We start from the raw sequence: 56,658 nt of genomic DNA on the forward strand, positions 1-56,658 counted from the left end.
CTTATCGACGGACTTTCCAGCATAGCGGATTTGAAAGATCACCCCTCGCCGCTGGCCGGCAATCTTTTGATCGTCGGCAAGGATGAAAGCGGCAAGACCACAAGCGTCAGTGCCAACATCGACGAGGTCGCTTCCTGGTTCACGATCATTCGTCCGGTTTTCCTGCCCGTTTTCGAAACCGTGCGCGAATCTCAAATTCTCAGCACGCGCGTCATCCGTCTGGATGTTCGCATTGAACGCTCGATCCCGAACATCATAGAATAGGGCGCGAGAAGATTTGGCATCGCAGCGCAAATTAGAAATATCTATTATATTTTTCCATGATACCCCGCTGACGGGATGTGAAGAGCATCGCTCGTAAACCTGTTTCCCGATAGCCGCATAACATAATCAGCGCCGCCCTTCCGGCAGATAAAGAGCCTCATTCAGGATCAGACAACGCCGCGCGATCAGCCCAATTCCACAAAGCAAGCTTGTCAGCTCTGGTTTCGAGTGCCATTGGTCTGGAAACGATAAGTGACGACGACAAGCAGCTTTCACATGAGACTTGATGCAATCGATCTGCGGATACTGGACGCCATTCAGCGCGATGGCCGCATCACCAAGCTCGCGCTGGCCGATAAGGTGGGATTGTCGCCGACACCATGCTGGCTCCGCCTTCGAAAGCTGGAAAAGGCTGGAATTATCACCGGTTACCATGCACATCTGGCACTGCGGCGTCTTGCTCCGATCGCCAGCGTCATGGTCGAGGTCACGCTCGCCAATCATCGCCAGGCGGATTTCGAGCGCTTCGAACGAACGGTCGCGGCGACGCCGGAGATCGTTGCCTGCTGGGCCGTCGGCGGTGGCGTCGATTACATCCTGAAGATCATGGCGGCAGATATCGATGCCTATCAGCGTCTGATCGACGACCTCCTAAATCGCGACCTCGGCATCGAACGCTATTTCACATACATCGTGACCAAGACCGTGAAGGAAGAAACGGTGCTTCCCGTCGCCGACCTGCTTTCCCCGGATGCGCCTGGCGGCGAATAGAGAGATTCTCTACAGACACCATTCACTTTAGGTCCTTTCTCTCTTCCAACCGCCAGCAATGGACAATCTCTCGCGGCGTTCCATGGCAGCATCGGGTATCTGGAACGAGAGACCCGACCATGACCGCGCTCCACGCTCGCGCCACCTATCATGAAGCCCTTTCAAGGCTGAACGACCGCCATCTGCTGCGAGATCTTTCCTATATTGCCGGTCGTTGGGTCGCCGGCAAAGCCAATCAAAGCTTCGAGGTCACGGACCCTGCATCGTCCGCGACGCTTGCCTGGGTTGCCAGTCTCGACAGGCAGGAGACCATCGGCGCCATCGATACTGCCGCGCGTGCCTTTGCCGCCTGGCGTTCGCTTCTGCCGCAGCAGCGATCAGCGATTCTGCGCAAGTGGTATGAACTCATGCTGGAGGCACGCGAGGATCTGGCGCTCATCATGACGCTGGAACAAGGCAAGCCGCTCGCCGAATCCCGCGGCGAGATCGATTACGCCGCAGGCTTCATCGAATGGTATGCCGAGGAGTCAAAGCGCATCAATGCTGAGAGCGTGACCAGCCATCTGCCAAATGCCGAAATGATCGTGCGCCGGGAAGCGCTTGGCGTCGTCGGCATCGTCACCCCCTGGAACTTTCCTTCCGCCATGATCACGCGTAAGGCCGCTGCAGCGCTTGCGGCCGGCTGCACCGTCGTCGCTCATCCGTCGTCCGAAACTCCGCTATCGGCGCTGGCCCTTGCCGAACTCGGCGAACGTGCCGGGCTTCCGGCCGGTGTGTTCAATGTCGTGACCGGTGATGCCGCAACCATCGTCGGCGCCTTCTGCGACGACCTCCGGGTCAGGGCATTGAGCTTCACCGGCTCGACCGGCATCGGCAAGATGATCGCCGGCCAGTGTGCGGGGACAATGAAGCGTCTTGTGATGGAGCTTGGCGGCCATGCGCCCTTGATCGTCTTCGACGATGCGGATCTCGACCGCGCCGTCGATATCGCTATCAGTGCCAAATTCGCGACCTCCGGTCAGGACTGCCTCGCCGCCAACCGTATCTTCGTCCAGCGCCCGATCATGGACGCTTTCGTTACGGCTTTCGCCAAGCGCATCGAAGCTCTTAAGGTCGGGAACGGATTGGATGGCACCTCCGACATCGGGCCGCTCATGCATGAACGTGCGGTTGCCAAGGTCGAGGAGCAGGTCAGGGACGCCTTGCAGCATGGCACAAGGCTCGTTACCGGCGGCAAGCGCCATGCGGCCGGCTCCCTCTTCTTCCAGCCGACCCTGCTCGTCGAGCCTGCGCCGGACGCGTTGATCATGCACGAAGAAACCTTCGGACCGGTCGCAGCCGTCAGCGTCTTCGACAGCGAGGACGAGGTGGTGGCCCGGGCTAACAACACGGAATATGGCCTCGTCGCCTACGTTGTCACGGCCAACGGTGCGCGGCAGATGCGGCTTGGCCGATCGCTAGAATACGGCATGGTGGCCATCAACCGCGTGAAGATCACGGGCGGCCCAATTCCCTTCGGCGGCTGGAAGCAATCCGGTCTCGGCCGCGAAGGCTCCCGCCACGGCATCGAGGCTTTCACCGAGCTCAAATATCTCTGCGTCGACACGACAGCCTGACGCCGCGAATAAAAAAGAAGGAACGAGAATATGTTGGACAAGCGCAACGAATTGAATGCCTGGGACAGGGACCATTTCTTCCATCCCTCGACCCACATGGGAATGCATGCGCGCGGCGAAACTCCGACGCGCGTCATCGCCGGCGCCGAAGGCGTCTACATCACGGATACCACTGGCAAGAAGAGCCTCGATGCCTTTGCCGGCCTTTATTGCGTCAATGTCGGCTATGGAAGAGAGAAAATCGCCAATGCAATCGCCGAGCAGGCAAGGAACCTTGCCTATTACCACGCCTATGTCGGCCACGGCACGGAAGCTTCCATCACGCTTTCGAAGATGATCATCGACCGCGCCCCGGAAGGCATGAGCCGCGTCTATTTCGGGCTTTCCGGGTCCGATGCCAACGAGACCAACATCAAGCTCATCTGGTACTACAACAATATTCTCGGCCGACCGGAAAAGAAGAAGATCATTTCGCGCTGGCGCGGCTATCATGGCTCAGGCGTCATGACGGGCAGCCTCACCGGTCTCGAACTGTTCCACAAGGCCTTCGACCTGCCACGTGCGCCGATCCTCCACACCGAGGCGCCCTATTTCTTCCGCCGCGCCGACCGCGCGATGAACGAGGAACAATTCGCGCAGCATTGCGCGGACAGACTGGAGGAGATGGTCCTCGCTGAAGGTCCGGAGACGGTCGCGGCCTTTATCGGCGAGCCGATCCTCGGCACCGGCGGCATCGTTCCGCCACCGAAGACCTACTGGCAGAAGATCCAGGCCGTCCTCGACAAATATGACGTGCTGCTCGTCGCCGACGAGGTCGTCACCGGCTTCGGCCGTCTCGGCACGATGTTCGGCTCCGATCATTACGGTATGAAGCCGGATCTGATCACCATCGCCAAGGGCCTGACTTCCGCCTATGCGCCGCTTTCGGGCAGCATCGTCTCCGACAAGATGTGGCAGGTTCTCGTGCAGGGATCCGACCAGCTCGGCGCCATCGGTCATGGCTGGACCTATTCGGCGCATCCGATCTGCGCGGCTGCTGGTATCGCCAATCTCGAGCTGCTCGACGAACTCGGCATCGTCGAAAATGCAGGCTCTACCGGCGCCTATTTCCGCTCCGAACTCGCCAAGGCCGTCGGCGGCCACAGGCATGTCGGCGAGGTTCGTGGCGACGGGCTGATGGCGGCCATCGAATTCGTCGAGGACAAGGATGATCGCAAGTTCTTCGATCCCGCGCAGAAGATCGGACCGCAGGTGGCGTCGGCATTGCTCGAGCGCGGTGTCATCGGCCGCGCCATGCCGCAAGGAGACATCCTCGGCTTTGCGCCGCCGCTATGCCTGACGCGCGAGGAAGCCGATATCGTCGTCAAGGCGGCGGCCGGCGCCATCGAAAGCGTATTTTCGAACCGCTGATCCGCTCCTGACGAGGCGACCCTGCACATCCTACGCCAATGGCGCGGCCTGTTGTTGACAAAAGGCCGCGCCATTGCATTCGGTCGTCGCCATCCGATGCCGAATGGTGTACATGGACTCCTGTAATTGTACCGGATCAATCCATGTATCGTCATGATTCAAAAAGCCAGGACAATGGCGCCTGGAAGCCCGTCCTTCAGCATCGCAAGGGCGTGACCAAGCACAAGCTGCTCACCGACAAGATCATCTCCGACATCGATGACGGCATTCTGCCCGTCCACGCGCAGATGCCAACGCATCGCGATCTTGCCCATGCACTGGGAATTTCCGTCCAAACCGTGAGTTTGAGCTACAAGGAGGCGGAGCGCCGCGGCTACCTGCGCGGCGAGGTGGGGCGCGGCACCTTCGTGCGCAGCCGCGTCACCGAACGCGCCGACAGCTTCATGCTCGATCGCGATCCGAGCGGCAGCGCCGATCTCTCCATCATCCGAGCTGTCTATACCGAGGCGCATGAGCGATCGGCCCGTGAACTGATGCAGGCGCTTGCCGAAAGCGACAATAGCAGCTTCATGCGGCCCTGCCGGCCGATCGCCGGCCTCGATGCCCATCGCGCCGCGGCGCAGGTCTGGCTCGCCGGCTTGTCGGTGAAGACCGATCCAGACCGGATCCTGATCACGAATGGCGCGGCGCACGGGCTTTTCCTTGCCGTCGCTTCGGTCGTTCGTCCCGACGAAGTGGTCCTGACCGAGAGCCTGACCGATCACGGCATCATCGGCCTTGCCAATGTTCTCGGCTTTACGCTGCGTGGTCTTCCGACCGATCGCGAGGGTATCCTGCCCGAGGCCTTCGAGGCGGCCTGTGCCATCGGCGACGTAACGGCGCTTGTCATCGTTTCCTCGCTTGGCAATCCCACCAGCCATGTCATGGGGGCCGAGCGTCGGCGCGCAATCGCGGATATCGCCCGCCGGCATGGTGTCTTCGTCATCGAGGATGAGGTTTACAAGCCGATGCTGCGCGATCCCCTTCCGTCGATGGCGGACCTCATACCCGAGCTCGGCTTCTTCGTGACCAGCTTCACGAAATCCGTCATGACGGGATTGCGCATCGGCTATCTCGTCGTGCCGGCACATTATTCGATCCGCGCCGCTTCGATCCTGCGCGTCACCGGATGGAGCGCCACCAACGTCGTCGCCGAAATGGCGTCGCGCTGGGTACTGGATGGGACGGCGCAAGCCCTGCTTGCCGTCCAGCGAAGCGAGGCGGAGGCCCGGCAGGCGATCGTCTCTGATGTGCTGGCGCCATTCGTCGCCGGCAGCCATCCGCTGTCGCTTTGCGCCTGGCTTTCTGTTCCGGAACGTTGGACCGAGGAAGGTCTCGTGCGGGCGCTTGCCCGCAAAGGCGTGGCGGTCACGCCATCCGATCCGTTCGTCGCCGGTGGAGAGCGGCCGGTCGGCGGCATCCGCATCTGTCTCGGTGGCCGACTCTCCCATTCCGCCCTTCGCTCGGCGCTCGAAACCGTTCGCGGCACGTTCGAACAGCTGCCGCCTGTCTTCGATGTGGGATCGATCGTTTAATCGCAACGGAAGGCGTCGAGTTCAGCGCTGCATCCGATCAAAGAACGGAGCGCAGAAACTCCTTGGTGCGGTCTTCCTTCGGCGCGCTGAAGATATCTTCCGGCTTACCTTGCTCGCAGATGCGGCCCCTGTCGAAAAAGCAGACGCGATCGGAGACTTCGCGGGCAAAGCGCATCTCATGGGTGACGAGCAGCATGGTCAGATCATGTTCATGGGCTAGATCGCGGATGACGCCGAGCACCTCGCCGACGAGCTGCGGATCGAGCGCCGATGTCGGCTCGTCGAACAACAACACCCTTGGACGCATGGCGAGCGCACGGGCGATCGCGACGCGCTGCTGCTGGCCGCCGGAAAGCTGGCTCGGATAATGATCCTTCTTCTCCGAAAGCCCGACCATGCGCAAAAGCTCGACCGCGCGGCACTCGGCCTCCGCCCGCCCAAGCCCGAGCACGCGTGTCGGCGCTTCGACGACGTTGCGCAGCACGGTCATGTGCGGAAACAGGTTGAAGCTCTGGAACACCATGCCGACATGGGTACGGATCTGGCGCAGATGCGCCTCGCTGGCGAGGAAACGACCACGGCCGTTATCCTGATGATAGGACATACCGGCCAGATGCAGGGTACCCTCCTGGAAAGGTTCGAGCGTCATCAGGATGCGCAGGACCGTCGATTTTCCAGAACCGGAAGGACCGATCAATGTCACCTTTTCGCCGGGCGTGACGTCGAAGCAGAAATTGTCGAGAACGGTCAGGTGGCCGTAGCGCTTGGTCACATCTTGAAAGCGGATCAGTGGTTGCGTCATTTGAGAGCAATTCCGTTTTTCGGCAACGCCTTTTCGAGCCAATGAATGGCCGCCGAGCAGACGAGCGTGAGGATGAGAAAGATCAGGCCGACGAGCGAAAGCGGCACCAGATACTCGAACGTCCGATCCCCGATAAGATTGGCGAGGTTGAGCATATCAACCACCGTGACGACGGACAGGACCGGTGTCTCCTTCAACATGGACACGAGATAGTTGCCCATGGCCGGAATGATGCGGGGAATGGCCTGTGGGATTATGATATCCCAATAGGTGCGGCCGCGGCTGAGATTGAGCGCCGTCGCAGCTTCCCATTGTCCGAGCGACACGGCATCCAGGCCGCCGCGATAGACCTCCGACGTATAGGCCGAATACTGCAGACCGAGCGCCAACGCACCGGTCAGGAAGGCCGGCAGGACGATGCCGTAGATCGGCAGGACGTAATAGAGGAAGAAGAGTTGGACGAGCAGCGGCGTATCGCGCAGGAACTCGATGACGAAAGCCGTCGGCCAGGAGATCACCGCGAAGCGGCTGCGCCGCAGCAAGGCGAAGACAAGGCCGAGAACAAGCGCGATCGCAAAGCCGGCGGCCGCCGCCTCCAGCGTGACGATCAGGCCGATGCCAAGGATCGGCAGGATCGACAATGCGAAAGACAGCGTCGTCGACGTATCCCAGGTGAAGCCATACATCATGCCGGGGCCCTCCCCGGGAAGGCGACGCCACGGCGAAGAATCGTCTCCAGCCAGCGCATGAAGGCAACCAGAATGAGCGCCATGATGAAATATCCGATGAGCGTCAGCGAATAGATCGTCACGCTGTCGAGCGTGATGTTGCGCAATTGCTGCGCCTGGAAGGTGAGATCGCTGATCGAGATCAGCGACACCAATGCGGTGTCCTTCAGATTCTGGACGGCGAGATTACCGAAGGCCGGCATCATTTCGACCACGGCCTGCGGCAGGACGATATGGAAGAGTGTCTGGCCGTGCCCGAAATTCAAGGCGCGCGCCGCCTCATGTTGCGTGTCGGGAACGGCCTGCAACGCCCCGCGCACCACCTCCGCGCCATAGGCGCCGATGTTGAGCGCCAGGCCGGCGATGCCCGTGGTGATGGGATCGAAGGAAATCCCGATCAGCGGCAGCGCGTAATAGAGCCAGAAAAGCTGCACCAGAAGCGACGTACCGCGAAAGATTTCGATATAGACGATCGCGATTGCGGAGAGCAGCCGCCCTCCGGCAAAGCGCGCAAGGCCGGCCGCAAAGGCGAGGATCGCGCCCAGGAACATCGAGGCGACGGCGATGAGCGCCGTCACCTCCGCGCCCTTCAGCAATGCCGGCAGATAGTGGGTCCAGCTCATGTCCGGGTCACCTCCGTTCCAGAATGGGAGGGGCCGAACAACCTGGCGATCGTCCGCAGACGGCCGCTAGGTCGTTCTCGATTATCGATAGGCTCATTTGCCCGCGCACAGGTCATCGGTGCTCTTCGTGCGCGCGGCCTCGACGCTTTCGGCGCTGAGACCATAGGACATCAGGATTTTCTTGTAGTCGTCGGTCTTCTTGAAAGCCTCGAGAGCGGTATTGAAGGCCTTGTAGAGATCCTTGTCCTCGGGCCGGAAATCAAAGCCGCCATAGCTTCTGACGGATTTCCCGTTGATGACCGGATCCGTGAACGGCTCTGCGTGCTCGACATTCGTGCTGCCCTGAACGAGCTTGGCGACGGTCAGCTCGGTTGCCGCATAGGCGTCGGCGCGGCCGGTCTGGATCGTGGACAGCGCATCCGCATTCGCCTGGATCATGACGATCTGGGACTCCGGAATGCCGAGACCATGGAAGAAATCGAGCTGATCGGCACCCGATACGATCGCGACCTTGAGCGACGGATCCTTCTTGATATCCTCATAGGAATGCAGCTTCTTCGGATTGCCCTTCGGCACCAATAACCCCTCGCCGTAGCTCGAATTCGGCGTGGTGAATTGCACCTGCTTGCAGCGCTCCGGCAGGATGTTCTGCTCGGCGGCAACGAAGTCGAAGCGCTTGGCCTTCAGGCCGGGGATCAGCGACCCGAATGGCGTTACGGTCCAGTCGACTTCCTTGACACCCATCGACTTCAGCACGGCGGCGGCAACATCGGGACCAATGCCCTTGGCGGCACCGCTCTCGTCCATATAGCTATAGGGAACCTCATTGGCGCTGGCGCCGCGGATGTAGCCATCCTTCTTGATCTGCTCGAGGCTGGCGGCATGGGCTGAAACGGCGAGGCCGAGGGTCAGACCCATGGCGGTAAGGCTGCGGTAAAAATTCGATCTCATGGTTCACTCCTCTGTGGTTGGATTCCGCTATCGGCCGTCCGGTTTTCCGGTTCTTTGCCGTCGCGGGTTGGTGATCCGCGCCGCGCTGTCGCGGCGCGGCAATTCAGGGGCCTCCCGTCAAGGTCGCGACGACGGCCAGGCAATCCCCGGTCTTGATGAGGCCGGGGAAATGACGTGCGGCGAGAACACCGTCCAGCGCCGCCCGATAGTCAAAGGGCTCCGATCCGGTGCGTCCAATCGGATGGATACGGGCGATGATTTCTCCTCGCGAAACCTTCTCACCCAGGTCCTTGAGCGGTTCGAATAGGCCGTCGCCATCGGAAAAGATGAAGCAGTCCGACGACGGCATATCGAGCCATTGCGTCGCTTCGATCTCCGGAGCGCCTGCAAGGATTCCGGCGTGCTTCAGCACATTCAATACGCCGCGCTTGGCAATGGAAGCCGTGCGCGCCGATATGGTTCCACCGCCCGAAAGCTCCGTGGTCACAAAGACCTTGCCCATTTCCTCGGCCGTTGTGTCGTACATGCCGACAGCATCGATCTCGATCATGCGCATGGAATAGGGCGCGGAGAACGCGGCAACGCTGGCGAAGCAGGCCTTTTCCTGCCCTTTGTCCGGCAACTCATGCGCTGCGGCGTACGGCAGGAAATCAAGCGTACGGCCGCCCGAATGAAAGTCGAGCACGATATCGGCCAACGGCAGCAGGTAGCGCGTGAAGTAGTCCGCGATCTTCTCGGTCACGCTGCCGTCGGGCCGACCGGGGAAGCTTCGATTGAGATTGCCCTTGTCGATCGGCGAGGTACGGGTGCCCGCCCGGAACGCAGGGTAATTCATCGCCGGAACGATGATGATCCTACCCTTGATCTCCTCCGGCTTCAGCGTCCGGGCGAGATCGAAGAGGGCAACGGGGCCTTCATATTCATCGCCATGATTGGCGCCAGTTAAAAGCGCCGTCGGCCCCTCGCCGTTCCTGATGACGCAGATGGGGATCATGATCGAACCCCAGGCGGAATCGTCGCGCGACCAGGGAAGGCGCAGATGCCCGTGCTGGATGCCGTCGCGATCGAAATCGACTGATGGTGTGATCGGCGATGGACGTTTGGATATGCTCATGCTGTTCATCTCAGGCGATCACTTCACGACAAGTCGTCGGGGGACGTTGGACAGGCACTCGACGCCGCTTTCCGTGATGACGATGCTTTCGGTGATTTCCATGCCCATGTCTTCCAGCCAGAGACCGGTCATGAAATGGAACGTCATGCCTGGTTTGAGCTCGGTGCGATCGCCGGGGCGCAGGCTCATGGTCCGCTCGCCCCAATCCGGCGGATAGGAAAGGCCGATCGGATAGCCGGTGCGGTTGTCCTTGACGATCCCGTATTTCTTCAGGACCGCGAAGAAAGCGTTGGCGATATCCTCGCAGACGTTGCCTGGCTTGGCGGCGGCAAGGCCGGCCTCCATGCCCTCGAGCGTCGCCTTCTCCGCGTCGAGAAACGCCTGCATCGGCTTGCCGAGGAAGACGGTGCGCGACAGCGGGCAATGATAGCGGCGATAGCAGCCGGCGATCTCGAAGAAGGTGCCCTCGCCGCTCTTCATCGGCTTGTCGTCCCAGGTCAGATGCGGGGCGGAGGCATCGGCGCCCGACGGCAGCAAGGGAACGATGGCAGCGTAATCGCCGCCGAAGCCGTCAACGCCGCGAATGCCGGCATCATAAATTTCGGCGACCAGATCGGATTTGCGAATGCCCGGCTCGACCTTTTCGACGATCCGCTGGTGCATGGCCTCGACGATGCGACCTGCCTTGCGCATATAGTCGAGCTCGGTCTTGCTCTTGACGGCGCGCTGCCAGTTCACGAGCCCCTGGGCATCCTTGAAACGGGCATTCGGCAAGTGCTTGACGAGCGAGGCATAGGCAGCGGCGGTGAACCAATAATTATCCATCTCGACGGCGATCGAGGCGTTGGCCCAGCCGCGTTCCTCGATGATCTTCGAGAGCAGATCCATCGGATGGCGCTCATTGGACTGCACGTAGTGATCGGGATAGCCGATGATGTTGTCGTGGGCCAGATAGGCGGTGCGCTTGGCGCCATTGGCATCCTGGCCACGGCCATACCAGATCGGCTCGCCGGAGCCTGGCACCAGCACGCATTGATGCACGTAGAAGGACCAGCCGTCATAGCCGGTGAGCCAGTGCATGTTGGAGGGATCCGTGACTATGACGAGATCGACACCGGCTTTTTCCATCGCGCGGCGCGTCTTTTCGAGCCGCTCGGCATATTCGGCGCGGGTGAAATTGAGGGTTGGTTCGCTCACGCTTAGTCTCCTGATGCTTTCGTCGTTTCGATCGCTTGGCCTGCGCCGGCCGAGACGGCGCGTCGATGGGCAAGCGTGGCAATGGCGGTATCCTGGACGCCGGTCCCGGTCAGATCGCAAAGGGTGATCGCCTCAGGCGACCGGCGGCCCGCCGCCTTGCCGGCGATAATGGCGCCGAGTTCGGGGAAATCGGCGCTCTCGCTCACAAGTCCTGCGACGATCGCATGATGAAGCTCGCCCAGCCGCCGCGTCTGTTTCAGACTATCGGCGACGTAAGGCGTGGCTTTCAAAATCAGGGACGGATCGATCTCGTTCTTGTGTTCGGCGTCGGAACCCATGGCGGTGACATGCTGGCCCGGCTGCAGCCAGGTGGCATCGAGGATCGGCGTATCCGACGGCGTGGTGGTGACGATAATATCGGCGTCACGGCAGGCTTGTTTGGCATCCGCTTCCGCCACGACGGGAAAGCCGAGTTCGGCCGTCAGGTCGGTCGCGAGTTTGTCGGCCTTTGCTAGATCGCGCGCCCAAATCCGTGCAGCCTCGATTGGTCGGACGAGCGCAAGTGCACGCAATTGCAGACGGGCTTGCATGCCGGCGCCAAAAATCGCTGCGATCCGGCTATCTGGGCGCGACAGGTGTCGCGCGGCAACGGCCCCTGCGGCGGCCGTGCGCACATCCGTCAGATAGCCATTATCGAGCAGGAGCGCCTCGACAAGGCCGGTGCGTGTCGACAGGAGCATCATCAGCCCGTTGGTGCTTGGCAGTCCAAGTGATGGATTGTCGAAGAAGCCGGGGCTGACCTTGATCGCGAAACTGGCGAGATCGGGAACATAGGCCGTCTTCACGTCGACCTCGCCGCGATGGGCGGGGATGTCGAGCCGCATGATCGGTGGCATTTCCACGGCCTTCGTCGCCAGCGCCGCGAATGCCTGCTCGACGCAATCGACAGCATCACTATCAAGCTGAACGACCTTGCGAAGGTCTGTTTCCGTCAGGATCAGCACGCGTGTCATGGCGCCACTCCCTCATCGAGCCCGCTCACGATAGCCCGATGGGTCGCCGGATCGATATTGCCTCCGGAAACGACGACAACCGTTGGACCATTGGATTTGATCTTGCCGGCAAGCAGGGCCGCTATCCCGACCGCGCCCGCCCCTTCGACCGTCAATCCCTCGATCAAAGCCGCATGGCGAATGCCGGCGGCGATCTCCTCCTCGCTGAGCAGGATGACATCATCGAGAAGCGTCCGGCACATTCGGAACGTCAGGCGGTTATCGAGCCCAATGCCGCCGCCCAGTGAATCCGCCAGGGTCTCTACCTCCTGCACATCCGTTGGACGACCCGCCGCAAGGCTTGCCGCCATCGCCGCGCCGCGCTTCATCGAAACGCCGACCACCTTGGCGGCCGGCAGACGGCTCTTGATCGCGGCCGCAACGCCCGAGGCCAGCCCTCCGCCCGAGAGTGGTACAAGGACAAGCGCGGTCTCAGGCAAGTCATCGGCGACCTCGAGTCCGAGCGTGCCTTGGCCTGCAATGACATCGGCATCATCAAACGGGGGAACGAAATACATGCCCTCTTTACGGACGAGGCGCTCGACCTCCGACATCGCATCATCTTGCGAGTGCCCGACGATACGGATGTCCGCGCCAAGATTTCGGATAGCTTCCACCTTGTTGGTCGGAACAAGTGCTGACAGGCAGATGGTCGCACGGGCGCCCATCGCCTTGGCGGCGTGGGCCACCGCCCTGCCGTGATTGCCGGTCGATGCCGTCACCAGCCCGCGCGAACGTTCCTTCTCGTCCAAACATAGAAGCGCGTTCGTGGCGCCGCGAAGTTTGAAACTGCCCGTATGCTGATGGTTTTCCAGCTTGAGATGAACTGGAATACCCGTCCGCTGAGACAGAGCTTGCGAGAGCCGCAACGGCGTGCGCAGCACCTTTGGGGCAATGCGCCGCCGCGCCGCTTCTATATCCTCCAGCGTCACCATCATTGTCATGGCGCGCACCGATGCCTTGCCAATGATGCAACCGGCGTCGTCACGAATTTCATCTCTTTCTCGGGCTGAATGTTCATGACATCAGCGTGAAAGAGACAATGGATCATGTCAATCTGTATATTGTTTCATTACAATTATAAGTGCTTCTTCCAAGACCGACAGCCAATTGAGGTCATGTCGGCATGACACGCGCTTGGCGGCTCGCCAAGCGCGTGGGAGTTCGGATTCGTGCTGGTGCTGGCAGCAGTTGCCGTGCGCTACGTTCAAAAAGACTTCAGGATTTCAGCGCGTGCCTGACCCTCAGGATCGCGAGGGCAACCGCTCCGATCACCACGGGAATGGAGATCAGCATGTAGATCGGATTGATGTGAAGGCCGGCATGATCCGCCGTCTCGATCGCGACCTTGATCAGGCTCAGAAGGTAGTAACTGATGGCGATGATCGAGAGACCCTCGACCGCCCGCTGAATTTTGACCTGGGTTTCGGCGCGTTCGGCCATGGCCTGAATCTGAACGGCGTTCTGGACCTCGATCTCCACCTGGATGCGGGTCTGAAGCAGGTCGATCAGATGCATGGTCGCATGCGACAATTGCTCCAAGCGCAATGCGGTCGCTTCACAGCTCCTGACCGCCGGTTTGAAGCGGCGCGCCACGAAAACCCCGAAACGCTGAAAACCTGGAACGTGGGTCTCGCGCAGCTCGGCGATGCGTTCCTCGACGATCTTGGCATAGGCTGCCGTTGCGCCAAAGCGATTGCGCGTCTGTGCCGCCGCGGAGATCACCTCCGCGGAAAGCTGAGAAATCTCATCGAGCAGTCGCTTATGGTCGTCAGCGGAGGTCGATACGTGGCGATTGGTCAATTCGACAAGCTTCCGGTCGTAGCCGCCAAGAACCGGGCCAAGCCGCCGCGCCTCCGGAAAGCCCAAAAGCGCCATGACGCGGTAGGTCTCGATTTCATAGACCCTGCGCACCATGCGGCCGAGCCGATAGGCGTTGAGGTCATGATTGAAAAGGATCGTGCGGCTGGTACCATTGTCTCCGACGCGAAAATCCGAGCAAACGAGCGCGGCTCCGCCGCCAATGGTGGACGCTGCCGTATCGCCGAATTGAAGCGACGAAAGGAGAGGGCCAAGTTCGCTGGGCGCCGATCCGCAAATGAGAATTTCCAATCGGCAAATGAACGCCCAGTCGGTCAAGCCAGCGAGCCGCGCCGCCTCATCGATCGACAGGGAACCCGCGGGCCAGGTCGAGGGATCGGCCTCAAGAGGTGTCACCCGGGTGACGGTCACGAACTCGGTATGAAACTCGACCTGTGTTCGAGGGCCTTCGATTGCGTCCTCGGCAACGACAACGCGGTGGCTGAGGTCGGAGATCGAGGGTGATGTGCCCGACAGGGCGATATGCTCGACCAGCGCCGGACCCGAAAAATAGATCGATGGCCGCGCATGAAGTTCCGAATTGAAATCGACTGCCACCGCTTTCGCCCCCTAAGCACATCCCTACTCTCATCGTATGCCGGCCATTGCTGCGATCGGCAATGCTTCGCTGCCTGCGACAGAGTGTCCCGAGGTTTTGAAGCCAACCCTGCTCGCCTGAATTCTGACATAGGGTAGGCTCGACGCAACCAACATCGATCGCATGACTTGCGAAGCGAGGCTTTCGGTAGAAAATAGCGGCGACCGCGCGACGGGGCCGCGGAACCACGCAGGCGACGGTTCGTCCTGGAACTGTTGAAGGGGAGACTTGCATGACAAATGCCACAAGCCTGGGATTGCCAGGCCTCCTGGGTCAAGACCATACGGGCATTACCGTTCCTGATCTTGACGAGGCACTCGACTTCTTCGTCCGAATCCTTGGTTGCAGGCATGCCTATACCTTCGGCCCGATCGGTGACGAAGACGGCGATTTCATGCGCCAGGCGCTGGGCACTCATCCACGCGCCCGCATCAGGCGCGCGGCGCTTATCCGCGTCGGCTACGGCTCCAGCCTGGAGCTCTTCGAATATGAGGCACCGGACCAGCGCCGCCTTGAACAAAGGAACAGCGACATTGGCGCCTTCCATGTCGGGCTTTATGTCGAAGACATTCAGGCGGCCAAGGCCTACCTCGATACACAAGGCATCCCGACCCGCCTCGGACCGCTCCCCATCAGCGAGGGACCGAATGCCGGACAGAGCATCCTCTATTTCCAATCACCCTGGGGCTTGCAATTGGAGCTCATCAGCTATCCGGAGGGCATGGCCTACGAAAAGACGGCCGAAACCATCCTTTGGTCGCCGAAATCTCCGGAAAAATGACTATTGGCAGCTGAGACCAGCTCAGATGTGCAGGGCATGGCCAAGCGCCTTCAACGCGGCTTCCTGCAGGCTTTCGCTGCGGGTCGGGTGGGCGTGGATCGTCCCGGCGATGTCTTCCAGCCGCGCGCCCATCTCGAGTGCCAGCGAGAACGCGCTTGACAGCTCCGAGACGCCGGCACCAACCGCCTGCAGGCCAAGCACCAGATTGGTGTCCGCGCGCGCTACAGCCCGCACAAAACCGTCTTCCGACTGGGTGGTCATCGCACGACCGTTGGCGGCGAAAGGAAAGAGACCGACGCGGATTTCATAGCCCTGGGCGCGCGCTTCATCAGGTGAAAGCCCCGCCGTGACGATCTCGGGATCGGTGAAGCAGACGGCGGGAATGGCACGTTTATCCCAGACACGCTTGCGGCCGGCGACGATCTCCGCAACCATCTCCCCCTGCGCCATGGCGCGATGGGCAAGCATCGGCTCGCCCGTGACATCGCCGATGGCATAGACACCGCGCATGGAAGTGCGGCAGCGCTCGTCGATGCGAATGAAACGGCCAGCGCGATCGAGATCGAGTTCCTCGAGACCCCAACCTTCCGTGCGTGGCTTGCGCCCGACTGTGACGAGAACCTTGCCAGCGGCGATCCGCTCCTCTTCGCCCGCAGCGGTCTCGATCAGCAGCGCCTCTCCCGAATAGGCTTTCGCCTTCGCTCCAGTCAGAACGCGCACGCCGAGCTCAGCCAAGCGCTTGGCAACCGGCTTGACGAGCTCGGCGTCATATTGCGGCAGGATTTGCGCCATCGCCTCGACCACCGTGACCTGCGCGCCCAGCTTGGCGAAGGCAGTGCCGAGTTCCAGGCCGATATAGCCGCCGCCGACAACAGCGAGGCTATTGGGCACACTTGTCAGCGACAGCGCCTCGGTGGACGAGAGGACCGCTCCGCCAAAGGGCAGCAGCGGCAACTCGACCGGTTCGGAGCCAGTCGCGATGACAACTGCTTCGGCACGGATGACCTGAGTTCCGGTCTCGGTCTCGACCTCGACGGTCTTGCCGTCGCGGAACGTCGCCTGGCCATGCACGATCTTGACCTTGGACTTGCGCAAAAGACCGAGTACGCCGTTGTTCAGCCGGCCGACGATGCCATCTTTCCAGCGTATGGTCTGCGCGAGATCGAGCTTTGGCGCCTCGACAGTGATGCCGAGCGCGTTGGGTGTGGTCATGTGGCTGACCTTTTCGAACTCCTCGGCCGCGTGGATCAGGGCCTTGGAGGGGATGCAGCCGATATTCAGGCAGGTGCCGCCAGCCTTTGTGGATTCGACGATCACCGTATCGACGCCGAGCTGACCGGCGCGGATGGCACAGATATAGCCGCCGGGTCCGGCACCGATGACGAGGAGCTTGCAGACGATTTCTTTCATGTCATCAACCTTCGATGAAGATCAGCGCGGGGGTTTCGAGCAGCGCCTTGATCCGCTGGACGAAGACCGCCGCGTCCCAGCCGTCGACGATGCGATGGTCGAAGCTCGACGACAGGTTCATGATCTTGCGCGGGATGAACTGGGTCCCGTCCCAGACGGGCTGGGTCATGATCTTGTTGACACCGACGATCGCGACTTCGGGATGGTTGATGATCGGCGTCGTCACGATGCCGCCGAGCGCGCCGAGCGAGGAGATGGTGATCGTGGAACCGGACAGCTCCTCGCGCGCGGCGGTGCCATTGCGGGCGGCGTCGGCAAGGCGTGTCAGCTCGGCGGCGCAATCCCAGATCGACCTGGCTTCGGCGTGGCGGACGACCGGTACGGTCAGGCCGGAGGGTGTCTGCGTGGCGATGCCGATATGGACGGCTCCGTAGCGGGTAACGACACCGGCATCGTCGTCGAAGGTGGCGTTGATACCGGGCTGCTCGCCCAACGTCTTCACCATCGCCCGCATCAGGAAGGGCAGAATGGTCAGCTTCGGCTGATCGGGCTTGCGGCCGGCATTCATCGTCGCTCGCAAGTCTTCAAGGTCGGTGACATCGACCTCTTCGACATAGGTGATGTGGGGAATGCGCGAGGCGGCGAGGCGCATCTTCTCGGCGATACGCCGGCGCAGGCCGGTGACCTTGATCTCCTCGACATCGGTCTTGCGGGCGGGGCCGGTTGAAGCAGCGGTTGCATGCTGCATGCCATGCGCGATGAACTGATCGAGATTGTCATGGGTAATGCGTCCCGCAGGCCCAGTGCCAGGCACCTGGCGCAAATCGACACCAGCCTCCTGGGCACGCAACCGCACGGCAGGGGAAGCAAGCGGACGCTCCGCCGGTTCGCGGGGAACCGGGCCCCCGACCGGCGCCGTCGACTGGATAGCCTTCGCTTCGACCGCCGGTCTTGCCGGAGGTGGTGCGACCGGCTTGGCCTCCGTCCCCTCGTCCTTGGCCGGTTCGGTCTTCACAGGTTGAGGAGCCGCGGCGAAGGAAGCCTCTTCGCTCGCATTCCCATCCTCGCCGGCGACCTGGATTCGCAAGAGCGGCGCCTTGACCGCGACCGTATCGCCGACATCGGCGCCGAGCCAGAGCACGACCCCTTCGACCGGCGAGGGGATTTCCACCGTCGCCTTGTCGGTCATGACCGCCGCGAGCACCATATCCTCACGCACCGGGTCGCCCGGCTTGACATGCCACTCGACCAGCTCGGCCTCGGCCACGCCCTCACCCACATCGGGCATCTTGATGACGAATTCACCCATCCTCAGCCCTCCATCACTTCTTTCAACGCCCGGCCGACACGGGCGGGACCGGGGAAATAGTCCCATTCCTGTGCGTGCGGATACGGCGTGTCCCAGCCGGTCACGCGCACGATCGGCGCCTCAAGACTATAGAAGCAGTACTCCTGAACCAGTGATGCGACTTCCGCGCCGAAGCCGGAGGTAAGCGTCGCCTCGTGCACGACGACGCAGCGGCCGGTCTTCTTCACCGACTGGACGATCGTATCGAGGTCGAGCGGCAGAAGACTGCGCAGATCGATCACCTCGGCATCGATCCCTGTCTCCTCGGCGGCGGCAAGCGCCACATGCACCATCGTACCGTAGGCGACCACGGTGACGGCACTCCCCGGCCGGCGGATTTCCGCCTTGCCGATCGGGATCGTGTAATGCCCTTCCGGAACCTCGCCGAGATCATGTTTCGACCAGGGCGTCACCGGCCTTTCGTGATGACCATCGAAGGGGCCGTTATAGAGCCGCTTCGGTTCGAGGAACATCACCGGGTCCGGATCCTCTATCGCCGCGATCAGCAGGCCCTTGGCGTCGTAGGGATTGGACGGCACGATCACCTTCAATCCGCAGACATGGGTAAACAGCGCTTCCGGGCTCTGGCTATGCGTCTGCCCGCCGAAGATGCCGCCGCCGGTCGGCATGCGCACGACGATCGGGCAGGTAAAGTCGCCATTGGAGCGGTAGCGGATGCGCGCCGCTTCCTGGGTGATCTGGTCATAGGCCGGATACATATAATCAGCGAACTGGATTTCGACGCAGGGCTTCAAGCCGTAGGCGGCCATGCCGATCGCCGTACCGAGAATACCGGATTCGTTGATTGGCGCATCGAAGCAGCGGGTCTTGCCGTATTTGGCCTGGAGTCCTTGCGTGGCGCGGAAAACCCCGCCGAAGTAGCCGACATCCTCGCCGAAGACGACGACATCGTCGTCACGCCCCATCGAGACGTCCATGGCGCTGCGCACGGCCTCGATCATTGTCATTCTTGCCATGTCAGTACCCTGCCTTCTGCCGCTGGCGGCGGATATGAGCGGGCATTTCCGCGTAGACGCCCTCGAAGATGTCGCGCACCGATGGCTTGCCGCCCGCATGCAGCGTGCCGTGGCTTTCGGCCTGCTTCTGTGCCTCGATAACTTCATCGAGAACCTCGGCCTCCGCCTGGGCATGGCGCTCCTCCGACCAGACACCACGCACGATCAGATGCTTCTTTAGCCGCAACACTGGGTCGCCGAGCGGCCAGGCCTCGGATTCGGTTTTCGGCCGATAGGCGCTCGGGTCATCGGAGGTGGAATGGGCGCCGACGCGGTAGGTGACATATTCGATCAGTGTTGGGCCGAGGTTGCGCCTTGCGCGCTCGGCCGCCCATTTGGCGACGGCATAGACCGCCAGATAGTCATTGCCGTCGACCCGAAGCGCTGGGATGCCGAAGCCAAGGCCGCGAGCGGCGAAGGTTCCGGAACCGCCGCGGGCAATGCCCTGGAAGGTGGAGATGGCCCATTGGTTGTTGACGATATTGAGGATGACCGGCGCCTTATAGGTGGAGGCGAAGACCAGCGCCGAATGGAAATCGGATTCGGCCGTCGAACCGTCGCCGATCCATGCGGCGGCGATCTTGGTGTCGTTCTTGATGGCCGACGCCATCGCCCAGCCGACCGCCTGCACATATTGGGTGGCAAGATTGCCGGAGATGGTAAAGAAGCCATGCTCCTTCGATGAATACATGATCGGCAGTTGCCGACCACGCAAGGGATCGGCCTCGTTCGAGTAGATCTGGTTCATCATCTCGACCATCGGATAGTCGTCGGCGATCAAGAGGCCCGCTTGCCGGTAGGTCGGAAAGTTCATGTCCCCTTTGTTCAGCGCCTTGCGGAAGGCGGAACTCACCGCCTCTTCGCCAAGATGCTGCATATAGAAGGAGGTCTTTCCCTGTCGCTGCGCCATCAGCATGCGCGCGTCGAAGGCCCTGAGCTTCATCATGTTGCGCAAGCCCGTCAGCAACTCCTCATCGGAGAGCAATCCGGCCCACGGGCCGACCGCCTCGCCGTCGCGGTTGAGAACGCGGATGATGGAATAGGCGAGATCGCGGATCTCCTCGGGCGCAACGTCGACCGCCGGTCTTGGCACGGAGCCGGCCTTGGCGATCTTGACATTGGAGAAATCCGGCTGGCCGCCTGGCCGCACCGCCGGCTCGGGGACGTGCAGGCTCAGATTTGGAACCTCGTTCATGCGCTGTGATACCTCCCTTGTCGGCCGCCCCTCCCGCGCTCCCCACGGCGGGCACGACCGCAAACATTCCACGAAAACATACTATAAGTTGCGCGCGATAACGATGCGCTGAACGTCGCTCGTTCCCTCGTAAATCTGGCAGATGCGGACGTCCCGGTAGATGCGTTCGACTGGATAGTCCGCCATATATCCGTAGCCGCCATGGATCTGGATCGCGTCGGAGCAGACCTTTTCGGCCATTTCCGACGCGAACAGCTTCGCCATCGACGCTTCGGTAAGGCAGGGCCGCCCCTCCTCCTTCAACTGTGCCGCGTGCAACACCATCTGGCGGGCGACCTCGATCTGCGTCGCCATATCGGCAAGCCGGAAGGCGACAGCCTGATGATCGATGATCGGCGAGCCGAACGTCTTGCGTTCGCGGGCATAGTCGCGCGCCGCCTCGAAAGCCGCTCGCGCCATGCCGATGGATTGCGATGCGATGCCAATGCGCCCGCCTTCGAGATTCGACAGGGCGATCCTGTAACCGTCGCCTTCCTCGCCGAGCCGATTTTCCACCGGGACGCGCATGCCGGTAAAGGCGATCTGGCAGGTGTCGGACGAGTGGAGACCGAGTTTGTGTTCGACGCGCACGACTTCGTAGCCGGGCGTGTCGGTCGGCACGATAAAGGCGGAAATGCCCCTCTTGCCCGCCTCGGAGTCTGTCACGGCAAAGACGATGATGACATTGCCATTCTTACCCGAAGTAATGAACTGCTTGGCGCCGTCGATAACATAATCATCACCGTCTCGGCGGGCACGAGTCTTCAGGTTCGAGGCATCGGAGCCAGCCTGCGGCTCCGTCAGGGCAAAGCCGCCGATCCATTCGCCGCTTGCCAGTTTCGGCAGGAAGCGCTGCTTCTGCTCCTCCGTGCCGTATTTCAGGATCGGTACGCAACCGACGGAGCTGTGCACGCTCATGATGGTCGAGCACGGCCCGTCTCCGGCGGCAATTTCCTCAAGTGCCACGGTATAGGCGATCACGCCCGTTTCCGAACCGCCATAGGCCTCGGGCACGAGCATGCCGAGGAAGCCGAGTTCGCCCATCTCCTTCAATTCCTCGCGGGGGAAGAGGCTCTTCGCGTCGCGCTCGGCGGCTCCCGGAGCCAGGCGCTCCCTGGCGAAATCACGCGCCATGTCGCGAATCTGGATGTGGTCTTCGCTCAGGATCATGGTCCGGTCTCCTCCTCGAACCCTTCAGTTCAGTTCGACGGCCATGGCGGTTGCTTCGCCACCGCCGATGCAAAGCGTCGCCATGCCACGCCTCATGCCGTAGCGCTTGAGCGCTGCAAGCAGCGTGACGAGCACGCGGGCCCCGGACGCGCCGATCGGATGGCCGAGCGCGCAGGCGCCGCCGTGAACGTTGACCTTGTCGTGCGGCAGGTCGAGATCGCGCATAGCCGCCATGGCGACGACAGCAAAAGCCTCGTTGATCTCGAACAGATCGACATTCCGAAGGCTCCAGCCGGTGCGTTCGGAAAGCTTGCGCAGCGCGCCGATTGGCGCGGTCGCGAAGAGATTGGGCGCCTGCGAATGCGTGGCGTGGCCGACGATAGTGGCAAGCGGTACGATACCTTCGCGCTCGGCCGTTGAGCGGCGCATCAGCACCAGCGCGGCGGCACCATCGGAGATGGACGAGGCATTCGCGGCGGTCACCGTGCCGTTTTCACGGAAAGCCGGCTTGAGCGTCGGGATTTTTTCCGGTTTCGCCTTGCCGGGCTGTTCGTCACGGCCGACAACCAGTTCGGATCGCCCTGTCTTGACGGTGACTGGCACGATCTCACTATCGAATGCACCCTCCTCGGTCGCCTTGCGGGCGCGGGTCAGGGATGTGACGGCGTAGTCGTCCTGCGCCGCGCGCGTAAACTGATAGGCTTCGGCGCAATCCTCGGCGAAAGTGCCCATGAGGCGTCCCTTGTCATAGGCGTCTTCGAGCCCATCGAGGAACATATGGTCGATGACGCGGGCGTGCCCGAGCCGGTAGCCGCCGCGTGCCCTATCGAGAAGATAGGGGGCATTTGTCATGCTCTCCATGCCGCCGGCAATGGCGATCGACGCGCTGCCGGCGCCGATCAGATCGTGTGCCAGCATGACGGCCTTCATTCCCGAACCGCACATCTTGTTGACGGTTGTCGCTCCCGTCGCAAACGGCAGGCCAGCGCCGATCGCGGCCTGTCTTGCCGGTGCCTGACCCTGCCCGGCCGAAAGAACGCAACCGAAGACCACCTCCTCAATCGCGTCCGGGCCAACGCCGCCGCGCTCGAGGGCCGCGCGGATGGCGGCGGCCCCGAGTTCCGGCGCCGTGCAATCCCTAAGATCTCCCTGGAAGCTACCCATTGGAGTACGGGCCGCGCCAACGATGACGATCGGATCTTCTCGCGTCATATCAAACCTCCAGTTACGAGCCTGCCTCAGTGCGGCGCCATGCGCAACGCTCCATCGAGGCGGATGACTTCGCCATTCAGCATGACGTTCTCACAGATGTGGCGTACCAATGCGGCGAATTCCACCGGCTTTCCGAAGCGCTGCGGAAAGGGCACGCTCTTGCTCAGCGAATCCTGCACCTCCTGCGGCATGCCGGCCATCATCGGCGTCTCGAAAATGCCTGGCGCGATGGCAACGACGCGAATGCCGCTGCGCGCCAATTCGCGAGCGATCGGCAGCGTCATGGCGGCAACGCCGCCCTTGGAAGCCGCATAGGCCGCCTGACCGATCTGTCCGTCGAAGGCGGCAATCGAAGCCGTGCTGACGATGACCCCGCGCTCGCCGTCCGTATCCGGCTGCTCCTTGGCGATGGCCGCCGCCGCGAGCCGGATCATGTTGAAAGTGCCGATAAGATTGATGCCGATCGCGCGGCTGAAACTGTCGAGCCGGTGCGGACCGTTGCGGCCGATCACCTTCTCGCCGGGCGCGACGCCGGCGCAATTGACGAGCCCATGCAGATGGCCAAAGCGTTCTATCGCCATGTCGATCGCGGCCTGGCCGTCTTCTTCCTGCGTGACATCCGTCTTGATAAAGGTCGCGCGGGCACCAAGCTCACCGACAATACCGGCGCCAGCATCGGCATTGACGTCGGCTATGACGACATTAGCCCCCTCATCCGTCAGCATGCGCGCGACCGCCGCTCCAAGGCCCGAACCGCCACCGGTAACGACGAAAGTCTTTCCCTGGATCAACATGGTCGCTCTCCTCCAGCGCAGCCGATTTCAACCGAGGGCCTCCACGCTTCGTGCAGTCGCCCGCAGTATCGCATCCCCGGAAGAGCGCGGTTACCTCGCGCCTCGCCTAAGCTTATCGTCGCGCGATATTGCATTCGATGACAAAAGCGTCTCAAATCGTCGGCCAGTTTTACCATATTTTACAGGTCATGACGATGACGGAAACCGCGCGGCGGATGATATCACCTTTCTTCGTGAAAGAGGCGATCGACTGCCTTCGGCGGCATGGAAAATCCCCCGAACGATTGCTCGCGACACTCGGCCTATCCACGCAGATCGACGTGCCGGTTTCGGCCGAAAGCTATGGCGCGCTGTGGCTGGCGATCGCGGCCGAGATGGATGACGAATTCTTCGGCATGGGCGGCAGGCCCATGCGTCGCGGCAGCTTCACGCTGCTTTGCCATTGCGTGCTGCACGCAAGGACCCTCGACCAGGCGCTACGGCGCGCTCTCAGGTTCTTAAACATCGTGCTGGAGGATCCGGAAGGGCATCTCGAAGTGGCGGATGGGTTGGCGCATATCGTGCTGACCGACCGTGCGAGCGAACGCTCAGCCTTTGCCTATCGGACCTACTGGATTCTCCTGCACGGCATTGCATGCTGGCTCATCGGGCGCCGCATTCCGCTTAGAATGGTCGACTTTCGCTGTGCGGAGCCAGATCATGGCGCCGAGTACCGACAATTCTTCGGGGCGCCCGTCCGTTTCTTACAGCCGGTTAGCAGGCTCGCCTTCGATGCCGCTCTCCTCAGACTGCCGGTGATACGCAACGAGCAAGCCCTGAGGCAATTTCTTCGCAATGCGCCGGCCAATATCCTCGTGCGTTACCGCTATGACGCCGGCCTTGCAGCGAGCGTGCGCAAGTGGCTGCGCCAATCATCGCCTGCCTCATGGAAGGCATTTGACGATTTGGCCGCGCAAATGCGCATGTCTCCTTCGACCCTGCGGCATCGCCTCAATGCCGAGGGCCAGAACTATGCCGCCATCAGGGATGAAATCCGCCGCGATCTTGCAATCGAGATGCTGCAAACGACCAAGTTCGGCGTCGGGGAGATCGCGACACGCCTCGGCTTTTCCGAACCCAGCGCCTTTCATCGGGCATTCCGGAAGTGGACCGCAAGAAGCCCCGCGGCATTTCGAAAGGAAATGACCGCGCGGAACCGGTGACCGCGCCAGCCGCCGGTCTTCCAACGGCCTGCGCCATGGTGCTTCGTCATGGCCAGCGACGGTATTCGCGATCTCGACAAGCCTTATCTAGCTTGAGTTTCGAAACTGGCCTTACCGCGTCAGCGCATTGGCAAGCCAGTGTGCGGCGTGTTCCGCGGCGAGCGTAAGGCGCGGCCTTGCTGGAAGGAGAACGTGATACCGGTCGGGGGTGGAGATCTCGGGCTCCTCCAAGGCGACGAGCGTGCCATCCTCCAGGAAAGTCTGGACAAGAAGACGCCAGCCGAGCGCGATCCCCTGCCCCGCACGCGCGGCCGCGATCGCCTCCGTATAGTGGTTGAAGCGAAGATGCGGCTTTATTCGCAACGCCCGGCCCGTTTCCTGAACCCATTGCGTCCAGGAGAGCCATGAGCGATCGTGAGCGTCTGTCTCTATGAACTCATCGGCATCGGACATCTGCGCCGTCGGACGACGCCGATAATAGTCGGGCGAGCATACGGGAACGACGACGTCCTCCTGGGCGGCGACTATCTTGGCGTCGGCAAACGGCGGCCTGCCGTATCGAATGGCTACGTCTATGCCGCCAGCGTCCAGGTCGATTCTTGCGTCCTGCGAGATGACCCTGATCTGCACGCCCGCATTCTCCCGCCGAAACTCCGTCAGCCGCGGGAGCAGCCAGAAGGAGGAGAAGGCGACGGTCGCGCCGATCGTCACGACGTTCTGCTGGGAGGATCTGACCACATCGACGGCGTCCGCGATGCTGGCGAAGCTTTGCGCGAGCGTTGTTCCCAGGGTGAGGCACGCAGCAGTCGGTTCGATGGCGCGATGCTTGCGTACGAACATCGGCAGAGCGAGTTCCTCTTCCAATGTCGCGATCTGGCGGCTGACGGCTGCCTGAGTGACGCCAAGCTCGATCGCCGCCGCCGTAAAGCTCCGGTGCCGTAGAACGGCCTCGAGCGTCATCAACGCGGTCAGGGAGGGAATTCGCCGCCGAAAGTTCATATGCATCCCTCACATTACATAATGTTATGCGTTCGTGAAAATTAATGCCGTTGAAGCATAACGGATGCAAGGGCAAACTGCGGATCATAGAACCATAAGAGGCTATCATGCTAAACAGGCTTCCATCCTCCATCTCCGCCCTGCTTGAAGCACGCGCCGATGGTTATTCCCTGCCTGCCGGCCTCTATACCCGCGAGGATGTCTTCGAGGCCGATATCGACGTCTTCTTTCACAAGCACTGGATCTGCGTCGGCCTCGACTGCGACGTACCGGAACCAGGCGATGCCACCGTTGTCGATATTGGCAAGACCAGCCTGATCCTGCTTCGCGACGACGACGGCGAAATTCGCGTGCTTCACAACGTCTGTCGCCATCGCGGGTCGCGCCTGCTCGATGCCGGCAAGACGATCGTCTCGAAGCTTGTCTGTCCCTATCACACATGGACCTACGAACTGACCGGGGAGCTGAGCTATGCGCCACACATGGGCAAGGATCTGGACAAGCGGTGCCATAGCCTGAAGCCGGTGAACTTCAAGTCGATCGGCGGCCTGATCTATGTGTGCCTCTCCGACAATCCGCCGGAAGACATCGCAACCCTCGAGCAGGTGATGATCGAGCGCCTTGCGCCCTACGACATCCGGAATGCCAAGGTCGCTTATCAGACCGATGTCATCGAGGACGGCAACTGGAAGCTCACGATGGAAAACAATCGCGAGTGCTACCACTGTTCCGCCAATCATCCCGAGCTCTGCGTCTCCTTCGTCGATCTCGACTTCGGCTTCGATCCGGAAACGTTGAACCCAGAGGACCGCGAGCAGGCCGCCGAGCACTTCCGGCTCTACGACGAGCGGACAAAAGCCTGGGAGGCGGATGGTTTCCCGTCGGCGGCAGTCGAACAGCTCGTCGACTGCGCCACGAACTTCCGCACACAGCGTCTGATCATCGCCGGGGCCGGCGAATCCCAGACACATGATGCGACCGCGGCGTCATCGAAGCTGCTTGGTCGGATGACCCGCAAGGATCTCGGCGACACGCATCTTTGGGGCCATAATAGCTGGAATCACTTCATGGGCGATCACGCTGTCGTCGCGATCGTCATCCCGCTCTCCGCCGGCAAGACGCTCGTCAGAACCAAATGGCTGGTCCACAAGGATGCCGTCGAAGGTAAGGACTATGACCTCGACAAGCTTACGGACGTCTGGGTCGCCACGACGGACCAGGATGCAGGCCTCGTCGCCCGCTCGCATGCCGGCGTACTCGACCCTGCATACCAGCCCGGCCCCTATTCTCGATTCTCGGAAACCAATCTGGACAAGTTCGCGACCTGGTATATCGATCGGATGCGCGCCCATGGGTATTGAATTCGCTCAGATGCAGCGCGGCCAGGTCGCTATGTGGGATCCGGAGCACGACGAGACGCTTGTATGCATCGACGTGCACCAGGAGACGCATGACGTGAAGAGTTTCACGTTCGCGTCTCCGGAAGGCAAGCGCTTCAGCTTCGATGCCGGGCAGTACTTTTTGTTCGATTTCCCGATGGGTCCGGATAGTGAAGCGCGCTGCTACAGCATCTCGTCGTCGCCCCATCGCGACAACGCGTTCACCGTCACGGTCAAGCGCGTGCCCGGCGGCAAGGTCTCAAACTGGCTGCATGACACCATGACTGCCGGCATGATGGTCAAGGGCCAGGGGCCGCTCGGTCACTTTATCCGTCCGAAAGGCGAAAAGACGAAACTCCTGCTGCTCTCGGGCGGATCCGGCATCACGCCGGTCATGTCGATCACACGCGATCTGGCGGATCGATACGAACCCTCGGACATCGTTTTTCTTCACGCGGCGCGCACGCCCTCCGACCTCATCTTCCGCCATGACCTTTCCGGCCTCGCGACAAGGATGAAAGGCCTGCGTCTCCAGTTACTGCCGGAAACGGTGGCTGGCGAGCCGGCGTGGCCGGGATTGACGGGGCGGCTCTCGCTCGAGTACCTCAAGCTTGCGGTTCCCGACATCGCCGAGCGTGTCGTCATGTGCTGCGGCCCGGCCCCCTTCATGGCGGCGGCGCGTTCCATCACCGCGGCATTGGGCGTTCCCGCGTCAAACTACATCGAAGAGAGTTTCGATGCGGCTGTCATCGACGAGCCAAGACCAGAGGTCGAGCAACAACCGGCCCAGAAGATCTATCGGGTGGAGTTTTCGAAGCAGAAGCGAATGCTGCAAGTCTCCTCCGATCAAACGGTGCTTGCGGCCGCGAAGAAGGGTAGCATCAGGCTTCCTTCGTCCTGTTCGAATGGCATGTGCGGAACGTGCAAATCCAAGCTCGTCTCTGGCTCGGTCGAAATGAATCACAACGGCGGTATCCGTCAGCGGGAAATCGATGCCGGGATGTTCCTGCCCTGCTGCTCGAAGCCGCTTAGCGATCTCGTCGTTGATCGCTGACGAAGGATTGATGCGAGAGGCGATGCCATCTGCTCTCGTGCTTTAGCTGGCCAGCATTGCGTTGAGCGTCTGGGCCGTGTGGGACGCCAGGGTCAATCCGATGGACCCATGCCCATGCCCATGCCCGACGGCAAGAATGACGTCCCTGCCGCCCCTGGAAGGCCCGATGACCGGCACGGAATGGGCATTGAAGGCCGAAACCCAGGTCAGGAACGACTTGGCGTCCCGGGCGCGGGAAAGAATCTCCCTCTGCAAGAATAGACCTTCTTCCGATCAGGACAACGAGCTTACATCCGAAGGTTGAGGCAATTGTTTGTTGATTAACCGTTTGCATTTCAAATAATGTAACACCATCCATGTCATGAATAGCGGCGTTACTCTATGAGCGGCGCTATGGAAATACTAAAAGCCAAACAGAAATTTCAGCATTTCATGTCCATTCGGTCCGATAATCCGGACTTGTTGAAAGCTCAGTACCGTGCTTTCACACGGCAGATGCCGATGATGTATTTAATTCTGATTTCGAGTACATGGGCGCTTTCCATTACCCATATGCAATCGGCACCGACTTGGCTCACCATTGGCATCCCTGCTTTCTTCACGCTCGGCTGCATGCTCAGGATCAAATTCTGGTGGAGGACACGCAATGTCGATCCTCAGCCCGCAGTGGCTTATGCAGCGCTCGTCCGCACCAATCGCCTGGCTATCGGGATCGCTACTGCATTCACTGTTTGGTCATTTTTGTTGGTGCCCTATGGCGATGCATATGCCCAGTCTCATGTCGCCTTCTATATGGCGATTACAGTCATTTCCTGCATTTTCTGCCTGATGTATGTTCGCTCGGCGGCATTCATAGTTACCGTGATCGTCAATGGAGCATTCGTTTTATTTTTCGCGGCCTCAAGGCAACCGACTTTTATTGCGATAGCTATCAATGTGGCACTTGTGTGCGCGGGCATGATGTCGATTCTCCTGACAAACTACCGCAATTTCGAGCGCATGATTATCTCGCAGCAACGCACGGAAGCGCTTAGCAATGAGAACCTCTTGCTTGCCAATGTCGACAGCCTGACGGAATTACCCAATCGTCGCGCGTTCTTTACGCATCTGGAAGCTGAGTTCGAAAGGGCCAAGACCGAAAACACGCGGCTGGCTCTTGGCGTCATCGATCTCGATGGCTTCAAGCCGGTCAACGACCTTTACGGACACTCGGTCGGGGACAGGCTGCTGATCGACGTCAGCAGGCGCCTTACCACCAGCTTGAAAGCCAGCCGGGCATTTCGATTGGGTGGCGACGAATTTGCAATCGTCGCCCCGGTCGCGCCTGAAGATGCTCAGCTTGTGAAAAACGCGAATGCGATTTCCGAATGGCTCGGAGCGCCTTATCACCTGCCGGAAGGAACGGTGCACGTATCCGCGTCGATGGGAATAGCGGTCTTCCCGAACCTCGCTTCTACTCTGGAGCAGCTTTTCGACAGGGCTGATTATGCCCTTTACCATGCCAAGAGAAGCCGTCGCGGAGGCGCGGTTTTATTTGACGCCGAGCACGAAAAGCAGATCAATATAGAAGCGCGCATCGAGCACCTGCTCAGGCAAGGCAATTTGGAAGACGAGCTCTCGGTCATGTTTCAACCGATCGTGAGCTTGGCGAATGATCAGACGGTTGGCTTCGAGGCCCTGGCCCGCTGGCACAGCCCGGTTCTTGGACATGTCTCGCCCGCGCAATTCTTCCCAATCGCCGAACGGGCCGGTATCGTCAGTTCACTGACACGGCCGCTGCTCAAAAGGGCACTTGCCTTCGCATGCGAGTGGGAAGAGCCTTTGCGCCTGTCGTTCAACCTGTCGGCCTACGACCTCAATTCCAACGAAGGGGTGCTGTCGTTGATCGGAATCATCGAAAGCAGCGGCTTTGACGCGAAGCGTCTCGACCTTGAAATTACCGAAACGGCCTTTACGCACGATTTCGAGCAAATCAAATCGTCGGTGGAAATGCTGCGGCATCTCGGTTGCGGCATTTCACTCGACGACTTCGGCACCGGTTATTCCAGCTTGACGCGGCTGCATGCCCTTCCTTTGACCAAGATCAAGATCGACCGCAGCTTCGTCACGGATTTGCACAAAAGGCCCGCCAGCTATAAAATCGTGAAATCACTTCTCAATCTCAGCCGGGACATGGAGCTGGAATGCGTGGTTGAAGGCGTCGAGACACCCGAAGAACTTGTGGCTCTTCAGGGGTTGGGGGGCACGCTGGTGCAAGGCTACCTCTATTCGCGGCCACTGAACGAAAAAGACGCTGCCGAATGGTGCTGCGCCGCCGCACGGCAAACAGGCTCGTCAACCAGCTGAACCACAAACATCTTCGTTATGTGCCGCAGATGGCATGCTCCTGAACGGAAGCGAGCGGGCGACCCTCACGCTTGAGAGATCATCAGCTCGACCGCAGGGCGGCGGTCAAGGGAAGTCGGCTGGCGACGGTGGCCGGCAAGGCGCCGCCCAGAATGCCGATCGCAAGTCCGAGCAGACCTGCCGTCGTCATGACATCGCCGGTTACGGAGAGCTGGAACGCCATTCGCGTTCCGTTCGTCCCAACCGTGCTTGCCTGCCAGCCATTGAAGGCCAGCCAGGATGCGAGCAGTCCAAACGCCACGCCAAGGGCGGCAAGCACGATTGCCTCCACCCATGTGCCGAGAAACGCGGATATCCGGCTGAAGCCGAGTGCCCGAACCGTTGCGATCTCGACGGTACGGTCCGACACGGAGTTCATCATTGTGTTGAGCGCACCGGCGGTCGCACCGATGGCCATCAACAGAGCGAGCGGCCAGCCGAACAGCCGGATGAGACTGGCCGTGCGGGCTGATTGCGCCGCATAGAGGTCGGCTTCAACAACGGCGCGCAGCGGCGTTGTCTTTATTGTGTCGAGCTTGGCCTGCAGCCGGGACACAGAGGCGGGATCGGACAGGCGCAAGCGCAGGCTCTGGACCTGCCCCTGCCGGTCGAAGGCGGATCGAACCGCGTCGAGATCGGCCCAGATCTCGGACTCGAAGGCGCTGCCGCGCGCCGAGAACAGGCCTACCACCGTCCAGTCGACCGTGCCGAGCCGCAAGGTGCTGCCGATCGATATTCCGACCTGTCGCGCGAGGCGATCCCCGACGACGATCTCGCGCGAACCGGGTGTGAACAGGCGGCCGGACGACAAGGCGATATGGTCGCGGATGGAGGGACCGGACTGATCCATGCCGCGAAGAGCCAAGGTCAGGCCCTCTTCCGACCCGTTCGATTTGGCGTCGACGGCAACGACGATTTCGCGCGAGAAAATCGGCATGCCGCTTGCGTCTCGCGCCACACCGATGTCATCGGTCATTGCACTCAGGGTTCGAATGACGGATGCCGGAACATCGGAGCCAGCCTCCTGGTTCGTACCGCCACCCAGAACGACGGCGAGGGAGTTTGAGCCGGCACTTTGCAGGGCCGTCTCGAAACCCCTTGTCATGGCCAGGAAGCCCGCGAGAACGCAGACGACGAGCGCCACGGAAAAAACCATGGAGGCGGAAATGGAGATGCGTCGTGGCAGGCTGAACAGATTTGCCCTGATCATGACGAATGCTTGTTTGGCATTGGAGGACATGAATCTACCTCGTTCTGAATGCGGAGATTATCGGGATCCTAAGCGCGTTCAGAGCCGGAAGCGCACCGGTCAAAAGCGCTAACAGGGTGACCATCGCAAGAGCTCTTGCAAAAATCGCATCGGAAAAAACGAGGCCGATCTCAGGTCCCGTGATGACCGTTGCAAGCAGTGCAAGTATCAGGCCGATGGTGCCGCCGACCACGAAGATGAACAATGTTTCGCCGAGGATCAGCGCCATGATCCATGAGCCGGAAAAGCCCAGGGTTTTCAAAACGCCGATCTCGAAGGTGCGCTCGCGAACGGCAAAGACCATGGTGTTGCCGACGATCATCAGCAGCGTGACGAATGCCGCGCCGACCACCATGTTCACGATCAGGCCGATATCGGCATATTGGCGCAGGAAAGCCTCGAGGAACTGCTTTTCCGATCTGGTCTGTGTCGGCGCCGCCGAATTGGCGAACAGCTGATCTATCTTCGAGGCAAGTTCCCTTGTCTGAACATCAGGCTGAGGCCTAATGATGAAGGCGTCGACCGTGTCCTTGTTGCGGGCTCTGAGCGCATTGACATAATCGTATTGGGCAACGACGAAATAGGTGTCGGTCGAGGCGTTCTCGCCGTTGAAGACACCGGCGATTTCAAAGGACCAGTCACGACTGCCATCCTGCTTTGCCGTATCGAAGCTGGTGACGGTGATCTTCTGGCCGACGGTCCAGCCTTGCGCCTCGGCGAGCGCCCTGCCGACGAGGACGGTGCTGCGGTCCCTGGCGAGCACGCCGATCAGAGACGGCGTCAGCCCGAGCTCCTTACCGTTCGAACTGTAAAGCCGCGCGGGATCGGCGGCACTCACGGCGATGATGTTCTTCTCGACCATCGCAAAGCCGCGCAGACGCGACATATAGCCGACGGCGGCTACACCTGGTTCGGTGCCGATCCCGTTCAGGTAGGAAATCGGCAGCGGCTGGGCGCGGCCGGCCGCACTCATGACGCCAAGAATATCCTCGCTCGCCGCTGACGAGCCCTGGCTACCGTCGATGAAGCTCGTCGTCAAACCATAGATGAGAAAGGCCGTGGCGACGCTGACCATCAGCAATATTGTGCGCAGCGGCTTCCGCCACATACTTTTTCGCACGAGATCGAGGAACGTCATGCGTCCGCCCTCCGCTCTTCGACGAACTGGCCCTTGTCGAGATGAAGCGTTCGGCTGGCATAGCTTGCGGCCTGCGGGTCGTGGGTCACCATGATGATGGTCTTGCCGAGCTCGCGGTTCAGAAAACGCAGCATTTCCAGCACCTCGTCCGCCGACCGCCGGTCGAGGTCGCCCGTGGGCTCGTCGCAGAGCAGCAATGCCGGGTCTGCGACGATCGCCCGCGCGATACCGACGCGCTGCTGCTGACCGCCCGACATCAGCTTCGGATACTGCTTCTGGCGACCCGAAAGTCCGACCAGATCCAGAACCTTGTCGACGCGCACCCGCCGCTCCCTCGACGAGAGCGGCTTCAAGAGAAGTGGCAGTTCGATGTTCTCGGCCGCGTTCAGCATCGGCAGGAGATTATAGAACTGGAAGACGATCCCCATGTTGTGGGCGCGCCAGGAGGAGCGGGCCGCCTCGCCCATCTGATCAAGATTACTGACCCCGATGCGCAGGCGGCCCTGATCCGGCTTGTCTATGCCCGACAGCATGTTGAGCAGCGTCGATTTCCCGGATCCGGAAGGCCCCATGATCGCGACGAACTCGCCGCGGGCGATTTGCAGGTCGAGATTGGAAAAGATCGGGACGATCTCGGTCCCTATTCTGTATCCCTTCTTGACATTGTTGAGCACGATATAGGGCTCGTTGCTTGTGGAGGCGATCATCGAGGAGTGTCTCCTGGCTGTTGTGCTGGAATGGTCGAAATACGAATACGGGCGGCCATGTTGGGCATGGTGCCGTCAGGTGGATCGAGGAGCGCCAGGCGCAGCCTGATCGTGCCCTTTTCCGCCGAAGCGACCGGCCAAAGCTGCAGGATCTCGGTCGCGAAGGGCTTATCCGGAAAGCCGTCGAGGACGGCTTCGCCGCGAAGGCCCGGACGAAGCTTGCCGATATTGGTTTCGGCGACATCAGCGTCGATCACCAGGCTGTTGGTATCGGTGATCGTCAGCAGGCTTTCATTTTCCTTGATACTGTCCACTCGGGCCAGCACCCGACCGCCGACGTGGGCGTCGAGCCGTGTCACCGTGCCCGAGATCGGAGCTTTGACGGTCAACGCATCAACATGTTCCTGCGCAATCTTCACGTCGAGTTGGCCTCTTGCATAGCTTTGGCGTGCCTGATCGACCGCGTTCAATGCCGTATCTCTGGCTGTTTGTGCTTCCTCGACGGTCTGGACCGAGACAGCGCTCTTCGCAGAGAGCGCCGCATTGCGCTGCAACGAGCTATCGGCCTGCTTGAGCGCCAGGATCTTTCCCTCAAGGGCAAGCTTGGCTGCGTCGCTGTCGGCCTTGGCTTGTTCGAGTGAGAAGCCGGCGCTGACGTCATCGATCCTGACGATAACCTGCCCGACTTCAACGCGATCGCCGATACTGACGTCAACCGATGCGATCTCTCCCTCATATTTGGAAAAGACCGTCACGATACGTGGGGCGACGACGAAGCCGGACCCGGTTATCTCCGGCGCGGATGCCGATCTCAGCGAATTGGCGGAAGGGATCGGCGAACCGCTACCGAAGGCCGCCTGAATGGATGGAACACTTGATTTGTCACCAGTTTGCGCCGTGCCCCGGGCCTCGATCTCCGGCTGCGGCTGAAGGGAGGTTTTGAGGCGAGGCGCGATATCCGGCCAGAAGAAGGCGACCGCGCTGACGCCAAGGGCGAGCATGGTACTCGTGAGGACAAACCGCCGGCTCTTCTTGACCGGCGACCCGACTGATTGGAACGAAGGCTCAAGCGACAATGACCTGAGCGTTTCAGCGAGTTTGCGATTTTGTTCGGTGTTGGTGTTCATGCCGCCAACATGAACGAGACGCCCGAAAACTCGACCTCAAACGCGTTCTGGCCCGTACTCGATCGCGATCTGGTACCTCTTGCGCCCTGCTGCCTCCAGACGGTCTTCTTCGCAACTCCAGTATTGGATGCACCCGAAGAGAAAATCATGCTTGCGGCGTTCGTTGATCCCTCCCGATCCAAGCTGCCTGGTGGGTCGCTTGCGCCGAGCATCACAGGCGGCTTTTTTCCATGGTCGATCTTGTAACAATCGCATGAATATGCTCACGCTCGGAGGTGGTCGATCGGTATCGATCGGCGCAAGTGAGACCATAACAGCCATGCCAAATATTAATCTTAAATTGCTGCAAACCTTTCTTCTTGCAGCGGAATCCGGAAGTTTCCGCAAGGCCGCGGAAGAAAGCAATCGGTCACCTTCGGCGGTGAGCATGCAGATCAAGGATCTTGAGGAGCAGATCGGCATCAGCCTGTTCACACGCACGCCGCAGCGGGTCAATCTCACCAACGAGGGCCAGGCGCTGTTCGAGGAAGTTGGGCGTGCCATGGCCGACGTTCAGGCCAGTCTCGACAGGCTGGCGGAATTGGCCGCCCGCCGCAAAGGGAAAGTCCAGATCGCCTGCGCCCCGACGCTTGCCACCAGCCGGCTCGGCGACATCCTGTCGACCTTCAAGCTGCGCTATCCGCGCAGCATGGTCGAGGTGCAGGAAACCCCGCCGCAGGCAGCACTCGTCATGCTGCAGCAGCAGGAGGTGGAGTTCTATATCGGCCCGGAGGTTCCCAATCTCAACGACTTCCACTTCGAATCGATCATCGACGATCCGCTCGTCGTCTGCATTCCCGAAGAGCTATACAGCGGTGAAAAAACGATCCGGCTAAAGACAATCGCCCAATTCCCGCTGATCATGCTCAATCGCAAGACCGCCGTTCGCGGACTCGTCGATCGCCTGACGCGTGAGGAAGGCGTCGAGCTTGATGTTCAATACGAAGTCGAGAGCGCACAAACCGCGCTAGCGCTCGCCGCGTCGGGGCTCGGCGTTTCGATCGTGCCTGGTATCGCGTTGGGGCAGAATGTCGACAGCCGCGTCCGCGTCGTACCGCTCGACAATCCCAACGCCCGGCGGGCTGTCGGCATTATCACGACCCGTGGCTATGTGCAGCAGCGCTATGCCGAGCAACTCATCGCCCTTATCCGCACCAATCTGCGCGGCGAAGGCTGAACGCTAGTCCGTCTGTATCCAAACAGCCTTGGTTTCGAGATACTCGTGAAGGTGCTCGATACCACCCTCGCGCCCGTAGCCTGACATCTTCATGCCCCCGAATGGCACGGCCGGGTCGAGCGCATGATACATGTTCACCCAGACCGAGCCCGCCTTGATGCGGCGCACCAGCTTGTGCGCCAGTCCGAGATTTTGGGTGAAGATGCCCGCCGCCAGCCCGTAGGGCGATGCATTGGCGCGCTCGACCGCTTCCTCGATCGTATCGAAGGGCATGGCTGAAATGACCGGCCCGAAGATCTCCTCGCGCGCGATCCGCATCTCGTCCTTCACGCCGCCGAATACGGTCGGCGCGATGAAGTTTCCCTTGTCGTAGAGAGCTCCGGAAAGGCGCGTGCCGCCCGCGACCAAAGAGGCACCTTCGCTCTGCCCAGATGCGATGAAGCTCTCGACGACCCGCGCCTGGCGAGCCGAAATCAACGGCCCGATGTCGGTATCGGCTTCGATCCCGTGGCCGATCCGAAGCGACCGGGCAAAATCGGCGACCTTGGCGACGAATTCCTCGTGGATCTCACGCGCGACGAACAAGCGCGAACCGGCGATGCAAATCTGCCCCGAATGCGCAAAGACCGCCATGGCGGCGACAGGCACGGCTCGGTCTATGTCAGCATCGCGGCAGACAATCACCGGCGACTTGCCGCCGAGCTCCAGCGAAACACGTTTCAAGTTGCCGACCGCGGCACGGGCGATCGATTGTCCGGTGACGGTGGACCCGGTGAAGACGATCTTGTTGACATCGGGATGCTCGGCCAGCCGGGCGCCGGCGACCGATCCCTTGCCGGTGACGATATTGACCACGCCGTCCGGCACGCCGGCCTCTTGCATGAGTTTGGCGATCAGCAGCGGCGTGAGCGGCGCGTCTTCCGAGGGTTTCAGAACCACCGTGCAGCCTGTCGCCAGCGCCGGGGCGATCTTCCAGATCGATGCTGCGGTGGGCGCGTTCCATGGAATGATCGCACCGACGACCCCGATCGGCTCCCGGCGGGTGAAGGTCACGATCTCGCCGGGTATGGAATTGTCGATCACCTCACCGTGAAGGGCTGTCGCCATGCCGGCGTAAAACCGCAGCATGCCGATGACCCGACGCTTGTTGGCAAGCGTGCGCGTGATCGGCATGCCCATGTTCAGTGTATCGGAAACCGAAAGGCGCTCCCAATTCTCCTCAAACAGGTCGGCGATTTTCAGGAGCAGCGTCTGACGCTCATAGGGTGAGAACTTCGACCACGGCCCTTCCAGAGCCTGACGCGCCGCGGCGACGGCGCGGTCGACATCGGCGGGAGCAGCCAACGGAACCGTTGCAAGGACTGCGCCGGTCGCCGGATTATAGGTCTCGCTGACTTCGCCGGATTGGGCCGCAACCCATTGGCCGCCGATGAACATTGGCCGGAAGCCACCATCGTAAAGCTCAGCCGCCATTTGCTTGGCGTCGAAAGTCAATGTCATGGCGCGGCCTCCCAGCTTCATTCTGTTGTCGATATTCACTATCAGACGGCCACAATACAAATAAAGAAAGCTAAAAAGGCGTTCAGATAATCGGACTGTGAAATCGCTTCGAGTTATCCGATGCTGTAGGAAATGGAGGAGCTTGACATGCGTCTTACGGGAAAAGTGGCGATCGTTACCGGTGGCGGATCGGGTTTCGGCGAAGGAATCGTCCGGAAATTCGTCGAGGAAGGCGCGCGGGTCGTGCTCGTCGATCGCGACCTCGCCGCAGCGGAGCGGGTGGCAACGCAGCACGAAGGATCGGTCGCGCCACTTGCCGGCGATGTCGCCACGCTCGACAGCCTCGCTGCCGCGCGAGATCTCGCGCTGGCGCGGTTCGGCGGCCTGCACATCCTCGTCAACAATGCGGGTATCGGACAGCCTCCAATGCCGATGGAGGATATGGACGAAGGCCTGTTCGAGCGCATCTTCAATGTCAACATCCGCTCGATCTACAACGGTGCGCGGGCGGTGCTGCCGCATTTCAAGGCCGAGCGGCACGGCGCCATTTTGAACATCGCCTCGACCGGCGGCGTCTCCCCTCGCCCCAATCTCACCTGGTACAATGCCTCGAAGGGATGGGGCATAGCCGCCACCCGAGCGATGGCCGTGGAGCTTGCTCCCTTCGGAATTCGCGTCAACGCCATCAATCCCGTCGCCGGCGATACACCATTGCTCTCGACCTTCATCGGCTCCGACAGCGACGAAAGCCGAGCACGGATCGTCGCCACCATTCCGATGGGGCGGCTTTCGACACCCGCGGACATGGGCAACGCCGCTGCTTTCCTCTGCTCGGACGAAGCGAGCATGATCACCGGCGTCGATCTCAATGTCGATGGCGGCAAGTGCATCTGAAGAGGCAGCGATGAAGGATATGTAAGAGATTGCCGTCGTTCATGGCGACGGCATCGGTCCGGAGGTCTGCGCGGTCGCGGTCGAGGTGGTCATGGCTTTCCGGGAATATCCAGCCGGTGCGGAACATTTCCTCAAGACGGGCGAGAGCTTTCCCGAACCGACCTTTGATGACATTCTTCGGCGCTCGCGTGGTGCGATGATGAACCGTGCTCGTATTCGGTGCTTATTCCGCCTGGCCAAGCCGCGTCAGGTATCGCCGCAGATGTCTTGCCCGCCGAAAACGATAGCAAGCACTCGAAGAACTTGCCGTTCTTCGTCGAGATCGAAATAGAAGATGGCCCGGGTCTTTGTAACCTGCCGCAACCCTGGGCCACGTCGGGCAGAAGCGTTCTCTGGTATGCGCCTAGGCAAGTGCTTCCATGTCGCCTTCGATCGCGTGAAGGCGCGCTGCACCACGATCGAAGGCGTCAGTCAACAGATCGCCAAGCGCAATATAGGATTCGATCAGATGGTCGAAGATCAGGCCGAGGTCCCGGTCGCAGTCGGCGGAACGCACGACTTTAAAGACCATGAGATGCCTTCTTGGAGGAGATCAGCTCCTGGGTCCGCCGGCGACCTTCCTCCAAGGTCAGAAAGTCACCTACCTGCCGCTCGGAAATCAGAGCCTTCAAAGCCGCGAGCTCGGCTGCCCTCAGCACGGCTTCTTGGCGAACGAGTTCAAGCCCATGCTGCACGACGGCGCTCAGGCTTGAGAAGCGCCCCTCTCCGACCAGCTTTCTCGCAAAGACGTCCTGCTGGTCGGAAATTGAGACCGATACCTTCACCGACATCCCACTTCGCTCCCTGTTGCCGAGCTCTATACATTATTCAGTAGTATATAGTGCAACCGTCAATTCACTCATTGATGCAGACGCCGATCTGGCAACCGCTAGAAAGCAAGGATAGGTCCATCACCATGGTGACTTGCTAGAACAAAGCTCCTCTCTGCAGAGCGAATTGAGTTTGCTCTTGCGCTGTCCCTTGGATGGTCTAAGTCATGTGGTCGTGGCGGCGAGCGACGTCGGCCTAATCGAATTTGACGATCGAAGGTAATTCAATGACCGGACAACTTTCTCTTCCCCGTGACCGGATTTCAGTCCTTCTCCTGGAAGGGATCAGCCAGAGTGCGGTGGACTATTTTGCCTCATCCGGTTACGTCAATCTCACCCATTTGCCGAAGGCCCTCGATGACAAGGATCTCAAGAGCCACATCGCAGAAGCACACATCATCGGCATCCGGTCGCGCACGCAGCTGACAGAAGAGATTTTCGGCTCCGCCAAGAAGCTCATGGCGGTCGGCTGTTTTTCCGTGGGAACGAATCAGGTCGATCTGGATGCGGCGCGTCGGCGCGGGATACCGGTGTTCAACGCTCCCTATTCGAATACGCGCTCGGTTGCCGAACTCGTCATCGGTGAAATCATCATGCTGACCAGGCGGATTTTTCCGCGTTCGGCTTCGGCTCATGCAGGTGGATGGGACAAATCCGCCGAAGGCAGTCGCGAGATGCGCGGAAAAACGCTCGGTATCGTCGGCTACGGCAATATCGGCTCGCAGCTGAGCGTCCTTGCCGAAAGCATGGGTATGAACGTTCGCTATTTCGATCCGTCGGACAAGCTTCGCCACGGCAATTCGGAATCCATGGCTTCGCTTGGCGAGTTGCTCGAAATCGCGGATTTCGTGACGATGCATGTTCCCGAAACCAGCTCGACCCAGAACATGATCACCGAGGCCGAGCTGCGCAGGATGAAGAAGGGTGCCTTCTTCATCAACAACTCCCGCGGCACCGTGGTCGATCTTGATGCGCTTGCGAAGGTCTTGAAAGAGGGACACCTCGCCGGCGCGGCCGTCGACGTGTTCCCCAAGGAGCCGGCATCGAACAAGGAACGCTTCGAAACGCCGCTGCAAGGTTTGGACAATGTGATTCTCACTCCGCATATCGGCGGATCGACCGAAGAAGCCCAGGAGCGTATAGGAAGGGAAGTTTCCAGGAAGCTTGTTGAATATTCCGATGTCGGCTCGACGCTGGGAGCGGTCAATTTCCCGCAGGTCCAATTGCCGCCGCGTCCAAACGGCACGCGCTTCATCCATGTTCACGAAAATCGCCCGGGTATCCTAAACAGCCTGAATACGATCTTTTCGTCGCGCGGGCTGAATATCGTCGGCGAGTTCCTGCAAACACACGGCGAAACGGGTTACGTGGTTATTGAAGTGGAAGGCGTTGGCCAAACGGCGAATGAGATACTCGACACGCTTCGCCAGATCCCGGGAACGATACGAGCGCGATTGGTCTACTGACCGATCTGCTGTTGACGACGGTGGCCCCTTTCGGTGACGATAAGGGCGCACACCCCTTCACTATCATCGATCCATAGCGTTGAACGCGACCTGACATCGTCCAGCAGACCTACCACTTTCAGCAAGGCTTGCGGGCCGAGATCGGACCTCGAGTTTTCCCTCAATAATTCAGCGGGTCTCTCGATCAGGCGATACGGCGGGCGGCAGCGATCCGGGTGGCGCCGATACTGGCAAGAGCGACGCTGAACAGGGTCGGGTTTGTGGCGGTCTTCGTGGGAATGACCCCATTGCCGGCAACATAGAGGTTGTCGAAGCCCCAGACCTTGGAATTCCTGTCGCAAACGCTGGTGCCATCGTCGCGCTCGCCCATACGGATCGTGCCCTGATAATGCAGCGACGAGCCGACCGGCTGCACGAAGGTGGCAAAACCGGGCGCCGGGCGACCGATAATGGCGGAAATTCGCTGGGCATGGCCCTTGGCCTCTTCGAGGCGCGCCTTGTCGCCCTCCGACTGACGCCAATGGATGGAAATAGCCGGCAGCCCGAGCCAGTCACGGCGATCGTCATCGAAGGTGACACGGTTGTCGGCGCTGATATCGGAGGGCACGAAAACGCCCATGCCAATCGGCTGGCCGCTCATGTCGCTGGCATGCGGCATCGAGTGCAGGCTCGCCGGGGCGATGGTGACCGAATAGGGGAAATCCTTGGTAGCCGGAATCCAGCTCATCGCGGTCATGGGCACATCGGTTTGCATCTCGGTGATCTGCGAAACGATATAATGGTCGTTGATGTAGCGACCGAGCGCTTCAGGGCGGATGCCGGAGGCGTAGAGCAGCTGAGGAGAATGCAGCGAGTCGCATGCAACGACGACCGTGCCGGCCTTGACAATGAAGGTTTCCTCCGAGCCGGCGCGGGCAAGTTCAACCCCCGTGACATGACCATTTTCATGGATCACGCGGCGGCAGGCGGTTTCAGAGAGAATATGAAAGCTCTCCTCGGGCTCGTCGACAAGGTCGCCGAGAACGACGTCAGTGCCATGATAGCGCAGGCCGTCAGGACCTGGCGTTGCCGCGAGTGGCATTGGCTGGACGAAGCGATCGGGTGAGCGACCGGGATTGAAGACCTCGCCCAGGCGCTCGCGCATGGCGATTGCCGCGACATCGCCCGCACGTGGGTCCTTGTTGGTACCCAGCAATCGCGCCGACACGGCCAGGGCCTCATGCATCTCATCGGTGGGGATGAAGGGCACCAGTTCGATCTCGGATGGCACCGGTGTGCCGGTCGACCATTTGGTGCCCATTCCGCCGACATTGGCCGCCGAGAAGCCGGCGAAGAGGTTCTCATCCTGGGCATCGGCGTCATTGGCGATGAAAAGGCCCGAGCGGCGCAGCAACGAATGATCGAAGCCGCCAGCGCGGCGGGCCTCCCACTCTTCCTTGTTGATTGGCATGCGCGGGCTGCGGTCGCCGCCCTGGGCGCGCACCTCGCAGGCCGCGCGCTCGTCGAGATCGAGAATATTGTCGAGATGTGCGCCCTTTTGCGGCAAAATCTGCGGGCCGGCTTCCACCATCAGGATACGCGCTTCCGGCCAGTCGTTCCTGATGACCCGTGCATAGGCCGATCCAGTCGGGCCACTTCCGATGATGACGACGTCGGCGGACTGACGAGACATTCCTGCTATTCCCCACTCTTAAATCAATTTGATTGCAAACAAAGATGTATCGTAGCCGAAGTCAACCGGGATTGTTAAGTTGCCGAACAAAGTTTTTGTGAAAAGCTCGAGGAGAGGCACGATGAAGGTAGGTCTGAGTTCATACAGTTTCCGTCCGTTGATGCAGAGCGGCGCCATGCAGATCGAGGATGTCTTTGCCTGGGTCGGCAAACATGGCGGCGATCATGTCGAACTGGCAACGCTTTCCGTGGCGCCCGAAGGGCAGGACCTGCGATATGAACTCGCCGATGACGGGGAGATGCTGGAGCGGCTAAAGGGCGCGTCCCAGAAAAACGGCGTCCCGCTTTCCGGTCTCTGCATGTCCGGCAATTTCATTGATGACGGCGAACGCGCGTTCCAGCTTGGCCGGCTGAAGCGTTATGTCGAGCTTTGCGACAAGCTCGGTGTCCGCTTCCTGCGCCACGATGTCGTGCCCTGGTCGCTCCGCGCAACGGAGCCCGGCCAGTTCGAAGCGGCATTTCCGGCAATCGCCGACGCCACCCATGAGCTCGCCGCGCATGCCGGGCGCTATGGCGTGACCACCAGCGTCGAGGATCACGGGTTCTTCATGAATTCCAGCGAGCGGATCAAGCGGCTTCTTCATGCCGTCAATCTGCCGAGCTTCAGGCTGACCGTCGATATCGGCAATTTCCTCTGCGTCGACGAGAATCCGCTCACGGGGACGCGTGCCTGCCTCTCTCATGCAAGTTTCATCCACCTCAAGGATTTCTATGTGCGCCAGTCAGCGCCTGGCGCGGACTGGCTGCGGACGATCGGCGGCCAGGCAATCCGCGGCTCGGTCTTCGGCTATGGCGACCTGCCCGTCAGGTCCATCATCGAGGACATCGTCGCCTCGGGCTATGACGGCTTCGTCTCGCTGGAATATGAAGGCAACGAGCCAACGCAATTTGGCTGCGAAACCGGCCTGAAGAATGCGAAGGCAATGTTTGCGGCCGCCGCCGGCCGCTGACCATCGCCCGCTTGCAATCCAGCCATCACAGCGCGGCGATCCGATCGACGCGCTTCTTCAAATCGGCGAGGCGCTGTCGGTCGCCTCCCGGCACCTCGAGGGAGGCCCAGCCGGAATAGCCAATATCAGACAGGGCCTTGTTGACCGCGGCCCAATCGCAGTCGCCCTCGCCCAGTTCGACATCGAAGCCCTTCCATGGGCCTTCGCTGTTCATCTTTTCCAGGCTGTATTCCTTGATGTCGATTTTCAGGATGCGTTTGCCGAGCGCTTCGATCCAATTTGTCGGCCGGCCGTAGCGGAGTACATTGCCGACATCGAAATACCAGCCGAGCTTCGGATGGCGGAAGCGATCGATGAAATCCGCCGCCTCAAGGGGGCTTAGCAGAAAGTCGTTCCACACGTTTTCGAGCGCGATCGATACGCCGCTCTCTTCCGCGGCGGGCAGGATCCTGGCGATTTCCTCGCGAGCTCTCGCGTAAGCGGTCTTGTAACTGGTGCCCGCATTGACAATGCCGGGAACGAGCAGCACCGTCGTCGCGCCATAGAGCTTCGCATCATGCAGAGCCTTGATCATCGAATCGACACAAGCCTGGCGTGCCGATGGATCGGGATCCGTCAGCGGACGCTTCCAGTGCACCGCATTGACGAAGCCGGGGATAGCGAGCCCAGTCTTGTCGCGGGCATTCAGAACTTCGTCGAGCGGCAGGTCATTGGGCGCATCGAGCTCGACCCCGTCATAGCCGAGATCCCGCAGGAGCTGGAACTTCTCCAGGATGGAGAGCGAAGGCTCCTCGACCATGCCCCATTTCAGGCTGATCTTCGCCAACGGGCGAGCGGAAACGGGCGAAAAGGAATTAGCTGTGGATTCGGTCATTGATAGGTCTTCGCGTGGCATGGTCGGATAGCGGCGGCACTATGTCAGCCAATCCAGGGCCGATCAATCGATCATTGGCAGCCAGGACGCGATGCCCGCCATGCTGCCGTCCGGAAGGCTTTCGGCTTCCATCGGACTAAAGTCCAATCCACGACAGGACCTAGGCCCGAAGATGCAATCTTTGGTCCTAATGCCATGGATCGCTCGGGCCTTTGCGCCAGTTGTTTCCGGCGATGGAAGCGGTCGGATACCCGGCCGCTGTCGTAATGCATGCGGAGAAGGTCGATGAATATCAACGGCGTCCTTGAAAGCGGCATCCCAGCCCCGGCATCCGACATAGTTTCCGACGGCGGCGATATCACGCCACCAGTGGCGAGATAACCGTCATGCAGCAAACAAAGCGAATCCTAGTTACCGGCGGCGCAGGTTTTCTCGGCTCCTTCCTATGCGAACGGCTTTTGCGTGAAAAACATGAGGTTATCTGCGTAGACAATTTTTTTACAGGACGGAAAAGCAACGTCTCGCATCTGCTCGATAGCAGATCTTTCGAAATCGTACGCCACGACATTACCTTCCCCCTTTATGTGGAGGTCGACGAGATCTACAACCTCGCCTGTCCGGCGAGCCCGGTTCACTATCAGTTCGATCCGGTGCAGACCACCAAGACCAGCGTCCACGGCGCGATCAACATGCTTGGCCTCGCCAAGCGGGTCGGCGCCAAGATCCTCCAGGCCTCGACATCCGAAGTCTATGGCGATCCCGAGATCCATCCCCAACAGGAGGAGTATTGGGGCCGGGTGAACCCGATAGGCCCGCGCTCCTGCTACGACGAGGGCAAGCGCTGCGCGGAGACCCTGTTCTTCGATTACTGGCGTCAACACCGGCTACGGATCAAGGTGGCGCGCATCTTCAACACCTATGGCCCAAGGATGCGCCCCGATGACGGCCGCGTCGTCTCCAACTTCATCGTGCAGGCGCTGCAGAACAAGCCGATAACGGTTTATGGCAGCGGCCAGCAGACGCGCTCGTTCTGCTATGTCGACGATCTTATAGATGGCCTGGTTCGCCTGATGGGAACAATGGACGAGATCACAGGCCCGATCAATCTCGGCAACCCGGCGGAGTTTACGATGCTGGAACTTGCCAATCTCGCGATAGAACTGACCGGCAGCCGCTCGGCGATAAAATACCTGCCACTGCCGGCCGATGATCCCAGGCAACGGCAGCCGGATATCGGGGTCGCGTCGCGCGAACTCGGCTGGAAACCGAAGGTTCAGTTGAAAGCCGGGCTTGGCAAAACGATCGCCTATTTCGAGGAACTGCTTTCGTCTGGCCGTTCGCGCGCGATCGCCGCCGAATGAGGACGGTCCTTGTCACCGGCGGAGCCGGCTATATCGGATCGCATTGCTGCAAGGCCTTCGCAAAGGCTGGATGGTCGGTTGTCACCTACGACAATCTCTCCCGCGGCTGGCGTGACGCCGTGAAATGGGGGCCGCTGGTCGAGGGCGACATTGCCGACGCCGAGGCGGTGGCGGCGACGTTACGCCAATACCGTCCGGATGTGGTCGCCCATTTCGCGGCCTATGCCTATGTCGGCGAATCCGTCGAGTTTCCCGAACTCTACTATCGGAATAACACATTCGGGACGCTGGTTCTCATCGAGGAAATGCTCAAAGCGGGCGTCAACAGGCTGATCTTTTCAAGCACCTGCGCATCCTATGGCATTCCGAGCCGCACCCCGATTGACGAGACCCATCCGCAGTGGCCGATCAATCCCTATGGATGGTCGAAGTTCATGATCGAGCGGATAGTGGAGGATTTCTCGCGCGCCCACGGCCTCAACGCGGTGATGCTGCGATATTTCAATGCGGCCGGCTGCGATCCCGATGGCGAGATCGGTGAACGGCACGAGCCCGAGACGCATGTCGTGCCGCTCGCCATAGAAGCGGCGATCAGACCGGGCCGAACCTTCACCATGAACGGCACCGATTTCGACACGCGCGACGGAACGGCCATCCGCGACTACATCCACGTCAGCGATCTCGCGCAGGCTCATGTCCTTGGTGGAGAGAAGCTGTTGCGGGATGAGGGTGTACACATCTACAACCTCGGCACAGGCAACGGAACGACCGTTAGGGAATTGGTCGATGCCGTCAGCCGCATTTGTGGACGCAGCCTTCCGGTCGCCTATGGTCCCCGCAGGGCCGGCGACCCACCGGCTCTTGTGGCTGCGGCCGATAAGGCCGAGCGAGAGCTTGGATGGGTGCCCAGGCATTCCAGCATCGAAAGGATTATCGAGACGGCGCTCGCCTGGTATCGCGACCGGATGTGATCCTTACCTGCGTGCCGTTGTCAGAAACTCATCGAGAGCGGCGCCAACCGCTTCGATCGAAAATTTTTCCATCACCCGCCGTCGGGCGGCGGCACCCAATCGCGCGCGAAGAGCTTCATCATCTTTCAATCTCGCCAAGGCCGACGCGATTTCGTCGGGCTGTTCCTGCGCGACCATCAGGCCGCCCGAGGCCTCGCCGTCGACGAGAATGTCCGGCAGGCCTTGTGCATCCGAAGCGATGACGGGAAGGCCGCAGGCCATGGCTTCCAATGGCGCGACCGGCATGCCCTCGATACGGGAAGCCGTTACATAGACGTCCGCAGCCGATAGCCAGCGGCGGATCAAGGTTCGGTCCGTCATGTAGCCGGACAACCATTGCACGTTCGCCAGTTCGCTTGCGCGAACGAGTTTGGCGAAAGCATCATTGTCCTGACCCGAGCCAATGATCACCAATCGGCACGCAGAAACACCGGCGAAGCGTTCCCAGGCCTTGAGAAGCACATCGAGCCCCTTGCGGCGGATATCGATGCGCCCGTGATTGACGACGATGAAGCAATCCCGCGGCAGGCCAAGATTTGCTCGCGCCTCGCCGCGATCCATCGCGTGCCATTCCTGGGTAGCCAGCGGATTGGGGATATTCGCTATATTGGGAGCAATGCGTGGATAGGCCCTGGCAAGACGCTCACGCTCCGCGGAAGACGCAACGATCAGGCCGCGGCACGCGCGCAGCGAAAGCCGTCTTGCAGCGGCCTCGACCCAGGACAGCGTGCGATCCCCTCCCTGAAAGGTGGCATAGAGTGGGAGGTGCAAGCCTCGTGCCAGCCATGCCAGCGCATCGAAGCGCGTATATTCATACTCTTGGGCAAGCAGCAGATCGCATTTGGAGCGGCAAAGAATCTCGCGGAAGGCTGAAAGCGGCGTTGCAGACCAGCGCCGCAGGCTATAGGCGGCAGGGGAATGGCCCTGGCGTGGCCGCTTTGCCGGTGCGACCCAGATCGGCGTGCCCGTGCCGGGGTGCTCATAGCACTCAATCCTGTTCACTCGCTCCGATGCACAGACGATGATCGGCTTGTGGCCGGCCGAACCCAGTGCCGCCGCATAGCCGAACAGCCAGCCTCCCGTCATCCGTTCGACGAAATCCTGAAGTTCAAGCCCGATCGGATCGAGGAATTCTTCGATCACGTCTCCCCATGGGAAAAGCGCGATCACCTTTGACGTCTGGTCGCCTCTCATTTGCGCCAGGCAAAGGCCGTCTCGGTGCCACGCGTGGATGGCCGGTGCATCAAGTAACCGAGAAAGGTCACGGGCGCGGCCAGCGCATAGAGGACCCTGCGACGACGGCGTCCGATGCGGGAAAACGAAACGTCGTGGAAAAACGCGGTGGCGGCGTTGATGAAGGTGGCGCGCCGTTCCGGGCGTCTGTCGAAAAGGGCCGCGAGTTCCGGGTCCCGGTATCCCCGCCTGACATGGCCCCATTCGCGCATCAGTTCGCTTTCATGCGGACAATGGCGTTTCATGACGCTGAAATAGGGATAATGCCAATTGATCTCGGGGGTGGAGATCAGGACATATCCGCCCGGCCGTACCACCCGCAGCGCCTCCTGCGCTGCGCGGCGGTCGTCCTCGATGTGCTCCAGCACGTCGAACATGGTGACGATATCGAAACTGTCGTCATCCATCGGCAGCGAGCAGGCGTCGCCGCAAATGAAGGTCGATTTCGCACAGGACGGCTGATGGTCGGCCAGTTCAGGGTCGATATCGAGCGTGACGATTTCGGCTTGCGGATAAAGGATGCTGGCAAGACCGCTGCGACCGCCGCCGATTTCCAGCACCCGTCCGGTGCCTCCGGTTTCCGCCGGCGCCACCCGATGGATGGCGCGCATCTTCTCGCGATAGAACAGGCCATCCGTCAAGCCGTTCGGATAAGGGTTTCCGGACAGAAACTGGCCAAGCGCTGCTTTCTTGATCATCGCGATATTCCCTTTTCAGCCTTAGCAGCGGTCCCCATCGGGGTTCGCCGCATTCTCCAGCCGAAGCGCAGGAGAAACTGCAGGCCGGCGAGCCAGCCCTCTACTTCGGCCGCCAAAATTCCGAGCCTGCCCGGAGGCCCTTCGAAAAGCGCCTTGACGAAGGTCTTGGCAAAATAGACCGGCAGCTGCTTGCCGATGCGCACGATGTTTCCGCGATCGCCGAAATTATCGTATTGCGTCACAAGGGCTGCGACATGGCCCTTCATATAGGCTTTGATCTGCCGCTTGAGGCCGGGCCAGTCGCTGCGATGGTGGTGGAAGACAACGGCCCGGGGTTCGTAGAGGCATACGCCGCCGGCCGCCAACAGTCGGTACCAAAGCTCCGAATCCTCAGAGCATCCCGCCGCTCCCGCGCCAAGGCGTTCGTCAAAGAGGCCAACCCGCTCGAATACGCAGCGTCGAAAGGCCATGTTGGCGCCGGCGCCGATCTTCCAGACATGGGCTCCGCTCGGCCGCGTCTCCTCAAAGAAACGCCTGTCGAAGGTGAGCGGCACAAAGGTGGAGCCAAAGCCGCCCATGGTGAACTGAAAGGAGCATTGCGCCGCCGTATCGAGACGCGCCGGCAGCACAAGACCGGTGAACGCGTCGACGACATTCTGCTCCGCAAAGGTACGCGCGATCTCCGCGGTCCAGCCCGGATGGGCTTCGACGTCGTCGTCGGTGAAAGCGACGATATCAAACTGGCTCGCTTGAATCCCAGTGTTCCGGGCTCGACTTAGACCGGCATGGGGCTCGTGGACATAGCGAAAATCGGGGAATTGCCTGCAGATGTCCCTGGCGTTCCCGTCTTCGGAATTGTCGACGATGACGACCTCGCCCGGAGCGCTGCGTTGCGCTGCGAGGCTGGCCAGACATTTGCTCAGGGCCGGACCACGATCACGGGTGCAGACGATCACGGAGACATCCCGCGCCGAAGCCGAGGATGGAATTGCGATCGCATCGAGCGTCTCTACCAGATTTTCCGATTCAAGCGCGGTCTCCAGCGAGAGCGCGGGCTTGGGCTGTCCTTCATAGGTGGCACGCAACGGCGCGCCCAGCCCGACGCTGCGCGCTTGGAGTTGTGCGGCCGCATGTTCGGCAGCAAGCTGGCGCAATTGAGAGGCACCGTGAGGTAGCTCGTCCTCCAGGGACGCCCGTGCCCCGAGCGGCAGGTCCTTCCACCAGAAGATCGACAATGCGGGCGCGCGAGCGCCGCCGATATCCGCAGCAGCAAGATCGACATGCCTCACCTCAAAACGCTCCGTCGTCATGAATTGCGCTCCCGGATCGACCTGATACGGGCGCGCGAGCGATCGTATTCACCGGCAAGGCCGTAGATTCCGCCCCACAGCTCCGCGATACCGAAACGCAGCTCATGCCCACGCAGCCGCCGCGCAGCACGGGCAAGCGCCTTCAACTGGTCGAAGAACCACCAGCGGACCATGGCGCGATGGCGCGCTCGCATCGCGCTATCGGTGCGATAGCTCTTGACGAGAAAAGCCATCATGCCAAGACCCCAGGTCCAGTATTGCCGCCTGAGCTGCGGAATGGTTTCGCGGTGCTCGTGATAAACCGCATATTCCGGCTCATAAATCATCGGGCGTCCGGAGCGCAGGACGCGGTAAAAGATATCGAGATCCCCGCCTCCGGGCAGCGGCGCGCCCGTATCGAGCGCCTCGTCGAAACCGCCGAGCTCGATCAGCAACGCGCGGTCGAAGGCCATGTTGCAGCCGGCGCCGAGAATGCCGGCGCCAACGGGATGGAGCGGATTGTCAAAGCGCGCCTTGTGAAACTCCCGCCGCGCAAAGCCGCGGCCGAACCCTCCGCGTCGCTCGAAAAAGACCTGCGCCTCGGTGTCGAGACGAAACGGCAGCACGAGGCCGGTGAAACCGCCGACGCCAGGGTTGTCGCGGCACGCCTTGGCAAGGCCTGCAAGCCAATTGCGGTCCACCACGACATCATCGTCCAGATAGGCGATAATGTCGCCCCAAGCCGCATGAAGGGCGGCGTTTCGGGCGAAATCCAACCCAGCCTTCGGTTCGAAAACGTAGCGGATATCGCGGAAACTCTCGGCGGCTTCGCGCGTGGCCGCATCCACCGAGGCATTGTCGACCACGATGATTTCGACGAACTGGAAAGGAGATCCATCCCGAACCTGATCGAGCGACCGCAGCAATCGGGAGAGGCGCTGCGCACGATCCTTGGTGCAGATCGCGATGCTGAGACTGGGCAGCGTCGTCTCGCTCGCCGGCAAGCGCGCCCTCAGCTCCTCCTCCAACTTCGCGACGAGGATGCGTTCCGCAAATCGCTCATCGGCAAGGGATTTCAGGCTCTCGGCCGGCAGCATGGAGCCGGCGGGTCGCTCGATCATTTCAAATGCGATCAGCCGGCCCTGCCATCGCGCGATCAAGCCGACACCGGTCTGCTCAGCCGAGAGTTCGATCGGCGCCAGGGGCTTCGACAACTCGATATCAATAAGCTTGTAACTCATCACCCAACTCCCGCCCGCCGCGGCGACCGTGCTGAAATTCGTGGAGCCTGGAAAAATGTCCCTGCCGCTTGAAGAGCTCATCCGGCGAACCAGCCTCGACCACACGGCCCTTCGTCATGACGATGATCTGATCGGCGGCCAGAACGGTCGAGAGCCGGTGAGCGATCACGACAACGGTGCGGTTGTGTGAGTACTCGTCGAGCGCCAGCTGAAACGCCTGTTCGGTTTCGGCGTCGAGCGCGTTCGTCGCCTCGTCCAGGAGCAGAATATCGGGATTTCGAAGGATCGTTCGCGCAAGGGCCACGCGCTGCCTTTGCCCGCCCGACAGGCGCATTCCCTGATCGCCGATCCGTGTGCCGTAGCCATCCGGAAGCAGGCGGATGAAATCGTCCGCCTTGGCGATTTCGGCAGCCTTGCGGATCTCGGCGGGCCCGGCCTCCAGATCGCCATAGGCGATGTTGGCTGCAATCGTGTCGTTGAAGAGATGGACCTCCTGCGACATCAGCGACAGGCGCTTGCGCCAGCTGCGGAGATCGAATTCGGAAAGAGGCATGCCGTCTGCCACGATCGCACCGGATCTCGGATCCATGAAGCGAAAGAGCAGCGCCATCACCGTGGACTTGCCGGCCCCCGATTCGCCGACGATCGCAGTTGTTTTGCCGGCAGGAATGCTGAAGGAGACATCCTCCAGCGCAAGCGGCTGACCAGGCGCATAACGGAAGGAGACGTTGCGAAATTCGACGGCTTTCCTGAAGGCGGGCGCCTGCACGTGCCCCTGCGAGAGAAAAGGCTTCTCCGTCGTGCGGAGGAAGTCGTCGACATCGTCGATGCTGCCGGCGAGCCCATCGAGCGCGATCTTTGATTGCAGCAACTCGCGCGTTGGGCCTTGCAGACGATATAGCAGCGAGAGAAACGCGGCCAGTGCGGCAATGCCCAATCCTACCGATTGAGCGACAAGAACGAGCGCACCGATCAGGATCGTAATCGAGATTTCCGAGACAGGTCCCGGTGTCGCCCACAGCATATCGAGCTTCAGAAGGCGTCGCCGCACATTGTCGGAAGTCTTCCGGAAGCGGTTGCGTTCGTAGTCCTCCTGGGCGAAGGCGCGGATCAATTGCAGCGCGTTGATGCTCTCCCACATCCTCAGGCCGAACTGCTTGTTTTCCTCGACAACGGCCTTGCCGGTCTCGTCCGCGCGCCGAGTGGCCAGGCGAATGGCCATGGCGCCCATGAGCAGAAACATCATCGAGAAGAAGGTCAGACGAACGGAAATCAGCAGCATCAACAGCATGAAGACGGCGAAGGTGCAGAAGCAGATCATCAAACGGTAAGCGAGGCTTAAGGCCTGACTGACTTTCCAGGTGTTGTTGGCGATCGTCGTGATGATATCGGAGCGTTTGTTTTCCACCCGGTAGTCGATGCACGAGCTTATCGTCTGATCGAAGACCCTTGCTCTTAGCCGATGCGCAACGAGACCGTCGATATACCGGGTCACCCAGATATTGACGAGATGGACGGCATTCTTCAGAAGAATGCTGACGCACAGCACGCCCACCAGGAATGCCGTCAAATGGCTCTGTGGAACGGCCGCGAGCAGCCGGTCGAAAATTCGCTGCCATTCTCCCTGCTGCGCCGCTACGGCACCGAGACTCTGAATGAGGGGAATGAAGAGAAAGAGGCCTGCCCCCTCGAGAACCGCGGCGGCCAGGCCGAGCCCGATGATGGTCGGTCCTGCCCAGGCAGGCGCCTCCGCCAGGCGGAAGAGCCGTTGCAGGCGCGTGAGAAACGAACCGCCCGGCCTCACGGGACCGTCTCCAGATAGAGCGGCCGCAACTCCGCGTTTCTTTGCAATCCCCTCAGCCGAGCCTTGAGCCAATCGGGAACCAGCCTGGCACGGCAATATACGTCCAATATGTTTGGCAGGCTCGAAATCGCCTGACGTGGCTCCAATGCCAGAAATCGCCGAAACAGATCACAACCATCGAAAAAGCGACCGCTGACAAAAGCTCTGACGACCAGCCAATGGATCATATCGACCAGATGGGCATCGAGATCGCTACCATACTGAGGATATTTTTCACGATACTCGGCGAGGACGATTTCGCATGAAGAGAGCATCCGCCTGACGTCGCTCGACATGTTCGTGTTCGTCATGCGGTAGCCGATCAAGTGCTGCTGTATGACGCGGAATTCGTAATTCTCCGCAATTCTGAGGCAGATCAGAAGATCCTCGCAACCCTGCGCGTTGCGTGCCCTTAAGGATGGGTCGAACTGCCCGGCGTCTTCGAAGGCGGAACGACGCATGAGCATCGAACTGCCGTTGCCGACGAAATTGTTTCTGCACATGCGCTGAAGCACGTGTCCTTCATGGCTTGGCCGGTTATGCAGCGAAAACACGCGGCTATGTTCGTCGATGAGCGCATACCAGCAATAGGCCAATCCCACCGACGGCCCGCCCATGTCAAGCGCTTGCCACTGAAGGGCGATCTTTGACGGAGCCCATAAATCGTCGGCATCGATAAATGCGAGAAATTCGGCATCGGTCGCGGCCGCACCGTTGTTACGCGCGACGGCGACACCACTATTGGCCTGCCGAAGGATCCGAATTCGCCGATCCTGCCTCGCATATTCAGCCACGATCGATAATGATCGATCCGAAGAACCATCATCGACAATGATGATATCGAGCTCCTGATGCGTCTGGCGACAGATGCTGGCCAGGGTCGCACCGATCGTTCGTTCGGCGTTGAACATCGGTACGACGACCGCAACGGTGGTCCTTCGCTTAGCTTCCACAGCCATTGCCACCCTTGGCGACGAAGCAGATGATACAGCTACCGACGGAATCATTGGTGAATGCCGGGGCTGGGGTGCCGCTTTCACGGGCGCCGTTCATATTCATCGATCTCTCCGCATGCACTACGACAGCGGCCGAATATCCCGCCGCTTCCCTCGCGGGAAACAACTGGCGCAAAGGTCGGGGCAATCCATGGCATTAGGACCAAAGATTGCGTCCTCGGCCCTAGGTCCGATCACAAACCAGACTTTAGTCCGATGTAGATGGCTTTGTTGCCAAAATCAGCGGGGCGATTTCCGGCAGCGATGGTTTTCAGCGGGATTTTTTACGGGCACTTCCAGGTGAACTCACCGCGGGGGCGGTGACTTTGCGGGTATATACATCCCGCCGCCTACCATATTTCGATTCGGCGCTGATCCATTCAATGCGACACGCCCGCGGACGCCAACCGGAGGCGCCAGCAATTTCAACACATCGGCGCGCACGAGGCTTGCATATGTAACGGGGTCGCGACGACGGCGCGTAGATCGATCGACAACGACTGGGCTTGATGCGTGATCCTATCCGACCACCTCCACCATCTGCAAGACATCTCGCCTTCGCCCAAAGATCATTCGTTCAGACGGCTAGCCAATCGCTTCATCAAATCCATTCGTTCATGAAAGATCGCCGCGATCAGTGCAGGCGCATCTTCGCGAAGCAGACAAAAGACATAGTAGTGTTCACATCGCGCCATTCACAATGCCGGATAAAGCGCACTCATATCCTTAAAAGGACCCTTACCCTCGGCAAGATTCGCAAAACCTCGCTCCAAAGCCGCGATGTACCAGCGCACCTGAGCGGCACCCCATTGGGCATGCGTGTAGCGGATTACAGATCGCAGATCAGATTCTGCATCCGCGGTAAGAATGTAAGCCGTCAAGCACGATCCTCGGCAATTTCCTCATCGAGGATGTCACCTACGGTTTTAGTCGACAGTTTTCCGGCGAGCCCATCATTGATGCGCGTATTCATCAACATCTTTAACTCCTCCCAGGCTCGATCTCCATCTATATCCCCGGGAAAGAGACGCTCAAGTGCATACTGTTTGATTGTCTTACCCTGCAAAGCGGCCATCGCCTTTAGGCTTTGATGTTGCTGGTCTGTCATGTCGATCGTTAAACGGCTCATCTAGCGTGCTCCTCAAGGCCCACATTAGCACATATGTGGGTACGTGACCACTGCCGTGAGGCTTATTGAAATGCACGGCGGCCGCTCCCAAGTGCTACAACCATTCCTAGAATAGGAGAATTGCTCATTCGTAACGGCGAGCAAATGATGGTACTTCGCTTGAAAAATAGCCTTGCAGCGGTTGCCTGCGCTCACCCGCGCTATACCTTGTCGATAAATATGGACGTCTGTCGTCATGGAGGAGAGCATCGTCATGCCAGCTAAGCAATGGCTGATCGGTTTTGCGGATCAATCGAAGCAGCAATGCCACGAGCAACTCCAGCGGACAATCGATGCGGCCGTGCAGGATCTCCTGCAAGATGGATCGGAACCTCAGTGCATAGCGGAAGCTCTGCTCGAAATCGCCGACAACTATTTCGATACGGTCATCGGTGACATGGAGATGACGCCTTCGACACCATTGCATTGATCTGGCATCGACCGCTTGGGGGCTACAGGTTGTTGGCCCGCGGGTTTTGTCCCACCACCTGCTCTGCGTCGACGGGCACCTCGACCAGGATGGATGAGCGACCAGGGCCGTAGCTCTCGCGCATGATCTCGGCCAGGTTGCTAAGATCCGGCGCCAGCTTGCGGCTTTCCCAACCGCATGCGCGCGCCATCGATCCAAAGTCGATGCGGTGCAGATCGCTGTGGTAGCGATCGGACGAATAGTCGGGAATGACCACGGGCAGGCCCTGCACCATGATGCCAAGCGCGCCGTTGTCCAGCACGAACAGGACGAGCCCCAATGATCGGGCTTCGGCCAGGCAACCGGCAATCAGCCGGAAGCAGCCATCACCCGTAAAAGCGAAGACCGTCGCGTCCGGTTTCGCGAGCTTAGCGCCGATTGCCACGCCGAATGCTCCGCCCATTGCCGAACCGCGATAGAGCGAATGGAAGCGGACGTCCGGATGCGGGCGCTGCGTGACATACTGACGATCCTTGTAGGCAAGGCACACATCATCGAATGCGACGCTTCCCGGCCGCCAATGACGATCGAGCTCCTGATAAAATCGGGCGATATCGATTGTGCCGGGACGTGGCGGCATGATCTCGCGATCATTAAGATCGGCCACGAAAGCCGGTGCCGGAGGGCGCGGCAGCTGAAGGTCCTCGAGCCGACCGATCGCTTCGCTCAGAACCTGATCGATCGGTCCTCGAACATCGAAATATTCGCCTCGTACGCGATGCCGAAATTCGCCTCCAACGCTGCCATAAGGGGCGGCCAGATTGGTGAAATTCCATGTCGTATGGGCAGGTATGTCCGAAAAATTAAGCGTATATTCGTCAGGGCAAAATCCGAGAGTGATGACAATATCGTCAGGGCCAAGGCTTCTCCAGAGCTGCATTGCGCGATCATTACCGCCAAATCCCAGATAGCCGAAACCGAAGACATTGTTGCGCGCCACCGCATTCGCCCCGTTTATGCTCCAGACGATCGGTGCCTGTAATGCCTTGCACAAACGTGTGGTGAGAACAGGCATATACGGATACATGGCCGCCTCTTCTCCAGCGAGCACGATCACCCGGCGCCCAGCCGATTGCCGCGGGAATT

General features: G+C 60.5%; 52 protein-coding genes and 1 pseudogene (2 of these 53 only partly in view). 17 read left to right on the forward strand and 36 right to left on the reverse strand.

Translation table 11 applies throughout. From position 1 onward, the window contains the following. The 5 genes from JJQ51_RS03335 to ehuR form a co-directional block, all read left to right on the forward strand. Nucleotides 1–264, forward strand: partial view of a DUF3846 domain-containing protein gene (locus tag JJQ51_RS03335; RefSeq protein ID WP_233789999.1) — the end only. 351 nt of this gene lie to the left of the window's left edge; 264 of the gene's 615 nt are visible here — the last part of the coding sequence; the start codon falls outside the window, past its left edge; it ends in the stop codon at nt 262–264. A gap of 276 nt (nt 265–540) precedes the next feature. Then, a complete protein-coding gene (locus JJQ51_RS03340) occupies nt 541–1,035 on the forward strand; it encodes an Lrp/AsnC family transcriptional regulator (RefSeq protein ID WP_113331108.1) in 495 nt (164 codons plus the stop codon). Nucleotides 1,036–1,154: 119 nt separating this feature from the next. Continuing rightward, nucleotides 1,155–2,651: an NAD-dependent succinate-semialdehyde dehydrogenase gene (locus JJQ51_RS03345; protein ID WP_152094010.1), complete on the forward strand. Its 1,497-nt coding sequence runs from the start codon at nt 1,155–1,157 to the stop codon at nt 2,649–2,651. 30 nt (nt 2,652–2,681) lie between these two features. Then, nucleotides 2,682–4,061 (forward strand): aspartate aminotransferase family protein, encoded by a 1,380-nt coding sequence (locus JJQ51_RS03350; RefSeq protein ID WP_269244308.1) that lies wholly within the window; start codon nt 2,682–2,684, stop codon nt 4,059–4,061. 143 nt (nt 4,062–4,204) lie between these two features. Next, nucleotides 4,205–5,635, forward strand: a complete 1,431-nt coding sequence (gene ehuR / locus JJQ51_RS03355; protein WP_113353232.1) for a MocR-like ectoine utilization transcription factor EhuR — start codon at nt 4,205–4,207, stop codon at nt 5,633–5,635. A gap of 37 nt (nt 5,636–5,672) precedes the next feature. On the opposite strand, the gene ehuA is transcribed toward ehuR, so the two are convergent. The 9 genes from ehuA to JJQ51_RS03400 all read right to left on the reverse strand — a co-directional run bounded on the left by ehuA (nt 5,673) and on the right by JJQ51_RS03400 (nt 14,520). After that, nucleotides 5,673–6,437: an ectoine/hydroxyectoine ABC transporter ATP-binding protein EhuA gene (gene ehuA, locus JJQ51_RS03360; protein ID WP_113353233.1), complete on the reverse strand. Its 765-nt coding sequence runs from the start codon at nt 6,435–6,437 to the stop codon at nt 5,673–5,675. Beyond that, a complete protein-coding gene (ehuD, locus tag JJQ51_RS03365; protein ID WP_113353234.1) occupies nt 6,434–7,126 on the reverse strand; it encodes an ectoine/hydroxyectoine ABC transporter permease subunit EhuD in 693 nt (230 codons plus the stop codon). The genes ehuA and ehuD overlap by 4 nt, the downstream gene beginning before the upstream one ends. Beyond that, nucleotides 7,123–7,788, reverse strand: a complete 666-nt coding sequence (gene ehuC / locus JJQ51_RS03370) for an ectoine/hydroxyectoine ABC transporter permease subunit EhuC (RefSeq protein ID WP_113353235.1) — start codon at nt 7,786–7,788, stop codon at nt 7,123–7,125. Before ehuC ends, ehuD begins: the two co-directional genes overlap by 4 nt. Nucleotides 7,789–7,881: 93 nt before the next feature. Continuing rightward, complete coding sequence (gene ehuB, locus JJQ51_RS03375) at nt 7,882–8,739, reverse strand: ectoine/hydroxyectoine ABC transporter substrate-binding protein EhuB (protein WP_113353236.1); 858 nt, start codon at nt 8,737–8,739, stop codon at nt 7,882–7,884. Between the two features lie 103 nt (nt 8,740–8,842). Continuing rightward, nucleotides 8,843–9,862, reverse strand: a complete 1,020-nt coding sequence (gene doeB, locus JJQ51_RS03380) for a N(2)-acetyl-L-2,4-diaminobutanoate deacetylase DoeB (protein WP_113353237.1) — start codon at nt 9,860–9,862, stop codon at nt 8,843–8,845. 9 nt (nt 9,863–9,871) lie between these two features. Next, nucleotides 9,872–11,050: an ectoine hydrolase DoeA gene (gene doeA, locus JJQ51_RS03385; protein WP_269244309.1), complete on the reverse strand. Its 1,179-nt coding sequence runs from the start codon at nt 11,048–11,050 to the stop codon at nt 9,872–9,874. Nucleotides 11,051–11,052: 2 nt separating this feature from the next. After that, complete coding sequence (gene eutC, locus JJQ51_RS03390) at nt 11,053–12,063, reverse strand: ectoine utilization protein EutC (RefSeq protein WP_113395074.1); 1,011 nt, start codon at nt 12,061–12,063, stop codon at nt 11,053–11,055. After that, nucleotides 12,060–13,046 carry a hydroxyectoine utilization dehydratase EutB gene (eutB, locus tag JJQ51_RS03395; RefSeq protein ID WP_173004548.1) on the reverse strand — a complete coding sequence of 329 codons (987 nt, stop codon included), beginning with the start codon at nt 13,044–13,046 and terminating at the stop codon, nt 12,060–12,062. Before eutB ends, eutC begins: the two co-directional genes overlap by 4 nt. A 274-nt stretch (nt 13,047–13,320) precedes the next feature. After that, on the reverse strand, nt 13,321–14,520 hold the full coding sequence (locus tag JJQ51_RS03400) for a DUF3422 domain-containing protein (RefSeq protein WP_269244310.1): 1,200 nt from the start codon (nt 14,518–14,520) through the stop codon (nt 13,321–13,323). A gap of 272 nt (nt 14,521–14,792) precedes the next feature. Here JJQ51_RS03400 and JJQ51_RS03405 point away from each other — a divergent pair, with 272 nt between their 5' ends. Continuing rightward, a complete protein-coding gene (locus tag JJQ51_RS03405) occupies nt 14,793–15,341 on the forward strand; it encodes a VOC family protein (protein WP_113353241.1) in 549 nt (182 codons plus the stop codon). A gap of 21 nt (nt 15,342–15,362) precedes the next feature. Here JJQ51_RS03405 and lpdA read toward each other — a convergent pair whose 3' ends face one another. From lpdA to JJQ51_RS03440, 7 genes are all read right to left on the reverse strand, one after another. Further along, nucleotides 15,363–16,751 carry a dihydrolipoyl dehydrogenase gene (gene lpdA, locus JJQ51_RS03410; protein WP_113353242.1) on the reverse strand — a complete coding sequence of 463 codons (1,389 nt, stop codon included), beginning with the start codon at nt 16,749–16,751 and terminating at the stop codon, nt 15,363–15,365. 4 nt (nt 16,752–16,755) lie between these two features. After that, entirely contained in the window at nt 16,756–18,060 is a 1,305-nt protein-coding gene (locus tag JJQ51_RS03415; RefSeq protein ID WP_113395076.1) for a dihydrolipoamide acetyltransferase family protein, read from the reverse strand. A 2-nt stretch (nt 18,061–18,062) separates the two neighbouring features. After that, a complete protein-coding gene (locus tag JJQ51_RS03420; protein ID WP_113353244.1) occupies nt 18,063–19,076 on the reverse strand; it encodes an alpha-ketoacid dehydrogenase subunit beta in 1,014 nt (337 codons plus the stop codon). A 1-nt stretch (nt 19,077) separates the two neighbouring features. Then, the gene (locus JJQ51_RS03425) at nt 19,078–20,310 is read right to left on the reverse strand and encodes a 3-methyl-2-oxobutanoate dehydrogenase (2-methylpropanoyl-transferring) subunit alpha (protein WP_113395078.1); all 1,233 of its coding nucleotides are present in this window, start codon (nt 20,308–20,310) and stop codon (nt 19,078–19,080) included. Between the two features lie 81 nt (nt 20,311–20,391). After that, nucleotides 20,392–21,519 (reverse strand): acyl-CoA dehydrogenase family protein, encoded by a 1,128-nt coding sequence (locus JJQ51_RS03430; RefSeq protein WP_113353246.1) that lies wholly within the window; start codon nt 21,517–21,519, stop codon nt 20,392–20,394. Between the two features lie 24 nt (nt 21,520–21,543). Then, the gene (locus tag JJQ51_RS03435) at nt 21,544–22,731 is read right to left on the reverse strand and encodes an acetyl-CoA C-acyltransferase (RefSeq protein WP_269244311.1); all 1,188 of its coding nucleotides are present in this window, start codon (nt 22,729–22,731) and stop codon (nt 21,544–21,546) included. A gap of 26 nt (nt 22,732–22,757) precedes the next feature. Beyond that, nucleotides 22,758–23,525: a 3-hydroxyacyl-CoA dehydrogenase gene (locus JJQ51_RS03440; protein WP_113353248.1), complete on the reverse strand. Its 768-nt coding sequence runs from the start codon at nt 23,523–23,525 to the stop codon at nt 22,758–22,760. Nucleotides 23,526–23,662: 137 nt separating this feature from the next. Between JJQ51_RS03440 and JJQ51_RS03445 the strand changes: the two genes are divergently transcribed. Continuing rightward, a complete protein-coding gene (locus JJQ51_RS03445) occupies nt 23,663–24,727 on the forward strand; it encodes an AraC family transcriptional regulator (protein WP_442967275.1) in 1,065 nt (354 codons plus the stop codon). Between the two features lie 111 nt (nt 24,728–24,838). Here JJQ51_RS03445 and JJQ51_RS03450 read toward each other — a convergent pair whose 3' ends face one another. After that, a complete protein-coding gene (locus JJQ51_RS03450) occupies nt 24,839–25,726 on the reverse strand; it encodes a LysR substrate-binding domain-containing protein (RefSeq protein ID WP_113331128.1) in 888 nt (295 codons plus the stop codon). Nucleotides 25,727–25,833: 107 nt separating this feature from the next. Between JJQ51_RS03450 and JJQ51_RS03455 the strand changes: the two genes are divergently transcribed. Both JJQ51_RS03455 and JJQ51_RS03460 read left to right on the forward strand, forming a co-directional pair. Next, entirely contained in the window at nt 25,834–27,087 is a 1,254-nt protein-coding gene (locus tag JJQ51_RS03455) for an aromatic ring-hydroxylating oxygenase subunit alpha (RefSeq protein ID WP_113353249.1), read from the forward strand. Further along, complete coding sequence (locus JJQ51_RS03460; protein ID WP_269244312.1) at nt 27,077–28,159, forward strand: hybrid-cluster NAD(P)-dependent oxidoreductase; 1,083 nt, start codon at nt 27,077–27,079, stop codon at nt 28,157–28,159. The genes JJQ51_RS03455 and JJQ51_RS03460 overlap by 11 nt, the downstream gene beginning before the upstream one ends. Before the next feature lie 42 nt (nt 28,160–28,201). Here the strand turns inward: JJQ51_RS03460 and JJQ51_RS03465 are convergent. Beyond that, nucleotides 28,202–28,404, reverse strand: a pseudogene (locus JJQ51_RS03465) (FAD-dependent oxidoreductase); the annotation flags it as partial. A gap of 148 nt (nt 28,405–28,552) precedes the next feature. On the opposite strand from JJQ51_RS03465, the gene JJQ51_RS03470 reads away from it, so the two are divergent. Continuing rightward, entirely contained in the window at nt 28,553–30,505 is a 1,953-nt protein-coding gene (locus JJQ51_RS03470; protein WP_162759633.1) for a putative bifunctional diguanylate cyclase/phosphodiesterase, read from the forward strand. Nucleotides 30,506–30,587: 82 nt separating this feature from the next. Here the strand turns inward: JJQ51_RS03470 and JJQ51_RS03475 are convergent, their stop codons facing one another. The 4 genes from JJQ51_RS03475 to JJQ51_RS03490 are packed head-to-tail and all read right to left on the reverse strand — an operon-like array spanning nt 30,588 to nt 34,765. Then, on the reverse strand, nt 30,588–31,784 hold the full coding sequence (locus tag JJQ51_RS03475; RefSeq protein ID WP_113395080.1) for an ABC transporter permease: 1,197 nt from the start codon (nt 31,782–31,784) through the stop codon (nt 30,588–30,590). Between the two features lie 4 nt (nt 31,785–31,788). After that, nucleotides 31,789–32,931 carry an ABC transporter permease gene (locus JJQ51_RS03480; RefSeq protein ID WP_113395081.1) on the reverse strand — a complete coding sequence of 381 codons (1,143 nt, stop codon included), beginning with the start codon at nt 32,929–32,931 and terminating at the stop codon, nt 31,789–31,791. Beyond that, the gene (locus JJQ51_RS03485; RefSeq protein ID WP_113353253.1) at nt 32,928–33,638 is read right to left on the reverse strand and encodes an ABC transporter ATP-binding protein; all 711 of its coding nucleotides are present in this window, start codon (nt 33,636–33,638) and stop codon (nt 32,928–32,930) included. The genes JJQ51_RS03480 and JJQ51_RS03485 overlap by 4 nt, the downstream gene beginning before the upstream one ends. Beyond that, the gene (locus JJQ51_RS03490; RefSeq protein WP_113353254.1) at nt 33,635–34,765 is read right to left on the reverse strand and encodes an efflux RND transporter periplasmic adaptor subunit; all 1,131 of its coding nucleotides are present in this window, start codon (nt 34,763–34,765) and stop codon (nt 33,635–33,637) included. The genes JJQ51_RS03485 and JJQ51_RS03490 overlap by 4 nt, the downstream gene beginning before the upstream one ends. A gap of 319 nt (nt 34,766–35,084) precedes the next feature. On the opposite strand from JJQ51_RS03490, the gene JJQ51_RS03495 reads away from it, so the two are divergent. Next, nucleotides 35,085–35,981, forward strand: coding sequence for a LysR family transcriptional regulator (locus tag JJQ51_RS03495; RefSeq protein ID WP_113353256.1), 897 nt, complete (start codon nt 35,085–35,087; stop codon nt 35,979–35,981). A gap of 3 nt (nt 35,982–35,984) precedes the next feature. Here JJQ51_RS03495 and JJQ51_RS03500 read toward each other — a convergent pair whose 3' ends face one another. Next, complete coding sequence (locus tag JJQ51_RS03500) at nt 35,985–37,481, reverse strand: aldehyde dehydrogenase family protein (protein WP_113353563.1); 1,497 nt, start codon at nt 37,479–37,481, stop codon at nt 35,985–35,987. Between the two features lie 147 nt (nt 37,482–37,628). On the opposite strand from JJQ51_RS03500, the gene JJQ51_RS03505 reads away from it, so the two are divergent. Further along, entirely contained in the window at nt 37,629–38,375 is a 747-nt protein-coding gene (locus JJQ51_RS03505) for a glucose 1-dehydrogenase (protein WP_113331310.1), read from the forward strand. Between the two features lie 403 nt (nt 38,376–38,778). Here the strand turns inward: JJQ51_RS03505 and JJQ51_RS03510 are convergent, their stop codons facing one another. Next, on the reverse strand, nt 38,779–38,946 hold the full coding sequence (locus JJQ51_RS03510; protein ID WP_156090763.1) for a hypothetical protein: 168 nt from the start codon (nt 38,944–38,946) through the stop codon (nt 38,779–38,781). Continuing rightward, a complete protein-coding gene (locus tag JJQ51_RS03515; protein ID WP_269244313.1) occupies nt 38,936–39,205 on the reverse strand; it encodes a type II toxin-antitoxin system ParD family antitoxin in 270 nt (89 codons plus the stop codon). The genes JJQ51_RS03510 and JJQ51_RS03515 overlap by 11 nt, the downstream gene beginning before the upstream one ends. 266 nt (nt 39,206–39,471) lie before the next feature. On the opposite strand from JJQ51_RS03515, the gene serA reads away from it, so the two are divergent. Continuing rightward, on the forward strand, nt 39,472–40,710 hold the full coding sequence (gene serA, locus JJQ51_RS03520) for a phosphoglycerate dehydrogenase (protein ID WP_113331136.1): 1,239 nt from the start codon (nt 39,472–39,474) through the stop codon (nt 40,708–40,710). Nucleotides 40,711–40,894: 184 nt separating this feature from the next. Here serA and JJQ51_RS03525 read toward each other — a convergent pair whose 3' ends face one another. Beyond that, complete coding sequence (locus JJQ51_RS03525) at nt 40,895–42,382, reverse strand: GMC oxidoreductase (RefSeq protein ID WP_269244314.1); 1,488 nt, start codon at nt 42,380–42,382, stop codon at nt 40,895–40,897. Nucleotides 42,383–42,503: 121 nt separating this feature from the next. Between JJQ51_RS03525 and JJQ51_RS03530 the strand changes: the two genes are divergently transcribed. Beyond that, nucleotides 42,504–43,391, forward strand: coding sequence for a sugar phosphate isomerase/epimerase family protein (locus JJQ51_RS03530; protein WP_152093989.1), 888 nt, complete (start codon nt 42,504–42,506; stop codon nt 43,389–43,391). 25 nt (nt 43,392–43,416) lie between these two features. On the opposite strand, the gene JJQ51_RS03535 is transcribed toward JJQ51_RS03530, so the two are convergent. Then, nucleotides 43,417–44,265, reverse strand: coding sequence for a sugar phosphate isomerase/epimerase family protein (locus JJQ51_RS03535; protein WP_269244315.1), 849 nt, complete (start codon nt 44,263–44,265; stop codon nt 43,417–43,419). A 386-nt stretch (nt 44,266–44,651) separates the two neighbouring features. Between JJQ51_RS03535 and JJQ51_RS03540 the strand changes: the two genes are divergently transcribed. After that, a complete protein-coding gene (locus JJQ51_RS03540; RefSeq protein WP_269244316.1) occupies nt 44,652–45,626 on the forward strand; it encodes a UDP-glucuronic acid decarboxylase family protein in 975 nt (324 codons plus the stop codon). Continuing rightward, nucleotides 45,623–46,597 carry a UDP-glucose 4-epimerase GalE gene (gene galE / locus JJQ51_RS03545; RefSeq protein WP_269244317.1) on the forward strand — a complete coding sequence of 325 codons (975 nt, stop codon included), beginning with the start codon at nt 45,623–45,625 and terminating at the stop codon, nt 46,595–46,597. Before JJQ51_RS03540 ends, galE begins: the two co-directional genes overlap by 4 nt. Before the next feature lie 3 nt (nt 46,598–46,600). On the opposite strand, the gene JJQ51_RS03550 is transcribed toward galE, so the two are convergent. The 8 genes from JJQ51_RS03550 to JJQ51_RS03585 all read right to left on the reverse strand — a co-directional run bounded on the left by JJQ51_RS03550 (nt 46,601) and on the right by JJQ51_RS03585 (nt 55,064). After that, nucleotides 46,601–47,779 carry a glycosyltransferase family 4 protein gene (locus JJQ51_RS03550; RefSeq protein ID WP_269244318.1) on the reverse strand — a complete coding sequence of 393 codons (1,179 nt, stop codon included), beginning with the start codon at nt 47,777–47,779 and terminating at the stop codon, nt 46,601–46,603. A 47-nt stretch (nt 47,780–47,826) separates the two neighbouring features. Next, entirely contained in the window at nt 47,827–48,567 is a 741-nt protein-coding gene (locus tag JJQ51_RS03555; protein ID WP_269244319.1) for a class I SAM-dependent methyltransferase, read from the reverse strand. Further along, nucleotides 48,564–49,877 (reverse strand): glycosyltransferase family 2 protein, encoded by a 1,314-nt coding sequence (locus JJQ51_RS03560; RefSeq protein WP_269244320.1) that lies wholly within the window; start codon nt 49,875–49,877, stop codon nt 48,564–48,566. Before JJQ51_RS03560 ends, JJQ51_RS03555 begins: the two co-directional genes overlap by 4 nt. Beyond that, nucleotides 49,874–51,097, reverse strand: a complete 1,224-nt coding sequence (locus JJQ51_RS03565; RefSeq protein WP_113353265.1) for a glycosyltransferase family 2 protein — start codon at nt 51,095–51,097, stop codon at nt 49,874–49,876. The genes JJQ51_RS03560 and JJQ51_RS03565 overlap by 4 nt, the downstream gene beginning before the upstream one ends. Next, a complete protein-coding gene (locus JJQ51_RS03570; protein WP_269244321.1) occupies nt 51,078–52,901 on the reverse strand; it encodes an ABC transporter ATP-binding protein in 1,824 nt (607 codons plus the stop codon). The genes JJQ51_RS03565 and JJQ51_RS03570 overlap by 20 nt, the downstream gene beginning before the upstream one ends. Then, nucleotides 52,898–53,899, reverse strand: a complete 1,002-nt coding sequence (locus JJQ51_RS03575) for a glycosyltransferase family 2 protein (RefSeq protein WP_269244322.1) — start codon at nt 53,897–53,899, stop codon at nt 52,898–52,900. The genes JJQ51_RS03570 and JJQ51_RS03575 overlap by 4 nt, the downstream gene beginning before the upstream one ends. 731 nt (nt 53,900–54,630) lie before the next feature. Then, nucleotides 54,631–54,816 carry a type II toxin-antitoxin system RelE/ParE family toxin gene (locus JJQ51_RS32900; protein WP_442966493.1) on the reverse strand — a complete coding sequence of 62 codons (186 nt, stop codon included), beginning with the start codon at nt 54,814–54,816 and terminating at the stop codon, nt 54,631–54,633. After that, nucleotides 54,813–55,064, reverse strand: a complete 252-nt coding sequence (locus JJQ51_RS03585) for an antitoxin (protein ID WP_069615183.1) — start codon at nt 55,062–55,064, stop codon at nt 54,813–54,815. The genes JJQ51_RS32900 and JJQ51_RS03585 overlap by 4 nt, the downstream gene beginning before the upstream one ends. 253 nt (nt 55,065–55,317) lie before the next feature. Here JJQ51_RS03585 and JJQ51_RS03590 point away from each other — a divergent pair, with 253 nt between their 5' ends. Next, nucleotides 55,318–55,533, forward strand: coding sequence for a hypothetical protein (locus JJQ51_RS03590; RefSeq protein WP_113391713.1), 216 nt, complete (start codon nt 55,318–55,320; stop codon nt 55,531–55,533). Between the two features lie 22 nt (nt 55,534–55,555). Here the strand turns inward: JJQ51_RS03590 and JJQ51_RS03595 are convergent, their stop codons facing one another. After that, on the reverse strand, nt 55,556–56,658 hold the 3' portion of the coding sequence (locus tag JJQ51_RS03595) for a thiamine pyrophosphate-dependent enzyme (protein WP_113395085.1). Its footprint extends 685 nt past the window's final position; 1,103 of the gene's 1,788 nt are visible here — the last part of the coding sequence; its start codon lies off the right edge, out of view; its stop codon occupies nt 55,556–55,558.

It is taken from the genome of Rhizobium sp. AG207R (assembly GCF_027109195.1).
In the GTDB taxonomy this organism is placed as follows: Bacteria; Pseudomonadota; Alphaproteobacteria; order Rhizobiales; family Rhizobiaceae; genus Rhizobium; species Rhizobium dioscoreae.

Excerpts from the sequence above, each read along its gene's own strand:
- JJQ51_RS03485 (WP_113353253.1), bottom strand. The coding sequence starts at position 33,638 with ATGATCGCCTCCACAAGCAACGAGCCCTATATCGTGCTCAACAATGTC.
- JJQ51_RS03515 (WP_269244313.1), bottom strand. The coding sequence starts at position 39,205 with ATGTCGGTGAAGGTATCGGTCTCAATTTCCGACCAGCAGGACGTCTTT.
- ehuA (WP_113353233.1), bottom strand. The coding sequence starts at position 6,437 with ATGACGCAACCACTGATCCGCTTTCAAGATGTGACCAAGCGCTACGGC.
- JJQ51_RS03435 (WP_269244311.1), bottom strand. The coding sequence starts at position 22,731 with ATGACGCGAGAAGATCCGATCGTCATCGTTGGCGCGGCCCGTACTCCA.
- JJQ51_RS03425 (WP_113395078.1), bottom strand. The coding sequence starts at position 20,310 with ATGAACGAGGTTCCAAATCTGAGCCTGCACGTCCCCGAGCCGGCGGTG.
- JJQ51_RS03460 (WP_269244312.1), top strand. The coding sequence starts at position 27,077 with ATGGGTATTGAATTCGCTCAGATGCAGCGCGGCCAGGTCGCTATGTGG.
- JJQ51_RS03455 (WP_113353249.1), top strand. The coding sequence starts at position 25,834 with ATGCTAAACAGGCTTCCATCCTCCATCTCCGCCCTGCTTGAAGCACGC.
- JJQ51_RS03445 (WP_442967275.1), top strand. The coding sequence starts at position 23,663 with ATGACAAAAGCGTCTCAAATCGTCGGCCAGTTTTACCATATTTTACAG.
- doeB (WP_113353237.1), bottom strand. The coding sequence starts at position 9,862 with ATGAACAGCATGAGCATATCCAAACGTCCATCGCCGATCACACCATCA.
- ehuB (WP_113353236.1), bottom strand. The coding sequence starts at position 8,739 with ATGAGATCGAATTTTTACCGCAGCCTTACCGCCATGGGTCTGACCCTC.
- JJQ51_RS03575 (WP_269244322.1), bottom strand. The coding sequence starts at position 53,899 with ATGGCTGTGGAAGCTAAGCGAAGGACCACCGTTGCGGTCGTCGTACCG.
- JJQ51_RS03420 (WP_113353244.1), bottom strand. The coding sequence starts at position 19,076 with ATGGCAAGAATGACAATGATCGAGGCCGTGCGCAGCGCCATGGACGTC.
- JJQ51_RS03475 (WP_113395080.1), bottom strand. The coding sequence starts at position 31,784 with ATGTCCTCCAATGCCAAACAAGCATTCGTCATGATCAGGGCAAATCTG.
- JJQ51_RS03405 (WP_113353241.1), top strand. The coding sequence starts at position 14,793 with ATGACAAATGCCACAAGCCTGGGATTGCCAGGCCTCCTGGGTCAAGAC.
- JJQ51_RS03565 (WP_113353265.1), bottom strand. The coding sequence starts at position 51,097 with ATGAGTTACAAGCTTATTGATATCGAGTTGTCGAAGCCCCTGGCGCCG.
- JJQ51_RS03450 (WP_113331128.1), bottom strand. The coding sequence starts at position 25,726 with ATGAACTTTCGGCGGCGAATTCCCTCCCTGACCGCGTTGATGACGCTC.
- JJQ51_RS03535 (WP_269244315.1), bottom strand. The coding sequence starts at position 44,265 with ATGACCGAATCCACAGCTAATTCCTTTTCGCCCGTTTCCGCTCGCCCG.
- JJQ51_RS03480 (WP_113395081.1), bottom strand. The coding sequence starts at position 32,931 with ATGACGTTCCTCGATCTCGTGCGAAAAAGTATGTGGCGGAAGCCGCTG.
- JJQ51_RS03495 (WP_113353256.1), top strand. The coding sequence starts at position 35,085 with ATGCCAAATATTAATCTTAAATTGCTGCAAACCTTTCTTCTTGCAGCG.
- lpdA (WP_113353242.1), bottom strand. The coding sequence starts at position 16,751 with ATGAAAGAAATCGTCTGCAAGCTCCTCGTCATCGGTGCCGGACCCGGC.
- JJQ51_RS03430 (WP_113353246.1), bottom strand. The coding sequence starts at position 21,519 with ATGATCCTGAGCGAAGACCACATCCAGATTCGCGACATGGCGCGTGAT.
- JJQ51_RS03560 (WP_269244320.1), bottom strand. The coding sequence starts at position 49,877 with ATGACGACGGAGCGTTTTGAGGTGAGGCATGTCGATCTTGCTGCTGCG.
- ehuC (WP_113353235.1), bottom strand. The coding sequence starts at position 7,788 with ATGAGCTGGACCCACTATCTGCCGGCATTGCTGAAGGGCGCGGAGGTG.
- JJQ51_RS03590 (WP_113391713.1), top strand. The coding sequence starts at position 55,318 with ATGCCAGCTAAGCAATGGCTGATCGGTTTTGCGGATCAATCGAAGCAG.
- JJQ51_RS03530 (WP_152093989.1), top strand. The coding sequence starts at position 42,504 with ATGAAGGTAGGTCTGAGTTCATACAGTTTCCGTCCGTTGATGCAGAGC.
- galE (WP_269244317.1), top strand. The coding sequence starts at position 45,623 with ATGAGGACGGTCCTTGTCACCGGCGGAGCCGGCTATATCGGATCGCAT.
- serA (WP_113331136.1), top strand. The coding sequence starts at position 39,472 with ATGACCGGACAACTTTCTCTTCCCCGTGACCGGATTTCAGTCCTTCTC.
- JJQ51_RS03345 (WP_152094010.1), top strand. The coding sequence starts at position 1,155 with ATGACCGCGCTCCACGCTCGCGCCACCTATCATGAAGCCCTTTCAAGG.
- JJQ51_RS03490 (WP_113353254.1), bottom strand. The coding sequence starts at position 34,765 with ATGAACACCAACACCGAACAAAATCGCAAACTCGCTGAAACGCTCAGG.
- ehuD (WP_113353234.1), bottom strand. The coding sequence starts at position 7,126 with ATGATGTATGGCTTCACCTGGGATACGTCGACGACGCTGTCTTTCGCA.
- JJQ51_RS03415 (WP_113395076.1), bottom strand. The coding sequence starts at position 18,060 with ATGGGTGAATTCGTCATCAAGATGCCCGATGTGGGTGAGGGCGTGGCC.
- JJQ51_RS03440 (WP_113353248.1), bottom strand. The coding sequence starts at position 23,525 with ATGTTGATCCAGGGAAAGACTTTCGTCGTTACCGGTGGCGGTTCGGGC.
- JJQ51_RS03350 (WP_269244308.1), top strand. The coding sequence starts at position 2,682 with ATGTTGGACAAGCGCAACGAATTGAATGCCTGGGACAGGGACCATTTC.
- JJQ51_RS03470 (WP_162759633.1), top strand. The coding sequence starts at position 28,553 with ATGGAAATACTAAAAGCCAAACAGAAATTTCAGCATTTCATGTCCATT.
- eutC (WP_113395074.1), bottom strand. The coding sequence starts at position 12,063 with ATGACACGCGTGCTGATCCTGACGGAAACAGACCTTCGCAAGGTCGTT.
- JJQ51_RS03555 (WP_269244319.1), bottom strand. The coding sequence starts at position 48,567 with ATGATCAAGAAAGCAGCGCTTGGCCAGTTTCTGTCCGGAAACCCTTAT.
- JJQ51_RS03525 (WP_269244314.1), bottom strand. The coding sequence starts at position 42,382 with ATGTCTCGTCAGTCCGCCGACGTCGTCATCATCGGAAGTGGCCCGACT.
- JJQ51_RS03540 (WP_269244316.1), top strand. The coding sequence starts at position 44,652 with ATGCAGCAAACAAAGCGAATCCTAGTTACCGGCGGCGCAGGTTTTCTC.
- eutB (WP_173004548.1), bottom strand. The coding sequence starts at position 13,046 with ATGACAATGATGGTGACGCTGGAGGATATAGAAGCGGCGCGGCGGCGC.
- JJQ51_RS03500 (WP_113353563.1), bottom strand. The coding sequence starts at position 37,481 with ATGACATTGACTTTCGACGCCAAGCAAATGGCGGCTGAGCTTTACGAT.
- ehuR (WP_113353232.1), top strand. The coding sequence starts at position 4,205 with ATGTATCGTCATGATTCAAAAAGCCAGGACAATGGCGCCTGGAAGCCC.
- JJQ51_RS03585 (WP_069615183.1), bottom strand. The coding sequence starts at position 55,064 with ATGAGCCGTTTAACGATCGACATGACAGACCAGCAACATCAAAGCCTA.
- JJQ51_RS03505 (WP_113331310.1), top strand. The coding sequence starts at position 37,629 with ATGCGTCTTACGGGAAAAGTGGCGATCGTTACCGGTGGCGGATCGGGT.
- JJQ51_RS03340 (WP_113331108.1), top strand. The coding sequence starts at position 541 with ATGAGACTTGATGCAATCGATCTGCGGATACTGGACGCCATTCAGCGC.
- JJQ51_RS03510 (WP_156090763.1), bottom strand. The coding sequence starts at position 38,946 with ATGGTCTTTAAAGTCGTGCGTTCCGCCGACTGCGACCGGGACCTCGGC.